63 protein-coding genes are annotated in these 54,858 nt (G+C 70.2%); 21 read left to right on the top strand and 42 right to left on the bottom strand.

The window, feature by feature from the left end:
* Nucleotides 1–99 precede the first annotated feature (99 nt).
* From Vau01_RS48120 to Vau01_RS48095, 6 genes are all read right to left on the bottom strand, one after another.
* Entirely contained in the window at nt 100–1,017 is a 918-nt protein-coding gene (locus Vau01_RS48120) for an ABC transporter substrate-binding protein (protein WP_204007562.1), read from the bottom strand.
* Nucleotides 1,018–1,158: 141 nt separating this feature from the next.
* Complete coding sequence (locus Vau01_RS48115; protein WP_204007559.1) at nt 1,159–2,025, bottom strand: methyltransferase domain-containing protein; 867 nt, start codon at nt 2,023–2,025, stop codon at nt 1,159–1,161.
* 139 nt (nt 2,026–2,164) lie between these two features.
* Complete coding sequence (locus tag Vau01_RS48110; RefSeq protein WP_204007558.1) at nt 2,165–2,377, bottom strand: hypothetical protein; 213 nt, start codon at nt 2,375–2,377, stop codon at nt 2,165–2,167.
* A gap of 751 nt (nt 2,378–3,128) precedes the next feature.
* Nucleotides 3,129–3,392, bottom strand: a complete 264-nt coding sequence (locus tag Vau01_RS48105) for a hypothetical protein (protein ID WP_204007556.1) — start codon at nt 3,390–3,392, stop codon at nt 3,129–3,131.
* Between the two features lie 4 nt (nt 3,393–3,396).
* Nucleotides 3,397–3,624, bottom strand: a complete 228-nt coding sequence (locus tag Vau01_RS48100) for a hypothetical protein (protein ID WP_204007554.1) — start codon at nt 3,622–3,624, stop codon at nt 3,397–3,399.
* A complete protein-coding gene (locus Vau01_RS48095) occupies nt 3,621–3,788 on the bottom strand; it encodes a hypothetical protein (protein ID WP_204007552.1) in 168 nt (55 codons plus the stop codon). Before Vau01_RS48095 ends, Vau01_RS48100 begins: the two co-directional genes overlap by 4 nt.
* A 463-nt stretch (nt 3,789–4,251) precedes the next feature.
* Between Vau01_RS48095 and Vau01_RS48090 the strand changes: the two genes are divergently transcribed.
* The gene (locus tag Vau01_RS48090; protein ID WP_204007551.1) at nt 4,252–4,992 is read left to right on the top strand and encodes a GntR family transcriptional regulator; all 741 of its coding nucleotides are present in this window, start codon (nt 4,252–4,254) and stop codon (nt 4,990–4,992) included.
* Nucleotides 4,993–5,453: 461 nt separating this feature from the next.
* Here Vau01_RS48090 and Vau01_RS48085 read toward each other — a convergent pair whose 3' ends face one another.
* Nucleotides 5,454–6,662, bottom strand: a complete 1,209-nt coding sequence (locus Vau01_RS48085) for a helix-turn-helix transcriptional regulator (RefSeq protein WP_239152499.1) — start codon at nt 6,660–6,662, stop codon at nt 5,454–5,456.
* Nucleotides 6,663–6,955: 293 nt separating this feature from the next.
* Entirely contained in the window at nt 6,956–8,341 is a 1,386-nt protein-coding gene (locus Vau01_RS48080) for a helix-turn-helix domain-containing protein (RefSeq protein WP_204007549.1), read from the bottom strand.
* 182 nt (nt 8,342–8,523) lie between these two features.
* Between Vau01_RS48080 and amcB the strand changes: the two genes are divergently transcribed.
* The 3 genes from amcB (at nt 8,524) to Vau01_RS48065 (ending at nt 10,564) form a co-directional block, all read left to right on the top strand.
* Entirely contained in the window at nt 8,524–9,645 is a 1,122-nt protein-coding gene (amcB, locus tag Vau01_RS48075; protein WP_204007546.1) for a cyclophane-forming radical SAM peptide maturase AmcB, read from the top strand.
* Between the two features lie 4 nt (nt 9,646–9,649).
* Nucleotides 9,650–9,802 carry a hypothetical protein gene (locus tag Vau01_RS48070; RefSeq protein WP_204007544.1) on the top strand — a complete coding sequence of 51 codons (153 nt, stop codon included), beginning with the start codon at nt 9,650–9,652 and terminating at the stop codon, nt 9,800–9,802.
* 78 nt (nt 9,803–9,880) lie between these two features.
* The gene (locus tag Vau01_RS48065) at nt 9,881–10,564 is read left to right on the top strand and encodes a pentapeptide repeat-containing protein (protein ID WP_204007541.1); all 684 of its coding nucleotides are present in this window, start codon (nt 9,881–9,883) and stop codon (nt 10,562–10,564) included.
* 406 nt (nt 10,565–10,970) lie between these two features.
* Here Vau01_RS48065 and Vau01_RS48060 read toward each other — a convergent pair whose 3' ends face one another.
* Nucleotides 10,971–11,771: an SAM-dependent methyltransferase gene (locus tag Vau01_RS48060; protein ID WP_204007639.1), complete on the bottom strand. Its 801-nt coding sequence runs from the start codon at nt 11,769–11,771 to the stop codon at nt 10,971–10,973.
* Between the two features lie 533 nt (nt 11,772–12,304).
* The gene (locus Vau01_RS48055; protein WP_204007539.1) at nt 12,305–12,607 is read right to left on the bottom strand and encodes a hypothetical protein; all 303 of its coding nucleotides are present in this window, start codon (nt 12,605–12,607) and stop codon (nt 12,305–12,307) included.
* 290 nt (nt 12,608–12,897) lie between these two features.
* Here Vau01_RS48055 and Vau01_RS48050 point away from each other — a divergent pair, with 290 nt between their 5' ends.
* The 14 genes from Vau01_RS48050 to Vau01_RS47985 all read left to right on the top strand — a co-directional run bounded on the left by Vau01_RS48050 (nt 12,898) and on the right by Vau01_RS47985 (nt 25,821).
* Entirely contained in the window at nt 12,898–13,464 is a 567-nt protein-coding gene (locus Vau01_RS48050) for a hypothetical protein (RefSeq protein ID WP_204007537.1), read from the top strand.
* Nucleotides 13,465–13,505: 41 nt separating this feature from the next.
* Nucleotides 13,506–14,387, top strand: coding sequence for a hypothetical protein (locus tag Vau01_RS48045; protein WP_204007535.1), 882 nt, complete (start codon nt 13,506–13,508; stop codon nt 14,385–14,387).
* 7 nt (nt 14,388–14,394) lie between these two features.
* A complete protein-coding gene (locus Vau01_RS48040; protein WP_239152497.1) occupies nt 14,395–15,054 on the top strand; it encodes an SAF domain-containing protein in 660 nt (219 codons plus the stop codon).
* A 6-nt stretch (nt 15,055–15,060) separates the two neighbouring features.
* Nucleotides 15,061–15,861, top strand: coding sequence for a CpaE/TadZ family protein (locus tag Vau01_RS48035; RefSeq protein WP_204007533.1), 801 nt, complete (start codon nt 15,061–15,063; stop codon nt 15,859–15,861).
* Entirely contained in the window at nt 15,858–17,177 is a 1,320-nt protein-coding gene (locus tag Vau01_RS48030; RefSeq protein ID WP_204007531.1) for a TadA family conjugal transfer-associated ATPase, read from the top strand. The genes Vau01_RS48035 and Vau01_RS48030 overlap by 4 nt, the downstream gene beginning before the upstream one ends.
* 7 nt (nt 17,178–17,184) lie before the next feature.
* Nucleotides 17,185–18,075, top strand: a complete 891-nt coding sequence (locus tag Vau01_RS48025; RefSeq protein WP_204007529.1) for a type II secretion system F family protein — start codon at nt 17,185–17,187, stop codon at nt 18,073–18,075.
* Entirely contained in the window at nt 18,072–18,929 is an 858-nt protein-coding gene (locus Vau01_RS48020) for a type II secretion system F family protein (protein ID WP_204007527.1), read from the top strand. Before Vau01_RS48025 ends, Vau01_RS48020 begins: the two co-directional genes overlap by 4 nt.
* Nucleotides 18,930–19,228: 299 nt before the next feature.
* Complete coding sequence (locus Vau01_RS48015) at nt 19,229–19,447, top strand: hypothetical protein (RefSeq protein WP_204007525.1); 219 nt, start codon at nt 19,229–19,231, stop codon at nt 19,445–19,447.
* A gap of 159 nt (nt 19,448–19,606) precedes the next feature.
* Complete coding sequence (locus Vau01_RS48010) at nt 19,607–20,731, top strand: DUF2637 domain-containing protein (protein ID WP_373320422.1); 1,125 nt, start codon at nt 19,607–19,609, stop codon at nt 20,729–20,731.
* Nucleotides 20,728–21,129: a TadE family protein gene (locus Vau01_RS48005; RefSeq protein WP_204007521.1), complete on the top strand. Its 402-nt coding sequence runs from the start codon at nt 20,728–20,730 to the stop codon at nt 21,127–21,129. Before Vau01_RS48010 ends, Vau01_RS48005 begins: the two co-directional genes overlap by 4 nt.
* Before the next feature lie 100 nt (nt 21,130–21,229).
* Nucleotides 21,230–21,712, top strand: coding sequence for a TadE family protein (locus Vau01_RS48000; RefSeq protein ID WP_239152495.1), 483 nt, complete (start codon nt 21,230–21,232; stop codon nt 21,710–21,712).
* Nucleotides 21,709–22,023, top strand: a complete 315-nt coding sequence (locus Vau01_RS47995) for a hypothetical protein (protein ID WP_204007517.1) — start codon at nt 21,709–21,711, stop codon at nt 22,021–22,023. The genes Vau01_RS48000 and Vau01_RS47995 overlap by 4 nt, the downstream gene beginning before the upstream one ends.
* Nucleotides 22,020–22,553, top strand: a complete 534-nt coding sequence (locus tag Vau01_RS47990) for a pilus assembly protein TadG-related protein (protein WP_204007515.1) — start codon at nt 22,020–22,022, stop codon at nt 22,551–22,553. The genes Vau01_RS47995 and Vau01_RS47990 overlap by 4 nt, the downstream gene beginning before the upstream one ends.
* 40 nt (nt 22,554–22,593) lie before the next feature.
* Entirely contained in the window at nt 22,594–25,821 is a 3,228-nt protein-coding gene (locus Vau01_RS47985) for a bacterial transcriptional activator domain-containing protein (RefSeq protein WP_204007513.1), read from the top strand.
* Between the two features lie 281 nt (nt 25,822–26,102).
* On the opposite strand, the gene Vau01_RS47980 is transcribed toward Vau01_RS47985, so the two are convergent.
* The 5 genes from Vau01_RS47980 to Vau01_RS47960 form a co-directional block, all read right to left on the bottom strand.
* Complete coding sequence (locus Vau01_RS47980) at nt 26,103–27,122, bottom strand: IS3 family transposase (protein ID WP_275424032.1); 1,020 nt, start codon at nt 27,120–27,122, stop codon at nt 26,103–26,105.
* 45 nt (nt 27,123–27,167) lie between these two features.
* Nucleotides 27,168–28,202: a reverse transcriptase domain-containing protein gene (locus tag Vau01_RS47975; RefSeq protein ID WP_275424031.1), complete on the bottom strand. Its 1,035-nt coding sequence runs from the start codon at nt 28,200–28,202 to the stop codon at nt 27,168–27,170.
* Between the two features lie 93 nt (nt 28,203–28,295).
* Entirely contained in the window at nt 28,296–29,729 is a 1,434-nt protein-coding gene (ltrA, locus tag Vau01_RS47970; RefSeq protein WP_204007507.1) for a group II intron reverse transcriptase/maturase, read from the bottom strand.
* 569 nt (nt 29,730–30,298) lie between these two features.
* Nucleotides 30,299–30,757 carry a reverse transcriptase family protein gene (locus Vau01_RS47965; RefSeq protein ID WP_239152491.1) on the bottom strand — a complete coding sequence of 153 codons (459 nt, stop codon included), beginning with the start codon at nt 30,755–30,757 and terminating at the stop codon, nt 30,299–30,301.
* Nucleotides 30,758–31,379: 622 nt separating this feature from the next.
* On the bottom strand, nt 31,380–31,679 hold the full coding sequence (locus tag Vau01_RS47960) for a transposase (RefSeq protein ID WP_204007505.1): 300 nt from the start codon (nt 31,677–31,679) through the stop codon (nt 31,380–31,382).
* A 44-nt stretch (nt 31,680–31,723) separates the two neighbouring features.
* Here Vau01_RS47960 and Vau01_RS47955 point away from each other — a divergent pair, with 44 nt between their 5' ends.
* Together Vau01_RS47955 and Vau01_RS47950 are read left to right on the top strand one after the other, a co-directional pair.
* On the top strand, nt 31,724–32,140 hold the full coding sequence (locus Vau01_RS47955) for an NUDIX domain-containing protein (protein WP_204007503.1): 417 nt from the start codon (nt 31,724–31,726) through the stop codon (nt 32,138–32,140).
* A gap of 61 nt (nt 32,141–32,201) precedes the next feature.
* A complete protein-coding gene (locus tag Vau01_RS47950; protein WP_239152489.1) occupies nt 32,202–32,948 on the top strand; it encodes a carbon-nitrogen hydrolase family protein in 747 nt (248 codons plus the stop codon).
* 413 nt (nt 32,949–33,361) lie between these two features.
* On the opposite strand, the gene Vau01_RS47945 is transcribed toward Vau01_RS47950, so the two are convergent.
* The 11 genes from Vau01_RS47945 to Vau01_RS47895 all read right to left on the bottom strand — a co-directional run bounded on the left by Vau01_RS47945 (nt 33,362) and on the right by Vau01_RS47895 (nt 43,582).
* Nucleotides 33,362–34,453, bottom strand: coding sequence for a M23 family metallopeptidase (locus tag Vau01_RS47945; protein ID WP_204007501.1), 1,092 nt, complete (start codon nt 34,451–34,453; stop codon nt 33,362–33,364).
* Between the two features lie 246 nt (nt 34,454–34,699).
* The gene (locus Vau01_RS47940) at nt 34,700–35,479 is read right to left on the bottom strand and encodes a prepilin peptidase (RefSeq protein WP_204007499.1); all 780 of its coding nucleotides are present in this window, start codon (nt 35,477–35,479) and stop codon (nt 34,700–34,702) included.
* Between the two features lie 210 nt (nt 35,480–35,689).
* Nucleotides 35,690–36,133, bottom strand: a complete 444-nt coding sequence (locus Vau01_RS47935; RefSeq protein WP_204007497.1) for a hypothetical protein — start codon at nt 36,131–36,133, stop codon at nt 35,690–35,692.
* 45 nt (nt 36,134–36,178) lie between these two features.
* Nucleotides 36,179–37,258, bottom strand: coding sequence for a hypothetical protein (locus Vau01_RS47930; RefSeq protein ID WP_204007495.1), 1,080 nt, complete (start codon nt 37,256–37,258; stop codon nt 36,179–36,181).
* Nucleotides 37,259–37,483: 225 nt separating this feature from the next.
* Nucleotides 37,484–37,816 (bottom strand): hypothetical protein, encoded by a 333-nt coding sequence (locus Vau01_RS47925; protein WP_204007493.1) that lies wholly within the window; start codon nt 37,814–37,816, stop codon nt 37,484–37,486.
* A complete protein-coding gene (locus tag Vau01_RS47920; protein WP_204007491.1) occupies nt 37,813–38,679 on the bottom strand; it encodes a hypothetical protein in 867 nt (288 codons plus the stop codon). Before Vau01_RS47920 ends, Vau01_RS47925 begins: the two co-directional genes overlap by 4 nt.
* Before the next feature lie 175 nt (nt 38,680–38,854).
* On the bottom strand, nt 38,855–40,042 hold the full coding sequence (locus tag Vau01_RS47915) for a hypothetical protein (RefSeq protein ID WP_204007489.1): 1,188 nt from the start codon (nt 40,040–40,042) through the stop codon (nt 38,855–38,857).
* Between the two features lie 136 nt (nt 40,043–40,178).
* A complete protein-coding gene (locus Vau01_RS47910; RefSeq protein WP_204007487.1) occupies nt 40,179–41,099 on the bottom strand; it encodes a DNA-processing protein DprA in 921 nt (306 codons plus the stop codon).
* Complete coding sequence (locus tag Vau01_RS47905; RefSeq protein WP_204007485.1) at nt 41,096–42,139, bottom strand: magnesium chelatase subunit ChlI family protein; 1,044 nt, start codon at nt 42,137–42,139, stop codon at nt 41,096–41,098. Before Vau01_RS47905 ends, Vau01_RS47910 begins: the two co-directional genes overlap by 4 nt.
* Before the next feature lie 47 nt (nt 42,140–42,186).
* Complete coding sequence (locus Vau01_RS47900; protein WP_204007483.1) at nt 42,187–43,338, bottom strand: DNA methyltransferase family protein; 1,152 nt, start codon at nt 43,336–43,338, stop codon at nt 42,187–42,189.
* A gap of 1 nt (nt 43,339) precedes the next feature.
* Entirely contained in the window at nt 43,340–43,582 is a 243-nt protein-coding gene (locus Vau01_RS47895; RefSeq protein WP_204007482.1) for a hypothetical protein, read from the bottom strand.
* Nucleotides 43,583–43,733: 151 nt separating this feature from the next.
* Between Vau01_RS47895 and Vau01_RS47890 the strand changes: the two genes are divergently transcribed.
* On the top strand, nt 43,734–44,111 hold the full coding sequence (locus tag Vau01_RS47890) for a hypothetical protein (RefSeq protein ID WP_204007481.1): 378 nt from the start codon (nt 43,734–43,736) through the stop codon (nt 44,109–44,111).
* Nucleotides 44,112–44,157: 46 nt separating this feature from the next.
* Here Vau01_RS47890 and Vau01_RS47885 read toward each other — a convergent pair whose 3' ends face one another.
* From Vau01_RS47885 to Vau01_RS47810, 16 genes are all read right to left on the bottom strand, one after another.
* A complete protein-coding gene (locus tag Vau01_RS47885; protein WP_204007480.1) occupies nt 44,158–45,285 on the bottom strand; it encodes a DUF4192 domain-containing protein in 1,128 nt (375 codons plus the stop codon).
* Between the two features lie 146 nt (nt 45,286–45,431).
* Nucleotides 45,432–45,662 carry a hypothetical protein gene (locus Vau01_RS47880; RefSeq protein ID WP_204007479.1) on the bottom strand — a complete coding sequence of 77 codons (231 nt, stop codon included), beginning with the start codon at nt 45,660–45,662 and terminating at the stop codon, nt 45,432–45,434.
* A 35-nt stretch (nt 45,663–45,697) separates the two neighbouring features.
* Nucleotides 45,698–45,952, bottom strand: a complete 255-nt coding sequence (locus Vau01_RS47875) for a hypothetical protein (RefSeq protein WP_204007478.1) — start codon at nt 45,950–45,952, stop codon at nt 45,698–45,700.
* Nucleotides 45,949–46,206, bottom strand: a complete 258-nt coding sequence (locus Vau01_RS47870) for a hypothetical protein (protein WP_204007477.1) — start codon at nt 46,204–46,206, stop codon at nt 45,949–45,951. Before Vau01_RS47870 ends, Vau01_RS47875 begins: the two co-directional genes overlap by 4 nt.
* Complete coding sequence (locus Vau01_RS47865; protein ID WP_204007476.1) at nt 46,203–46,610, bottom strand: hypothetical protein; 408 nt, start codon at nt 46,608–46,610, stop codon at nt 46,203–46,205. Before Vau01_RS47865 ends, Vau01_RS47870 begins: the two co-directional genes overlap by 4 nt.
* Before the next feature lie 180 nt (nt 46,611–46,790).
* A complete protein-coding gene (locus Vau01_RS47860) occupies nt 46,791–47,048 on the bottom strand; it encodes a hypothetical protein (protein ID WP_204007474.1) in 258 nt (85 codons plus the stop codon).
* Nucleotides 47,045–47,554, bottom strand: coding sequence for a hypothetical protein (locus tag Vau01_RS47855; RefSeq protein ID WP_204007472.1), 510 nt, complete (start codon nt 47,552–47,554; stop codon nt 47,045–47,047). The genes Vau01_RS47860 and Vau01_RS47855 overlap by 4 nt, the downstream gene beginning before the upstream one ends.
* A 231-nt stretch (nt 47,555–47,785) precedes the next feature.
* Nucleotides 47,786–48,202: a hypothetical protein gene (locus Vau01_RS47850; protein WP_204007470.1), complete on the bottom strand. Its 417-nt coding sequence runs from the start codon at nt 48,200–48,202 to the stop codon at nt 47,786–47,788.
* A 146-nt stretch (nt 48,203–48,348) separates the two neighbouring features.
* Entirely contained in the window at nt 48,349–49,137 is a 789-nt protein-coding gene (locus tag Vau01_RS47845) for a hypothetical protein (protein ID WP_204007468.1), read from the bottom strand.
* On the bottom strand, nt 49,134–49,574 hold the full coding sequence (locus tag Vau01_RS47840) for a DUF3085 domain-containing protein (protein ID WP_204007466.1): 441 nt from the start codon (nt 49,572–49,574) through the stop codon (nt 49,134–49,136). Before Vau01_RS47840 ends, Vau01_RS47845 begins: the two co-directional genes overlap by 4 nt.
* Nucleotides 49,574–50,242 carry a hypothetical protein gene (locus Vau01_RS47835; protein ID WP_204007464.1) on the bottom strand — a complete coding sequence of 223 codons (669 nt, stop codon included), beginning with the start codon at nt 50,240–50,242 and terminating at the stop codon, nt 49,574–49,576. Before Vau01_RS47835 ends, Vau01_RS47840 begins: the two co-directional genes overlap by 1 nt.
* Before the next feature lie 83 nt (nt 50,243–50,325).
* Nucleotides 50,326–50,715 carry a hypothetical protein gene (locus tag Vau01_RS47830; RefSeq protein WP_204007462.1) on the bottom strand — a complete coding sequence of 130 codons (390 nt, stop codon included), beginning with the start codon at nt 50,713–50,715 and terminating at the stop codon, nt 50,326–50,328.
* Nucleotides 50,716–50,956: 241 nt separating this feature from the next.
* Complete coding sequence (locus Vau01_RS47825; RefSeq protein WP_204007460.1) at nt 50,957–51,700, bottom strand: hypothetical protein; 744 nt, start codon at nt 51,698–51,700, stop codon at nt 50,957–50,959.
* A gap of 42 nt (nt 51,701–51,742) precedes the next feature.
* Nucleotides 51,743–52,930 (bottom strand): hypothetical protein, encoded by a 1,188-nt coding sequence (locus Vau01_RS47820; protein ID WP_204007458.1) that lies wholly within the window; start codon nt 52,928–52,930, stop codon nt 51,743–51,745.
* Nucleotides 52,931–53,085: 155 nt separating this feature from the next.
* Nucleotides 53,086–53,700 (bottom strand): hypothetical protein, encoded by a 615-nt coding sequence (locus Vau01_RS47815; protein ID WP_204007456.1) that lies wholly within the window; start codon nt 53,698–53,700, stop codon nt 53,086–53,088.
* Nucleotides 53,701–53,863: 163 nt separating this feature from the next.
* Nucleotides 53,864–54,858: ArdC family protein (locus Vau01_RS47810; RefSeq protein WP_204007454.1), on the bottom strand; the 995-nt coding region annotated here is incomplete at its 5' end.

The raw sequence follows: 54,858 nt of genomic DNA, 5'->3' as shown, positions 1-54,858 counted from the left end.
ATCTGGGTTGGGGTGTGAGGCCAGCCAGGGCTGCGGCGAGGTAGCCGTCGATCTCGCCGGGTGTGCGTCCGGTCGCGGTGGCCGGACCTCCTCTGTCTGTCATCGGTGTGGCTGCAGGTCGAAGGCCACGATGTTCTCCGGGGCGACGCCGGAGGGGACGAGCCCCAGGCCCTGGATGAGGGCGATGCACGCTCGCACCCGCACCGGGTCGAGGTAGCCGATCGCGTCGCTGCCGCGGACGTACGGGATCATCTCCTTCACCTCGGCGGCGGCGATCTCCGGCGTGTAGGCCGGAACGTGTTTGGCCATGATCTCGCCGGCCTGGGCCGGGTCGGCGATCGTGTCGACGAGGCCGCGCATCGTGGCGTCGCGGAATCCGCGCACCAGGTCGGGGTTGGTCATCGCGGTCTCGGTCAGACAGCCGATCGCGTTGCCGACCACATCGCGGAGCAGGTCGGAGTACGGGAGCATTGTGACCGTCTCTCCAGGGCGCAGCTTCCCCGCCGCCCGGGCGGCCGCCTCGATCGCGGGACGCCCGATCACGATCTCGGTCGAGGCGTCGAGTTGCCCGGCCATGAGCGCTGGCCGGATGCCCGTCGGGGCCATCTCGACCCAGGCAATGTCGCTGTCCTTCATTCCGGCGGCGCTGGCATAGGCCGGGAAGATGCTGCGGTTGACCCCGCCGACCGTGAAGCCGATCTTCTTGCCCTTGAGGTCCTGGGGTGCGTGGATGTTGGCCGTGGGCAGCGCGACGATGCATGACACCCCGCGCTGGTAGATCGTGGCGAAGATCCGGAAGTCCACGGCAGGCTTGCGTTGGCTTTCGATGATGCCGCCGGCGACGTCGATACAGGCGATCTGCGCCTTGCCGGACTTGAGGGTGGCGAGGTTGCGCTGGGTTCCGGCGCCGGCCTGGATGTCGACGTCGAGTCCGGCGTCGTGGAAGTAGCCCTGCTCTTTGGCCACGTACAGGAAGGCGTCCTGGCCGGTGATGTTGAAGCCGGTCAGATATGCCACCTTTTCGATCTTTCCGCTGGTCGGGCGGCGGGGTTTGTTGTTACTGCAGCCGATCAGTGTGGCGGCTGCCCCGCCGGCGGCTGCGGTGAGGAGTCCTCGGCGCGCGAGGAGCGGAGCGACGCTCTTCGGGGACAGCATGGGTCACCCCTCTGCGATCGGTCGCCGGCCGATGAACGACCAGGTCTGGTTGCCCATCACCGTTACCGCTGGGTCGACCAGGTGGGTCCGCAACTTCTGCAGATCGTCGAGGGTCATGCCCTGCGCGATGAGCTGGTCCTCGATCTGCTCGGACATCGCGATCGGCAGGCGGCAGCCAGCCTTCCCACCGACCCACGACTTCGCACCGGTCTGGACTTCCGCCTCCAGGCCGGCCTCGACCATCAGCCGGTACGCGCGCAGGATCCAGGTTCCGTCGTTGCCGTAGTCCGTGAAGTAGTTCCTCAGCGCCTGCTGGTAGGCGGAGTACAGCACCTCGGTCTGATCGGTCGGTGCCCGTAGCACCATGCCGGCCCCGACGCCGCCCCATTCCTCGATCACCAGGTGGCCACCGGGCGCGAGGGCCGCGGCCAGCTCGGCGATGAGTTCGTTGCGGTTGCCGAGGTGGGCCATGACGCATCGCAGATGGATGAGGTCCCAGGGGCCGCCCTTGATGGCGGTGACGGGGTGGATGCGCAGGTCATGCTTTTCCACCCGGACGCCGGGGTGTGTGGGTTGGACGTGAATCGGCTTGAGGTCGGTCGCCACGACCAGGCCGCGCGGACCGGTGGGAAGGGGGGCAAGCACGTCGTCGTCGGTGGCTGCCGTGACCGGCTCGTGGATGACGATGTCGGCGAGTTTGCGGGCGATGGTTCCCGTGCCTGCGCCCAATTCCAGGACGCGGGAGCCTGGCCGGACCAGCGGCTGCAGGATCCGCATGGTGTGCGGGTCGAGGACTTGCGCCAGCCAGGCGAGCGAGGTGGAGGCGCCCTGCTGGTCGTTGTCGAGCGCGTACGTCGTGCTCAGTGTCATGTCACTCCGTTCGAAGGGTGGGTAAGGCGCCGGCCCGCCCCCGAGAGGTCGAGACGGGCCGGCTGGGCAGCCTTCGGGCAGGGCAACTGCCGGGTGGGCGGGTGCTCGAAGGGCTGCCGGTCCATGAGGGTGAGAGCCGTTAGATGCCGCCGCCGCTCAGCCAGTGCAGGTCCGGATCGTCGTCGAAGGCATCGGCGAGTCGGCAGCCCAGGAGCTTGCATACGGTGTCGCACTGGTCTGCCGGTGCGCCGGCGTCGAGGGCGGTGGTCGGGCCTTGCGGCGCACCGTCCCGGATAGGCGGGTCTTCCTCTCGGCCGGCGTCGTTGCGCAGTCGATCTACGGCTGGTGTCATTTCGCTCCGTTCAGAAGGGTGGCGGGGGCAGGGTGAAGCGGCCGACGGCAGCGTGCCGCCGGCTGTTGGGTGGATCAGGGCGTGAAGGGGCGGCCGGTGTCCCTCGATGCCGGCCACCCCGGCTCACGCTGCGGTCAGGCGACCAGGTCGCCGAACTCAGCTTTACTGACGATCATTGGCTGCTCGCTCCTTTCTCTCCGGCGCGCTGTGCGCTGGCACTCGGGAGGGTGGCTTCCTCTTGGCAGTGCGCTTGTTCCGTTCCGCCTGTTCGTGCAGTAGCCGGTCGTAGATGTTTCTCCGGGGTTCTCTGGCCCCACCACTCCGGAAAGTTCTGGGCCCACCGTCGGTAATGAGTGCACACGCGTCGATGGCAGTTCCAGCTCCAGTTGGCCCCACCGATCCCAAGGGCTGGAACGGCGGTACTTCGGCCAGCCGAGCTGGACGAGCTCCGCGGCCAGGCCTGCGGCCTCGGGACGTTGCGCTCCCACCCGCGACACCTCGGCGCAGTGTTTCGGTGGCAAGCCGGTCGAAGACCGTTGCGGCAGCACTTCGGCGCCGAGCCGCATGGAGGGTGGGTCCACGACGACGCCGCCAGACATCAACATCCTTGTGGGGCCACAGGTTTCTGGAATCGAGGTTGTGGGCCCAGGAATCGATGGAGAAGCGGGGCCCGACCGAGTCGGCGAGAACACGTAGACGTCCGACCAGGTGCTCTGGGCGGTGAGCGGGCCGGGCCACGGCGGGAGATCGGTCACAGGTTCCCGATCTGCTGAGCGATTCGAACCAACACCTCGTTCGGCAGGTCGATGTCCCATTGCGGGCGGTCCGGCACGAGGAAGGCCAGCCGGGTTTTGCCTGCGATGTCGTCGTCTCGGTCGACCGGTTCACGGTCCACCTCGACGATCCAGTCGCCCCCGGCGGCATCGACGAGCACGGTGCGGATGTAGCGGAACTGAGTTGCCACCTCGTCCGACGCGTCGGTCAGGAGCCGCTCGCCGCCCGGTCCGGTCGTCATCACGTCACCCGTCCGACAAAGCGTGAAAGATTGTCGGTATCGGCAGGCCGCAGCGCCCACAGCGGTAGCCGTCCCGGATACCGCGGTCGTCGAACGTCGGTTGACGATCGCGGCTGGGGTGCGGGCAGGTCCACCGCCGGGCTACGGCCATGCACGCGATCACGCTGAACGCGGCGACCGTGAGCACGACGAACGCGTACGGCTGGAACCAGGCCTGCTCGGTGCCGGTCATCGGACGTACCCCGCTCGGCCGACCATCACCGTGGTGGCCTGCGCCCTGGGCGTGCGCTTCCACGGCAAACCGCAGCGCCGGCAGCGCGTGCCCAGTGGCTGGTGCTCGATCAAGATGTTGACGGCGTCGACGTAGGTCATGGCCGCGTCGTGGTAGGTCCTCACGCGCGTCCCTCCTGTGCTCGGTGTGGCTGCCCGGTGGCTGCGCCGCTTTTGGCAAACACCACCGGGGCCGGTCTCGGGAGAGCGGGCGACGGCCGGAGGCTCCGGGGCTACGTCGCCCGCTCTCGTCTTCGGGAGAGCGGCGGCAACCAACGCGGTCAGCGCGGAAGGAACGCCGGTTGCCGCCGCTCTCGTTACGCGTCGGCGAGTGGGCTGGCCTCGATGCCGGGTGTGGTGGGTCCGGCCTCGCGCCCGTTCACTGACGCATGTCCACGCGCTGTTGCGCGTGGGTGCCGCAGGAACGCCGCTGCGCGCTGGCCTGCATGGTTCACGCGGGAGTAGCCGTCACATGCTTTACGCAGGCTGGCCATCGGGGATCTCCTAACCATCGGTGCCCCCCATCTCACACGCTGCGTTCTGAACACTGAAGGTGTGTTCATCCGGAACACTCAGTATTCTGAACACCGTGGCTCAGTCGGCTTACCAAGACATTGCGAACGCCATCCGGGCGGACATCGCAGCGCGCCGCCTCGTTGAGGGCGACCGCCTCCCCACGGTTCGAGATCTTGCGCAGATCCACGGCGCGCCCGTCGGCACGGTTGCCCGCGCTCTCGACCTTCTGCGCGCCGACGGCATCGTCGTCTCACGCCATGGAAAGGGCTTGTTCGTGCGGATGTTCAGCCGGATCCGCCGCTCATCACCGGGTCGCCTCTCGAAAGAGCAGTGGGGGACCGGGAAAGCGATTCAGGATCATGACACGAACGGCCGGCTCCGTGTCGTTCACGTCGTCGTCGGTGAGGTTCCGGCGCCTCAATCCGTTGCCGACGCGTTGGGCGTGCCCGCCGATGCGGCCGTCCTCGCGCGATCACGCAAGTTCGCCGTCGAAGAACGGACCGTGCAAGCCGCAACGAGCTACATCCCGCTTGAGGTGGTCGCAAAAGCGCCCTCGGTTTCCTACACCGGCCCAGGCAAGGGCGGCATCTATGCCCGGATGGCCGAGGCCGGAATCGGACCGGTGAAGTTCACCGAGTCGGTCATCTGCCGCATGCCTACCCCCGCCGAGGCCGCCGACCTCAACTTGCCGGGCGGAACTCCGATCGTTGCAATCACCCGCTACGCCTACACCGACGCAGGGCAATGCGTTGAAGTCAACGAGATGCTCTTGGACGCGAGCGCCTACGCCCTTGAGTACCACTTCACGGCGTGACGCGACGACACGGCCCTCAACGATGACAACGGGGACCAGGCTAAGCATGCGCGGATAGGCCAACTCAGTGGCGACGGCCGCGTCCGTCGCAATCGATAGAATCCCGTGCATCGCTCCCTCACCTCGCTGCCTAATGGCGGCCCAGCGGTCGCGCCAGTTCGCAGCGACCGCCGGGGCCTAATCCGGGGAAAGCAGCAGCCGGGGTCCGCCGGCGGGGCAGTGCTCGGCCGCTGCCGCTCTCGTTCTTGGGGTGATCGGGCGGCGCTCGCGATCGCCGTCGTCCGGTCTCCCCTGCGAGATCGACTCAACCCAATAGGCGTACGTCGATCAAGCGTGACCGAATGTGGTGCTGCCGGTCACAGCACTGACCGTAGGCATACAAAGGCGTGTCACCGCCCCGCAGTGGGGCAGTGACACGCGCTGTGGTACCACGCCGTGGGGTACCTACCCGAGGCGTACGACTATGCGACGCCGATACGCTCGGCGAACGGCCGCAGTTCAGGTCTCGTCGTTGGCGTCTCTCGCCGCAGTAGTTCCCGGGTCAATCCCTTGACGGTCAGATTGATCTTGGATTCCTCTGCACACTCGCGATCTCCACGCAGCAGCATGTGCAACGCAGCCAGATCCTCGCGACGGTTCGCATACCCGCGGGCGAGGTGGAGGTAGTGCGCGTAGCGACGCTCGACGCTTGGCGACTGGGATACGTCGACGTGTTCGGCTACCCGCAGCGCCTCGTGCGGCCGGGACAGTTCGAGGGCGACCGCGCTCCGGTGGATTCCGACGTTCGTCGGGCCGAAGTAGACCCGGTGGTATGTCGTCTCACCGACGGCCACCGCTGCCCGATCGGCGACCGCGAGCGCGTTCATGGCGGCAGGCTCACTACGGAGCCGGGCTTCCTGTACAGCCAGAAGGAGATGCAGCACGCCGACCAGGGCGATCCGCTCCGGGTCCTGGTCGTCGATGCCCTCCAGGTCGCGGACAGCGTCGCGACACAACGCGGCGGCCTCCTCGGTATGGCCACTCGCAGACAGGACAGTAGCGGTGTGCCAGGCCGCAGCAGCGCGGTAGCAAGGATCGTCGGCATTGTCCGCGGCCGTTGATGCTCGATCAGCGGCAACCATTGCGACATCAAGCGCGCCGATTCGCTTTCCGTACGCCCGGATCAACGACCATAGGTGCATCGCAAGCCGCTGCCCGCGTCGCCGGTCTTCGGCGTCATCGAGGGAAATGAGCGCGGCGCGGGTATCTGTGATCAGGTCGGGCAGCATCGGCCCGGTCCGGGTGTAGCGGCTGCCGGAGCCGTGCCAAGTTCCCCAGGCGAAGTCGAGCGATCGGCCGAGCAGGTCGAGGTCGACTGGTTCGTCGAGCCGCTGCGGGTAGGCGTGCATCGCCGAGCGAATCGGCGGGATCGTTTCGTGCTCCGAGGGTTCGTCTGGAAGCTCGCCAAGGGGCAGACCGGTGAGCCGGAAAAGATCTTTTACTCGGACGATCCGGGCGATCTCGATCCAGTCGCCAAGCGAGTTGACCGACCGTTCGCCGGACTCCCACTTGCGCCAGGCACTGACGGTGCAGCCCTTGAGTTGGGCTGCTTGTTCCTGCGTGAGACCGGCACGCATGCGGAAGAGCTTGATCCGTTCGGCCGGTGTCATCTCAGGATCGATCTGCTGCATGTCACACCCCAGGGACAGCTGGGGGCAGGAGGCTGAGGCCTGTCTGCCGAGCGCCTCCCGCCGGAGCTTCAAGAGTAGCCCGTTGATAAGTTCGCCCTGTTCGCGTACCCATCGACCGGATTCGCGACACGCTTCCAGCCCGCGCGACGCTCGGGCTGTACACCTAGCGCGTTCCCTAGGCCCAATATCCGATTTGGCAGATGGCGGGAAAGATCGTTTGACCTTCGAAACGACTACCGTCGATCACCTGTGGGTCTGAAGCCCTCACAAGATGACATCCGAATGGTACGAGGTCAACGCGCGGCGCCGACCCGCGTTGCGAGTTCGCGCAGGCCGGGCGGTGCCGGCGTGGGCCCGTACAGGAGGCTGGAGATCAGGTCCCGCACCGACGGGCGGCGCAGCTCTTGAGGTGCGTGCCGTTCCGCGGCCCGTAGGGCCTGGTGGGCGCGGTCGGGGCGACTGTGGCGTTCCCAGGCGCGGGCGGTGTCGATACAGAATCGGGCGTGCCGCTCAGGGGTGGGGAGAACCCCTGGCTGGACGCTGCTGGCGTGGCGGAGTGCGGTGGCGGAGTCGCCGAGCGCGGTGAATATGGCGATCTTGTAGATGTTGACGTTGGTGGGGCTGAACGCCACGCCGGCGCTGAGGTGTGGCGTGGTGAGCCGCTCGGCAGCCTCGGCGGCTTCGTCGATGAGTTCGACCGCCTGGGCGTGGTTTCCGCGTTGGGCGCTGCTGTAGGCGGCGGTGCACAGCAGTGAGCCGTAGGCGGCAAGGGCACCGTCGGGCGGTCGGTGGCGAAGGTCAAGACCGTGTGCGGCGCGGGTGAGTAGGTCGATGGCGGCGTCTTGGTGGCCGGCTCGGCGCATGGCGATGGCCACTGTGCGGGTGCTGCTGGCGATGCTGTCGGCCCGACCGCTGACCTGGGCGACCGTCATTGCCCGGTCGGCGAGGACCCAGCCAAGGGCGTCGTCGTTGAGCTTGATGCACAGCTCGGACGCGAGCTGGTAGGCGCCGGCGAGGACGGTGGCGGCGTTGTCGCGCTGCGTCCCGGTCGCAGTGTTCTGGCTCGCCGTGGTGACGGCGATGAGCTGGGGCAGGCGCACGGCGAGGTCGTTGTACCGGCATTTCGTGAATGCTGTTTGGGCGGCGGTCAGCGCACGCGTCAGTTCCACCGTCGGCGCGGGTTGGGCATCGACGCTGGCGGCGGTGAGCAGGGCGTCGAGCGTGACCTCTGCGTTGGCGCTTGATGCCCCGGCCGCTGGCCATGGCCAGGTGGAGACTGCTGCGGTGGCTGTGAGGCCGGTGAGCAGGTCCCGTCGTCGCACCGGGTCATCTCCTTCGACGGCTGGTATCTGCTCGACCTTAACCGCCAGGTCCGGTCGGGGCGGGTGCACCACGCGCAATGGCGGTGTCTTCGGTTTGGGGGCAGGTGCCAGGCCGAGGTACTGGGGTGGGATGGCCAGCGCGGTGGCGATCCGGCGACGTACGTCGATGTCGTGGACCGGGGGCTGGCCGCGTTCGATGCGCGAGATGGTGGAGGCGGAGTAGCCGCAGAGCCGGCCGAGGGCGGTCTGGTTGAGATCGGCGGCCCGGCGGGCGAGCCGGATCACGGTGCCGGGATCGTCGCGGGCGACAGCGGCGTGGATCGCGGCCGAGGTCCACAGCAGGTCGGCGGCGTCCATGTGATCCCCTTCCGCCGCAGCACACGACGGTGACTGTGTGAAGTGTGCCCACCGCGAAGAGCAATTGTCGAGGTCTGCACATCGGCTGCCGTCATTGGCACAACGGCTTCACGCGCTGCTGGACCTGCGCGTTCATGGGAGCCAGCACCTGCCGCCAGTCCCCTTGGAGTGAGTGAGTCCCCATGCGTCCCTTGCCCGATCGGTCGGCCGCCGCGACCGTCGCCCGCACCTTCCACACACTGATCGTGCAGCCGACGACCCTGTGCAACCTGGACTGCGCGTACTGCTACCTGCCGGACCGCACCCGCCAGCGGCTCATGTCCGTCCCGGTCGCGGCAGCCTGCGCGGCATCGGTCGCCGTGCAGGACAGCGACCATCCCGTGGACGTCGTCTGGCATGGTGGCGAGCCGACCGCCACGCCCTTGGAGCACTTCCGGGCGCTGCTGGCGCCGTTCGAGCCACTGCGGGCAGCGGGTCGGGTCCGCCACGGCATCCAGACCAACGCCACCCTGCTCAACGAGCGATGGTGCGAACTGCTATCCGCGTTTCAGTTCCAGGTCGGAGTCAGCGTCGACGGCCCGCCGTGGGCGAACCGGCACCGAGTCGACCGGGCCGGCCACGACACCCACGCCCGGACCATCCGCGGTGTGCGCCAGCTCCGGCAGGCCGGGATCCCGTTCACCGCGATCTGCGTCGTCACGCCCGACACGATCGACCGGGTCGACGATCTCGTCGCGTTCTTCACCATGCTCGGCTGCACTTCGGTGGGGTTCAACATCGAGGAACAGGAAGGCAGCCAACGCGCTGTCGTCGACGAGCAAGCGGCGTACCGGTTCTGGCAGCGGCTGGTCCAGCTCCGGACGGCCGGTAACGCGTTGTCGGTCCGCGACCTGGACCGCCTCGTCGGCTACCTGCACGCCACCCGGACCGATCCGCGACCACTCGCGGCACCGTTCGACCCGATCCCGACGGTCGGGTTCAACGGTCAAACCGTGCTGCTGTCCCCGGAGCTGTTAGGCATCACTGCCGCGGACTACCAGGACTTCATCGCCGGGAACGTGTTGACCGCCTCCCTGCCGCAGATGATCGCCGACGCCGACCGGCTGCGCTACGTCCGCGAGTTCACCACCGCGCTGCACGCCTGCGCTTCGAACTGCGGCTTCTTCGACTTCTGCCGCGGCGCCCAAGCCGGCAACCGGTACTTCGAACACGGCACCTTCACCGTGGCCGAGACCCACTACTGCCGCACGACCCGCCAAGCCCTGGTCCGGGCGGCAGCCGCCGAACTCACCGAAGGGAGGTGATCACATGAACCCGCTGTCCACGCTCACCAGCGCACCGGCCACGACGTTGACCCGCCTCGCGGCCACGTCCACCACGCCCGGCGCGCCCACACCGCAGCATGTCGCGGCGGCCGGATGGGACAACCGGCCATCCTGGGACAACTGGTCCCGCCGGTAGCCACACACCGCACGCCCCGGTGGTGGATCGAGACATCGGTCCACCACCGGCCGCAGCCGGTCACTACGGTGAGAACCGATGGACACCCAAACGGTCGGCGACCTGAAGATCCTCACCCCGGATCTCGACCCCCGCGACCTTGACCACACCGCGGACCCGCCCGCCGACGAGCTAATGGAGTCGCTCGTCGACGGCGCCGACTGGGCCGGCCTCCAACTCGACACACCCCGCCTCCGGCTGAGCCACCTCATCCGGGTGAACCTGGCCGGCGCTACCTGGCAGCGCCCGACCGTGTACGGCTGCCGATTCGAACTTGTCGACCTTTCCGGGGCACGCTTGGAGGGGGCGACACTCGAACGGTGCGAGTTCATCGGCTGTCGCCTCACCGGCCTTCAACTCAGCGACACCACATTGAAGAACGTCATCTTTGACAACTGCCGGCTCGACTACGCCAGCCTGACCCAGGTCCGCAGCACCGGCCCGACAGCCCTCCTGGAAAGCAACCTCGATCACGCCACGATCACCCGCTGCCAGCTCGGCCAGTTGGTGATCAGCCGGTGCCGGTTCGACGAGGTGGAACTCCACGACTGCGACCTACGAGGCGCCGACCTGCGGGGAACCGACCTGTCAACCGTCACCGGCATCTCGAACCTTCGGGGAACCGTCGTCACGGCCAGCCAGATCGACGAACTGGCGGCCACCCTCACCCGAGAGCTGACGTTGACCGTACGAGCCTTGGGCGACGATCGCGGCCAGCCCTGATGCCACTGGCCGCCCGGCTGAGGCAGGCGGCCGGCGAACCCCGGACTGGCAGCCCGCGGGGGTCATAGGCATCTTTGGCCATCGCTAACATGCGTTGGATCAACTGGCTCGCCGACACACGCTGCCGCCTGCTCAACGTTTGCCGGCCTCGATCGACACGTCGAGGACCTCGACGCGACTGACGGCACAACGGTGCTGGACATCAAGCCATAGTTGTCGAGTTGGGCCCTCGAAGCGAGGTACGGCAAGCATCTTGGTCGCGCGAGATGCTTGGTCGCACCACGCGACGCAGCCAGGCGAAAGCTGGCAGTCAGCGTTGCCAGAGCGGCAATGGATGCTACTGACGGCTACTGCGAAGTGGCTCTCCGACGATCAATATGTCGACGCTGACCACCCAACGGGCGCATCAACGCTTACGCGCTACACCGCAGAAGGCGTCTACTTCCTGAGGTGTGGCGTCGTGGTCTGGACGCCATCGGCTGCAGGAGACGACGCCGGGCTCGATGAGATCGACGGCGTGGAAGTAGGCACGGATCTGCTTTGGAGATCGGGCGATGTAGGGGAATCCGGTCTCGATCGAGATGCGGGTCGCTTCGTTGCGGGCCTCGGGGTTGATGACGTTCGTGCCGTCGTTGATGACGAGGTAGCTGCCAGGGGACACCGCTTCGACCAGGCGGTCGACGACCGATCGTGCCTCGTCGTAGTCGGTGACGTTGCCCAGTATGCCGAGCATCATGACGGCGATCGGCTGTGACAGGTCGAGGGTGCGGGTGGCACCGGCGAGGATGGTGGTGACGTCGCGGACGTCGGCTTGCAGGTAGTCGGTGGTGCCGGCAGCGTGACTGTTGAGCAGGGCTCGGGCGTGGGCGAGGACGAGCGGGTCGTGGTCGACGTACACGATTCGGCACTCGGGCGAAATGCGTTGCGCGACTTCGTGCGTGTTGTCGGCGGTGGGTAGGCCGGTGCCGATGTCGAGAAACTGGCGAATGCCGATGTCGCCAGCGAGGAACTGCACTGCACGGCCGAGGAATCTGCGTGACTCTCGTGCGATGGGGACGATGTCGGGGAACGCCTCTTTGACCTGGTCGCCGACTTCACGATCGATGGCGAAGTTGTCTTTGCCGCCGAGCCAGTAGTTCCAGACCCGGGCGCTGTGCGGTACCTCGGTGTTGAGCGGCGAGTCCGAGTCGGCCGGGTTGTCGGTCATCCGCGTGCTCTCCTCGGGCGGTTCCGGCCAAGACAGTCGTGGGCGCAGCGGCGGGCCGTTGGCGTCGAGGTCGCTGATGCGGCGCAGGCGAGCGACAGTGGTTAGCGCGGCCTGCGTTGCCCGATATACGACGTGGTTCGCACCGCTCTTGTCCTTGACGATCATGCCGTCGGTCTGCAGCCGAGTCAGGACTTCGGACAAGACGCCGTCGGCGATGTGCTCCCCGCTTCCGTCACGGACTTCCTGGGTCAGTTCCTTGCGCCGGCGAGGACGATCGGCCAGTAGGACCAGAATGATCGGATCCCAGCGATGTCGGAAGATGTCGATGAGTTCACGCAGATCGTCAAGGCTCAGCGGACTCACCACCCCCGGCAGCTCATCGCGCGCCTCCGCCGTGCTCGACGATCGGATCTGACGCTACGAAACGACACTCAAACGAGGAGTATGCATTGTTGTCAAGGCTGTTTGCGCAAACGTGCGCCTATCCGCCCAATGATGCGTTTGTTCAGATGGAGCAACGACAGCGGGTTCGACTACTGTTCGTGGCCGGCCCGAGCCGCTGGCGGGACTTGCTGCGCAAGTTCGTTGAGCAGGACGAGGAGTTCCTCCCCCCGCGGTGTCAACGCGGCAGGTCCGCTGTCATCGGAGCCGACGGGACCTAACACGCCCATCGCGGTCAACCGTTCCACGGCAGCGTCGAAGGCGGCTCGATCGGCCTCGTCGGTCAGAGCGTCGGAAGGTGTACCGCCGGCCTCGACCGCGGCCAGCACTTCGAGGAGGAGTGGCTGAGAGAGCAGGTCGGCGGCCCGGCGGAGCTGCTCCTCAATCGCTGCCATGACGCTCCTTCACCGTTGACCCACGCCGGGCTCGTCGCCCGCCCGGAAGCTCGTGCGGCGGTTCGATGGACGCTGCGCCGACGTTCAAGTCTGCCGCTGGCCACAGTGTGCGACGACCGCTGCCGGCGGGCAAGAGGCAGCCGACGCTGACCCTCGACTGACCCAGATCGAACCGCACCGCACCTGCGCATCTTTGCTACGCATGAAAGGTGCGCATCGATGATGCGCACGTTGCGATAGGTGTGGGGTGCGGGTTTACCGTCGTCGAGTTGCCTGGGGAGGAACGTCACATGGCAAAGATCTCTTGTCTGCTGACCTATCTGGCACTGACCGTGATCTTCGTTGCGGCGTGCGGCGATGATTCGTCAAAGGCGCCTGGGGCCGGCCCGAGTCCGACGATCTCGTTGCGGGTGCCCTCGTCGACGCCGGCCGACTCGGATGCCGCCAGCGTGCGGGACGCGGTCGCGGCGTACCGCGGCATGTGGGACGCCTACGTGCGGGTACTCGCTTCCCCCGATCCTGACAGCCCCGAGCTCGCGCGATACGCGACGGGGAATGCGCTGAAGACCCTCACGGGTGGGGTGCGCGACGTGCGGGACCAGGGGTTGAAGGGCGAGGGTGAGTTCACGCTCGCGCCGCGCGTGACGGAGGTTGCGCCGACAACGTCTCCGACCAAGGTCGGCATTCGCGATTGCCTTGACGACAGCAAAGCGCGGATCGTCCGCGCCTCGCCTGGGCCCGCCTACAGCGATAAGCCGGGCGGGCAACGCCTGTGCCTCGCCACAGTGGAGCGGCAGGGCGACGGCGCGTGGAAGGTCACCAGCTTCGGACTCCACGAGGTGGGCTCATGCACTTGACTAGCCGAGCACTTGCCCTCATTGGCGGGACCCTGATCGCTTTGACGGCTCTCACAGGCGTCGCCCACGCCGCGCCCGGCGACTTCGTCAACTGCGAACAGAATCCGACCGCGCCGGAGTGTGTGGTTGATCCGTCGGTACCGCGTTCTCCAGGTAACGGCGGTGGCGGTGGTGGCGGCGGGAGTGCGGAGTGCCGCGACTGGCAGGGCCGTGTTGTTCCTTGCTACATCCCGGGAAAGGGGTGGTTCGGCGGGGACGGCTGTTGGTACCAGCCGGCGACGGGCACGGAGCTTGCCGCGGCCGAGGCGTTGGGTGGTCCGGCGGTGCCGCCCGAGCGGTGGTACGTCGGCTCGTGCGGTGACCCGTTGAGGAATGACTGGCCGCCGGGGTTCGTCAGGTTCCGGTTGTTCGCCGGGCAGGGTCCGAGCATTGACCTGTTGGCGGACCAGGCGGTCAACCGGTTGCGGCTGCCCGCTCCGGTCATCCGGCTGAACCCCGTGGTCAAGCTGGGTTCGGACGATCGGCCGGCGCAGGTGGTGTACGTGCCGACATGGTTGTGGGTGGACTCCGGTTCGTGGGGTACGCGGTCGGCGTCGGCGTCGGCCGGCGGGTTGACGGTGACGGCCACGGCGAAGCCGACCAGTGTCTCCTGGTCGATGGGTGACGGCCGGACGGTGACCTGCAACGGCCAGGGAACCGCGTGGACGCCGGGCACTGATCCGTCCAAGGCGTCGCCGACCTGCGGGCACACGTACACCACCCCGGCCGCACCGGGCGGGGCGTACACGGTGCGGGCCACGGTGACGTGGCAGATCAGCTGGTCGGGCGGCGGCGAGTCGGGCACACGGCCGGACCTGACCACGACGGCGGAGCTGATCCTGCGGGTGGTCGAGGCTGGCGCATTGAACACGGCAACGGGGTGAGTGAGCGATGACGTCACTGCAGACGGGACCGGCCCGCCAGTCCGACGCCGCCCGGCGGGACGCGCCGACGGTGAGTGTGCGCCGGCGGCGCAGCACCCCGCACATCGTGCTGGGTGCGCTGCTGGTGCTGGCGTGCGCGGTGGCGTTCGCGATCACGGCACTACGCGTCGATCCGCGGACCGCGGTGTTGACGCTGGCCCGCGCGGTACCGGCCGGGCACACGCTGTCGGCCGCGGACCTGACCGTGGTGCGGATCGTGCCGGACGCTGCCCTGGCCGTGGTCGCCGAGACCCAGCAGTCGTCGGTGATCGGCCGCACGCTGCGGCTGCCGGTGGCGGCCAACACGCTGCTGTCGGAGTCGATGCTCGGACCGGCGGCGTGGCCTCCGTCCGGGCAGTCGCTGGTGGCGGTTTCGGTGAAGCCGGGCCGTGCCCCGGACGGCCTGGCGGCCGGCGCCCGCGTCCTAGTGCTGGTGGTGCCGACCCAGTCCGGCACCGGTTCGTCGCCGGGCGCGAACCCGGTGCAGGTTTCAGCGACGGTGGTGTCGGTGACCGCCGCCGACGGCACGGGCGCGAGCGTGGTATCGCTGCTGATGACCTCCCCCGATGCGGTGCGGGTGGCCGGCGCCCCGGGCGAGGTGGCGCTGATCGTCCAGGGTGAGGGGTGATCGGCAATGCTGGTCACGATCGGGGCGGCCAAGGGGTTCGGGGTCACCACCCTGGCGGTGGCGCTGGCCGCCCGGTGGCCGAAGGCCAACGCCGTGCTCGTCGAAGCCGACCCGGCCGGTGCTGATCTGGCGTTCCGGTTCGGCCACCACCGCGAGCCGGGCCTGGCCGAGCTGGCCGCCGACGCCCGCCGCGGCGCCACCGGCGTCGACCTGACCGCCTACGCGCAGCGGCTGCCGCTGGGCGTCGAGGTGGTGTTCGGGTCGGCGGCCCCGGCGACGCCGCAGGCGGTGTCCGCGGTGGCTGCCCTGGTTGACGGTGGCGGGCTGGACGTACTGCGAGCAGCGGCCCGGGAGCGGCTGGTCGTGGTGGATGTGGGCCGGCTGGATTGGCACTCCCCGGCGTTGCCGATCGCCGCCATCTCCGACCTGTTGCTGGTGGTGACCCGGGCCGGGTTGGACGGCGTCGACGCGGTCCAGGTCCGCCGGGACGCCCTGCTGGCACTGCCGGGCCGACGCGCGTCGGTACGGCTGGTGCTGACCGGGCGGCCGTTCGTCCCACCGGAGGAGATCGCCCACGTGGTCGGGCTGCCGGTGGCCGCGCTGGTGCCGGACGACCGCCGCGCCGCTGCGGTGTTGGCCGGGCAGGCCAGCGCCCGGTGGGGCTTGAACCGGCTGGAGCTGCTGCGGGCGGCGCGAGCCCTCGCGTTGTCGTTGCAGGCGGAGTTCCGCGACGTCGAGCAGGTGAACTGGATCGCCGAACTCCACGCGGTCCCGCCGGTCATCGGTCAGGTGGTGGGACGGCGATGACCGAACTGCATGGGCCGGGCAACGGCCGCGCCGGCCGCCCAGACGACGAAACCGCAGCGGTGCAGACACTGCGGCCGGTGCTGGCCGACCAGATCACCGCGGCGGCCACGGCCGGGCACCTGCTGCCAGCCAGCCGGGCCGCGACAGTCGAGCAGCTGATCACGGTGGCGTTGGACAACTACGCCCGCCAAGCCCTGCGCGAGTCGCGGGCGCCGCTGGACGCCGACACCGAAGCCCGGGTACGGCAGGCGCTGCGAGACGAGTTCGTCGGCCTGGGCGGGTTGCAGCCGCTGCTGGACGACCCGGACATCGAGACCATCAACATCAACGGCCACAATTCGGTGTTCGTGATCCGCCGCGACGGCAGCCGCCACCAGGTCGCCCCGGTCGCCGCCTCCGATGAGGACCTGATCGCGTTGCTGCGGGCCCTCGCCGCGCGGGGCGCCCACGAGCGGCGCTTCGACCGGGGCCAACCCGAACTGTCGATGCAGCTCCCGGATGGGGAACGGCTGTTCGCGTTGCAGGACGTCACCGACCGGGTGTCGGTGTCGATCCGGCTGCACCCGCTCAAGCGGGTCAGCCTCGCCGACTTGGTCGACAAGCGGGAAATGACCACCTGCATGGCGCACCTGTTCACCGCGATGGTCCGCGCCCGCCGCAACATCGTCGTCTGCGGCGGCCCGGCCGCAGGCAAGACCACCCTGCTGCGCGCCCTCGCCCACGCGATCCCCCGCCACGAGCGGATCATCACCATCGAGGACGCCTACGAGCTGAACCTGTCCCGCGAAGACCACCCAGACCTGGTCCGCTCCCAAACCCGCGAGCCCAACATCGAGGACGCCGGCGGCTACGACATGAACCGGCTGATCCGCGCCAGCCTGCGGATGACCCCGAACCGGGTCATCGTCGGCGAGGTCCGCGGCGCCGAGGTGGTGCCGATGGCCAAGGCCATGAGCATCGGCATCGACGGGTCGATGGCCACCGTGCACGCCTCCGACTCACGCCAGGCGCTGCTCAAGCTGGTCACCTACGCCATGGAACCACCGGCGCTGTACCCGCGGGACGCCGCCATGGCCCTGATCGCCGACGCCGTCCACGTGGTGATCCACCTCGGGATGACCCCCGACGGCACCCGGGTCGTGTCCAGCATCCGCGAGGTGATCGACAGCGACGGCGAACACATCGTGTCCAACGAGGTGTACCGGCCCGGCCCCGACCGGCGGGCGATACCAGCCACCCAGGTCCGCGGCGAAACCCTCGACCGGCTCATCGCGGCCGGGTTCGACCCGGCGCTGCTCGATACGGACAGGTGGTGACCGAGCCATGTTGTTGGCGGTGTTGTACGGCGCCGGCGTCGGGCTCGGCCTGCTCATTCTCGCCGGCGGGCTTCGACGCCGGCCCCGGCCCGACAACGCACCCGGCACGGCGATCGCGCGGCTGGCCGGCGGGAGCGGGCCGGTACACCTGGCCGCGGTCCTCGTCGCCGCCGCCGTGGTCGCACTGGTCACCGGGTGGCTGGTCGGCGGCGTCCTGGCCGGCCTGGCGGTATGGGCGCTCCCGAGCATGTTGATGGGCGCCGAACGCGCCCGCGCTGCCCGGCTACGCCGCCTGGAAGCGGTCGCCACCTGGACCGAATCGCTGCGCGACACGCTGTCCGCGGCGGCCGGGCTGGAACAGACCATCATGGCCACCGCGGCGACCATCCCGGCCGCGATCCGGCCTCAGGTGGTCGGCCTGGCCGAGTCGCTGCGCCGCGGGGTGCGGCTACCCGACGCGCTGCGCGCGTTCGCCACCGACCTGGCCGACCCAGTCGCCGACACCGTCGTCGCCGCGCTGCTCCTCGCGTCCACGCAGGGCGCCGGCAAGCTCGCCGAACCCCTCGGGCTGCTCGCCGCCGCCACCCGCGAAGACGTCGCCGCGCAGCGGCGGGTCGAACGCAGCCGCGCCAAAGCCGCCACCGACGCCCGCATGATCATCGGAACTACCCTCGCCATGGCGATCGGGCTGGTCGTGTTCAACCGCGGCTTCCTCGCCCCCTACGACAGCACCACCGGGCAGATCATGCTCGCGTTCGTCGGGCTGCTGTTCGCGATCGGGTTCCGCTGGCTGCACCGGCTGTCCCGCCAGGCCGAACCCGACCGGGTCCTGGCGCTGGACGCCGCACCAGACACCAGCCCGGACACAAGCCCGACCACGGTGGCGGTGACGCGATGATCGGCGAACTGGTCACCGGCGCCGGCGCCGGCCTCGGTCTGGCCCTGGCCGTGTACGGGCTGCGGCCACCACGGCCGGCCCTGGCGCACGTGTTGGAGTTGCTGCGCCGCCCACCCTCGCCCCCGCCGGCCGGCCGGCAACGGCTCTACCACCTGCTGGCCGCACCGGCCCGGCGGCTCGGCCTGCCCCGGACCCGGGTCCGGGAAGACCTCGCGGTACTGGACAAGGACCCCGCCCAACACCTGGCCGAACAGTCCGCCGCCGTGCTGTTCGGTGCCTTGATCATCCCGGTTGCCGCGGCAGCGGCGGGATTCTCCGGGCAGGTGCCGCTGTGGCTGGCGATCCTCGGCGGCGCGATTGGGTTCCGGCGGGCGGACGCGAGCCTGCACGCCCAGGCCGAACGGCGGCGGTCGCAGCTGCGGCACACCCTCGCCCTGATGCTGAACCTGCTGTCGATCAGCCTGGCCCGCGGCGCCGGCGTCGAACAGGCCGTCGACGAAGCGTCCGACATCTGCACCGGCTGGGCCGCTGACCGGCTGCGGCAGACCCTCGCCACAGCGCGGGTGCTGCGCCAACCACCGTGGCAGGCGTTGGGGCAGCTCGGCGAGGACACCGCGGTCAGCGAGCTGGCCGAGCTGGCCGCCGCGATGTCGCTGGCCGGTACAGAAGGCGCCCGCGTGCGGGCGTCGTTGACCGCCCGCGCCGCGGCGATGCGGGCCGCCGCGACCAGCGAGATGGAAACCGAGGCGGAGAAAGCCAGCTCGCGCATGTCGGCGCCGCTACTCGTCCTCGGCTTCGCCTACCTGATCTTTCTGCTGTACCCGCCAATCGTCGGCATCACCCAGAGCCTCTAGAACACCACCAACTGCAGCAGCACTGTCACACCAGAGGAGATCCACCTTGTACCCGTACCGCGTCGAACGAGGCCCCGCGCGCCGCACCCCGGCGAACCGGAGCTTCTCGCCATGACTGAAGACCGCGTCCTGTGGATCATGACCTGGCTACTCATCGCCGGCACGGCTGTCACGGTCATCGTCCTGAAGCTCACCTGACCGCCGCCGATCCGCACCAGCCATCAGCACGACCGGCGGCGAGGCGACGAACGTCCACCACGCCACGCAACCAAACCGCTGCATACGGGGAGGAGCCATCAATGCTCAACCGCATACTGCTTGGCCTGTACATCCGCACCGCCCTCGTTGTCGCCGACCAGGCGCGGCGGTTGCGGCGACAGCCGGACGCCGGCATGGAAACCGCCGACAAGATCCTCTGGGCCGCGGCGATCACCATCGTCGTCGGCGTGGTCGGCGGGATCTTCCGCACCAAGCTACGGGACTTCGCAAACGGGCTGTCGATCACCCTGGGCTGGTGACCGCCCAGCCGGTGAAGAACCCCCGAAACCGTTGTTGCTGCGCGCGCAGCAGCACCAGTAGTAGCCGTAGTTGGGTCGCCAGAGATACCGGTCGGACACGTGTAGCTGTAGGCGATCTGGCGGTAGTGACAGATCATCTGATGCGGAATGGATGATGCCGTGAGTGACGTGCGTCAGCTGAAGCGACTTCGGTGGGGTGTTCGTGCCGTGCTGAGCCTTGGCGTCGGCGCGTCGGTGTGCGCGAACGTGTTGCACGCCCAGCCGCATCTGATCAGTCAGGCGATTGCGGCGTGGCCGCCGGTCGCGTTGCTGCTCACCGTCGAACTCATTTCCCGGGTGCCGGTCCACCGTCGGTGGCTTGCGGTGGTGCGGCGGCTGGCCACCGCGGCGATCGCCGGGATCGCTGCCTGGGTATCGTATTGGCACATGGCGGGTGTCGCCGCCCGCTACGGCGAGACCGGCGCATCGGCGTACCTGCTGCCACTGTCGGTTGACGGGTTGATTCTGGTCGGCAGCGTCTGCTTGATGGAACTCGGCGGCCGTCTGGCCACGGCGTCACCGGCCGCGGCTACCACGGGCGCATCGGGCGGTTCATCTGACCGCCACGCCGACCCTGTCACGGTGCCGACCGGTCACCCAAACGGCCGGCGGCCGGTGGCTGCGGTGTGGCTGCCCCAGTCGTCGGCGGACGGCAAGTCCGATCCCGGGCGCGACGCGACGTTGACGGCCGGGCCGGTTGCCGCCGATGCGTCGGTGCGGCGGGCTAGCGACGCCGAGCCCGTGCCGACCGCAGACTCTGGTGCAGGAGCTGTCACCGGCGTCGGCCGCCGCATCCCGCACCCGGCTGTGGCCGTACCCGACCACGACGGCGCCGCGGACACGTCGACGCACCGTGACATGTCGACACCAGCCCCGGTCTCCGCATCGGCCCAGGTCGCCACGTCGACGGTTGCCGTCGCCGCGCCGACACAGCCAGTGGTCCTCGACGTGACCGGTCATTACGAGCCGGTCAGCGACGAAGACGCCGCCATGTACGAGTTGTGGCGCCGCGGCGTGGCCGCCGGCCAGGAGCCGTCCGGTGCGGACCTGGCCCGCGCCGCCGGGCGGGCCAACGACGCCAGCGGCGTCGGCCGCAAGGCCGCCCGCCGTTACCGCGAGGCCCACGCCGAAGCCCGCGCCACCTCTGCCCAGCGCACCCACCCGCAGTCGACCGCCGCGCCGCACAACGGCGCGCCCGCACCGTGGCTCCATAACGGTCACCGACCCCACGGAGATACCGCATGATCACCCTGCTTCGACGACCCAGGCGCCGCTCCGACCGGGGCTCCACGTCGGTGGAGATGGTCGGCTACACCGCGGTCATGCTGGCCGCGCTGCTGATCGGCGTGCAGGCCGCCGCCTGGGGGCTGGGCGACCTGGCCTGCCGCTACGCCGCCAACCACGCCCTGCAGACAACCCGGGTACAGGGCGGCACCGCCGCCGCCGGGCAGGCCGACGCCGCCACCGTCCTGGCTGACATCCACGGCAACCTGGTCGTCGGGCCCGAGTTCGCCGCCACCCGCAACGCCACCACCGCCACCGTCACCGTCAAAGGCACAGCGGTGCAGGTGATTCCGTTCCTGACCCTGCCGGTCGGCGCCACTGTCTCGGGACCGGTCGAGGTCCTCATCCCGATCTCGTGAAATCCGATCTGATGCCTTGAAGGAGGTGACCGGGATGCACGTCCGGGTCCGACCCGTTCGGCGGCACCGCCGCCATCACGGTCGACAGGATGCCGGGTCGGTGTCGGTGGAGATGGCCGTGCTCGTGCTGCCCCTCGCCGCGCTGATGGCCATGTTCGCGATCTTCTGTACGCGGGTGGCCGGGGTACGGCTGGACCTGAACGCCACCGCGTCGGCCGCCGCCCGCGCGGCGTCGCTGGCCCGCACCCCGCAGGCCGCGCAGACCGCCGCGGCCAAGGCCGCGCGGGCGAACCTGGCCGGGCACGGCCGCACCTGCAACCCCCTGGCCGTGTCCGTGGACACCAGCACGTTCGTGCGCGGCGGCCGGGTCGCGGTCACGGTGACGTGCACGATGAGCACCGCCGGCCTCAGCGGCCTCGCGTTGCCGGGCACCCTGACCGGGTCGGCCACCGCCCACGCCGTCATCGACACCTACCGCGACGTTGCCCTCGGGTTCACAAATCCTGACGGACCGTCCGCCGCGAACCGACGTGCCGAAGGGCTTCCGCCACCGGCTCGCATCGTGAACGGAGCCGACGCATGACCTCGCCTGTGCCCGAGCCGGACGTCCCGCCGATCGCTGACACCGACCGTAACGCCGATGCTGACGCTGACGCCCGGTTCGCGACGTATCTGGCCGATGTCGCCGCCCATGTCGATGACCCCGAGTGCGGTGAGGACTGCCGGGCGATCCTCGACGAGGACCCGCAGACGCAGCGCGCCCTGTTCGATCTCGCCGAGGCGATGGCGGCGGGAGGCGCGACCACGGCCCCCCTGTCGATGCTCGTCACAGCGGTCGCCGCGGCGGTACTCGTCGTCGCCGTCGGCGTGTGCATGCTCCGGTGGGTCACATGAGCCGCCACCACGACCGGCACCGGCCGGCAGGCCGCGTCCTGCGGCAGCCGATCGCAGCGGCCGGGTGGCGGCGGATCGCGGTGGCCCGGCGGTGGTGGCCCGAGCGGCGGTGCGCGGCCGGGCTTCGTGCCAGGTTGCGCGAGGACCGGGGTTCTGGCACCGCATGGGCGATCGGTGTGGTGATCGTCGTCGCCCTGTTGTCCGGGGCGGTCCTCGATGGCGGCAACGCGATGGCCGCCCGGGTGGCGGCCCTGGACGTCGCGCAGCAGGCCGCCCGGGCCGGGGCCAACCAGCTCGACCTGGCCGCGCTACGCAACGAAGGTGTGGTCCGGCTCAACCCGGCCGCGGCGCAGGCGACGGCCGAGCAGTTCCTACGCACCGCCGGGGTGACCGGCACAGCCACCGCGACACCTACGCAGGTGTCGGTGACGGTGACCCACGCGCAGCCGACATTGCTGCTCGACGCGATCGGAGTGTCGTCGATCTCGATGACGGCGACGGCGACCGCGGTGCCCGCGACCACGGCATGACCACAACCGGACAGACAACCAGCGGCGGAAGGGAGGTGACGTGAGCGTGGTGTCTGGCCTGCTGCGATCGATCGTGCGGCTGATCGGCGCGGTGCTGGCCCGGCTGGTCAAGGCCGGGCTGCTGGCGGCGATCGTGGCCGGCATCCCGTACGGGCTGACCACCCAGATCGGGGCCCCGGTGCCCGACCGGCTACCGGCCAGCCTGGACCAGGTGGTGCAGGCGCTGACGGCGCCGGTGTCTGACACCCTCGTGCTCAAGGTGCTCGCCCTCGCGTTGTGGGTGCTGTGGGCCGCGTTCGTGCTCTGCCTGATCGTCGAGGTCGCCGCCGCCGTCCGCGGCGTACCGGCACCGCAGCTGCGGCTGGTGGCACCGCTGCAAACCCTCGCCGGGTGGCTGGTCGCCGGGGTGACCGCCAGCGTCCTGATCGCCGCCCCGGTCGTCTCCGTGGCCGGCCACGCCACCTCCGCGGTGGCCACCGCACAGCCCGCGTCCGCGAGCCCCGCCACGACAACTGCCACGACGACCGCCATGGCGAGCGGCGCCACGACTGCGGGACCGGCCGCCGCCATCACCACGGTTCCGGTCTCGGCGCACCGGGCGGGACAACCGCAGCTGCCGGTCTACGAGGTCGCCCGCGGAGACTGGATGGTCGCCGTGGCCGAGCGGTTCCTCGGCGACGGGGCCCGCTACGTCGACATCGAGCGGCTCAACCCGCAGTGGGAACACCGCGACAACCGGTTCCCTGACCATTGGGAGTCCGGGTGGCGGGTGGTACTGCCCGCCGACGCCCACGACCGCGGCCCCCGACCCCATGCCACCGGCCAACTCGTCGTCCCCGGCCCCCCGCCGCCGGCGCAGCCACCGCCGGGCGGGCAGCCGGCGCAGCCGGAACCCACGCCCGGCGCCACCCCGTCCGCAAGCCCGTCCGCAAGCCCGTCCGCAAGCCCGTCCGCAAGCCCGTCCGCAAGCCCGTCCGCAAGCCCGTCCGCGTCTCCATCGGCCAGCCCCACGCCGAATTCCACCGCGTCGACACCCGCCGACCCGGATGGGGTGGTGCCCGAGCCCAGCACAGTGCCGTCATCGGCGGGCGCCGCCTCGTCAACCGGCGCCGCCGGTTCCCCACCGCCGTCGGCGTCCAGCGACGCGGCAGCGCCGGCCCCGCACGCCGATGACGGGCAGGGTGTCGACCTGCCCGGCGGCTGGGTCGGGCTGCCGTTGGCCGCCGCGTTGATCGCCGCCGCCGCGATGGTCTGGCTCCGTCGCCGTCACCGCTACGTGCCCCGCCCGGTCCGCGACGAACCGTTGGACGACCCGGAACTGCGGCCTCTGCCGCCGGTGGTCAACCGGCTGCGCCACGCCGTGCGGGAACAACGCCCGGACCTGCTCGACCCACCGCCGGCACCACCACAGCCCACAGTGGCCGAGTACGCCGACGCGAACACCGACGAGTTCGAACTGCCGCCGATCGGGCCCAGCGGCGTCGACCTGGCCGGCCTGGCCGACCAGGTCCCGGCCGGTGGGCTCGGCCTGACCGGCCCTGGTGCCGAACCGGCCGCCCGGGCTCTGCTGGTGGCCACCCTGTCCACCGGCAGCCCCGCCGACCCCGACGCCCGCGGCCAGGTCGTCATCCCCGCCGACGCCCTGACCACACTGCTCGGTGCCCACTCGGTCGAGATCGGCGCCATTCCCCGGCTCACCGTGACCCCGACACTGTCCGACGCGCTGATGCGCGTCGAGGAGCTACTCATCGAGCGGCGCCGCCAACTCCAGGAATACGACGCGGCCGACCTGCCCGAACTACGCGCCGCGGATCCGTACCATCCGCCGATGCCGCCGGTGCTGCTGCTGGCCGAGGTCCCCCCGCCGGAGCTGCGTGCCCGCCTGTCCACCACCCTGCACCTGGGCACCCCACTGCAGATCAGCGCGGTCCTGCTCGGCGAATGGCCCCGCGGCGACACCGTCACCGTCCACACCGACGGAAACACCAACGCCGACGACGGCCAGCGGCTGGCCGTCCTGGACGCACCGACCACTATGCAACTGCTGCACGTACTGCGCGAGGCCCACACCGGACAACCCGCCCCGCTCGCACAGCCCGAACCCGGCCACGACACCCACACCACCCACGGTCAGGCCGGCGGCGCGCGCGTGCCGGTCCAGCCGACACCGCCCGCCGACGACACACCCGTTGATGCCACGACGGAGCCGGCTGCCCAGGACCCGGGTGTTGTCGAGTCGCCCGTGGCGCCAGCCGCGCCGGTCGCCGACTCCGCCCCGGGCGAAGCGCCCACCGCTGACCCGGTCGAGCAACCCGAACCTTCTGCCGCACCAGCCGCCGAACACACCACGGCCGAGCCGGACGACACCGAGCCAGCGCACACCGAGCCGGACGACACCGAACCGGACGACACCGAACCGGGTCCGCCGCTGCGGCCCCGCCGGCGCCAGCCGGTCCGCATCGGTCTGCTCGGCGAGCCGACCATTCTCGACCGGGACGGCACCACCGTCGGCGGCCTGCGCAGCCACGCCCGACAGCTGCTGATCTACCTCGCCGTGCACCGCGACGGCGCCGACTTGGACGACATCATGGAGGCGTTCTGGCCGACGGCCACCGTGCGCCGCGCCGGCGAACGGCTGTCCACCGAGGTCGGCAACCTACGCGGCCGGATAAGGCAGGCCGCTGGCGACGACAAGATCGAACCGGTGATCAACACCGGCGGCCGGTACATCCTCAACACCGACGTGGTGGACATCGACGTGTGGCGGATGTCCGACGCGTTGCGCCGCGCCGGCACCGCCACCGACCCGGCCGCCCGGATCGCCGCACTCCGCGACGCGGTCGACATCCACACCGGTGGCCTCGCCGACGGCCACGACTACGACTGGATCGAACAACCCCGCGAACAGATCCGCCGCCACGGCGTGCGCGCCCGCCTGCACCTGGCCAACCTGCTCGCCGACCACGACCCCACCCAGGCCGCCACGCTCGCCCAGGCCGCCGCCAACCTCGACGCCTACAACGAGGACGCCACCCGCCACGCGATGCGCACCCTGGCCCGCATCGGCGACGCCGCCGGCATCCGGACCCGGCTGCAACGGCTGCGCGACGCCCTCGACGAGATCGACGAAGAGCCCTCCGGCGAAACCATCGCCCTCGCCGCGCAGCTGCAGCGGCAGATCGCCGGCAAAGCCGGCCCGCGAGGCCACGAAAACCGGCCGGACACCGGGCCGCACCCGGACGGCGACCCGCCCCGCACCGATCCCTGAGCGCGGCGACGCCCCACCCACCGGATCGGCTGCCGCAGCTGTCATCATGCGGGGATGCGTTCCACGGTCGCACTCGTGCGCGAGATGGTGGCCCAGTTGGACCCGGTCGACGAACTCGAATCTGAGCACCGGAGGCAGGTACTGCGGTGGCTGGACCGCACCGATGATGTGTTTCGGCGGGCCAAGCCGGCCGAACCGGCACAGCATCTGGTGTCCTACGTCGTACCGGTCGACGCCGCCGACGACAGCATTGAGGTCCCCCCGCTTTCGCGGAGTGGTTGTTACCTGCCGCCGGTTGGCTCAGGCGCAACGATAGCTGCTTTGGTGAGATGCCAGGCGTTCTCGTACTCGTCGGGGCTGAGGTAGCCGATTTCGCGTTGGATGCGGCGGGTGTTGTACCAGCCGTCGATGTAGGCGAAGATCGCGTTCTCGGCCTCGTCGCGGGTGCGCCAGGCGTTGCGGTAGACCAGTTCGATCTTCAGGGTGGAGAAGAAGTTCTCCATCAGGGCGTTGTCGTAGGAGTCGCCGACCGAGCCCATCGACGGCAGGATTCCGTTGTCGGCCAGTCGATTGGTGAACCGGAACGACGTGTAGGTCGACCCGCGGTCGGAGTGGTGGATCAACTGTTGGTCGCGGACGTCACGCGTCCAGATGCCGTACTCGAGCGCGCCGAGGACGAGATCGGTGTCGCAGCGGTCAGACGTCTTCCAACCGACGATGCGGCGGGAGAACGCATCCCGGACCGCAGCGAGCCAGAAAACCCCTTCGCCACAAGGGATCCGGGTGGCATCGGCGACCCACAACCGGTTCGGTGCGACCGCGGTGAAGTTGCGGTTGACCCGGTCCGGCGCCGGCGTGGGCGCCGGGTTCTGCTTCGTCGACCCGCCGCGCCAGCCACGGCGCAGGAACGCCCCCTGCCAACCCTGTGCCGCCATCAGCCGCTCGACCCGCTTACGCCCGACCCGGATCCCGTCGCGGCGTAGCTGCTGATGGACCCGGTCCGCGCCGTAGGTGCACCCGGACGCGGTCCAGATCTCGAAGATGATGGACAGCAGGCCCCGGTCGACCTCGTCCCGCTCGCATGGCGCCGCAGCCGCGGCGATCCAGCCGTAGAACGTCGACGCCCCGATGCCCAGGACCCGTAGCAGGAGCGCGACCGCGTACCGGTCACGGTGTTCGTCGATGAACCTCATGACCGTCGCCGGGTCGGGTCGGTGAAGTCGGCCCGGGACGCGGTGCCAGCCCGCAGGGGCTGGTCCGTTTCCCCGGACCGCTTCCCGAACCCGGCGTGCACCTTTCAATGCACCGGGCTCTCCACAAGCCGCAAAGGGCTCATGAGTTCCTCATCAGGCTGCTGGCCATGGCGACGGGATGATCGAGCCGCGGTAGCGATACCGGGTCGTGCCCAGCGTTTCCGGGTCGAACAGTTCCCGCTGCCCGCGCGGCCACCAGCCGCCGCCGCAGTATTGACGGCGTAGTTCCTTCCAGGTGGATCGGCGGTGTTTGGATCGCAGCCATCGCCATACTCGTTGCCACAGGTAGTGGCTGAGATAGGCGAAGGTCGCTGATGACACGCCGGGCCGGAAGTAGGCGCACCAGCCGCGTACTGCCTGGTTGAGCCGTCGGATCAGCTCGTCCAGTGGCTGGTTCACCTCGACCTGTCGGCACAGCTTCTTCACCTTCGCCATGACCGCTTTCAGCGATTTCTTGGCCGGATAGGTATAGATGAAGTGCCGGTTGGTGCCCTTCTTGCGGTGGCGCTGGATGCGCCATCCGAGGAAGTCCACGCCCTCGTCGATATGGGTGATCAGGGTCTTGTCCGGTGACAGGCGCAGGCCCATCGTCGACAACAACACCCCGGCAATCTCGTCCCGCAGCGTCACGGCGTCGGGCTGGCCGCCTCTGATCATCAGGCACCAGTCGTCGGCATACCGGACCAGCTTGAAGTTCGGCAGGCCACGCCGCAACCGCCCCGCTTTCACGCCTGGGCTCGTGCCCGGACCTCCGGGCCGCTGGGCGATGTGCTCGTCCAGCACCGTCAAGGCGACGTTGCTGAGCAGCGGAGACAGGATCGACCCCTGCGGTGTTCCGGCGTTGGTCTCCTGAAATTGGCGGTCCTCACCGAAGATCCCCGCTTTCAGGAACGCCTTCACCAGGTCCAGGACGCGTTTGTCGGCGATCCGGCCACGAACCCGCCCCATCAGGGCGGTGTGGTCGATCTCGTCGAAGCAGGCCTTGATGTCACCCTCCACGATCCACTCGTAACGACGTGGATTCGTGGCCAGGTAACGGATCTCGGCCACCGCGTCATGAGCCCGGCGTCCGGGGCGGAACCCGTAAGAACACGGGAGGAATGGAGTCGGACCGGGGCGCGGTGCCACCGTTTCGGGTGGTCCGTTTCCCCGGCCCGCTCCCCGAACCCGGCGTGCCGGTCGTCCCGGCACCGGGCTCTCCACAGATGTGCGGGTGGGTGTTCAGCCTGTTGCAGTTGCCGCGTTCCACGGCGTGGGGATCTTCGATCCGCGGTAGCGGTACCGGGTCACAGGTACCGAATCGGGCCGGAAGAGGGTCACGCCCGCTTGGCTGATTCTGTCCTTGCCGAAGTAGCGTTTCCTGAGCCACGTCCAGTTCGCCTTGGGATGCTTCGCGCGGAGCCACCGCATGACCCGCCACCAGGTGTACCAGGTGAGGTAGTGCAGGGTCCGCTTGACCGCGGCGTGCCGGAAATAGTTGGCCACGCCCCGAAGGATCGGGTTGATGGCCTCCAGGATGTCCAGCAGGGTCAGGTTGAGCCGGTTGCGTCTGGTCCACGCCTTGACCTTGCGTTTGACGGCCTCGAAGTTGGCCGGTGACATGAAGGTGTAGGCGCAGGCGGTCTTGCCTTCCCGTGCTCGTCGCTGGATGCGGAAGCCGAGGAAGTCAAAACCGTTGTCCACGTGGGTGATGTGCGTCTTCGCTTCCGACAGCCGCAGTCCCTGGCTGGCCAGGAGGGTTGCGGTGTCGGCCTTCAGGGTCTCTGCCTGGGTCTGGGAGCCGTGCACCATGATGACGAAGTCATCGGAGTACCGGATCAGCCGGTAGGTGGCGATGCCCTTGGACCGCAGGTAGGTGCGCTGGTTGCGGTACTTCGACGTGGCCGCCCAGGCCGCTTGGAAGGGCTCGTCCAGGGCGGACAGTGCGAGGTTGGCGAACAGCGGGCTGATGATGCCACCCTGAGGCGTGCCGGACACTCGTCGTTCGAGCCGGCCGAGTTCGGTGAGCACACCGGCCTTCAGGAACGCCTTGCACAGGTTGATGACTTTGCGGTCGGTGACGCGTCGCCGGATGTGTTCGACAACAGCGCTGTGCCTGATGTTGTCGAAGCAGCCTTCGATGTCGCCCTCGACCGCCCACGTGTAGCCGTTGTTGATGTAGTGCACGATCTCGGCTACCGCGTCCTGTGCTCGGCGCCCCGGTCGGTAGGCGTAGCTGGACCGATACTGGTCGGGTTCGAAGATGGGTTCCAGCACGAGTTTGACTGCCATCTGCACCACCCGGTCGGCAACGGTGGCGATCCCGAGCCGGCGGACCTTGCCGCCCTTCTTCGGGATCGCGCGTTCCCGCACGGGTTCGGGTCGGTAGGTGCCGTCCTTGAGCCGGTCACGAAGCAGCCGTAGAAACGGCTCCTCGCCGACCTGCTGCTCGACGTGCGAGCAGGTGACACCGTCGACCCCGGCGCTGCGGGCACCCCGATTGGTCCGCACCCGTAGCCAGGCCACCCGCAAGGTGCCCAGGTCGGCGACGAGGTTGAACAGATCGGGAAACTGCTTGTTCGGATCGGTTGTTGCCCACTTGTGCAGCTTGGTCTGGACATGAAGTACCCGGGCCTCCGCCGCACGGAATGTCGGCCACGGCGCGACGGTATTCACCGCCGACCTCCTCTCGACCAGTCCTCACCGCAAATCTGCTGCCCTCCTTCGCCATGTGCGCGGCTCTCCCGCGCCCGGACTACTACGAGGGCTCTGCCACGCCTGGGCACCGTCAGCCGACGGTGGACCTGCCCGCCATCCGGCCGGCTGCCGGACGGGTAGGGCGGTACCCAGACGCTTCCCACGTTCACTGACCACCGATGAGCGGGGTCGGGATCGAGCTTTACCCCGACAGCATCACCGCGAGTACGCCGCAGACCTTCCTCGCGGTCTCCCGGGCCGCACGAAATGAACGACACGGAAGCGGACCGGCCACCGATTGAGGCCCGTCCAGCACTGCATCGGCCCGCATCCGCCAGGTTCAGGGCCGTTTTCGAATCACGGGGCATCAAACACTCGTTCGCGATCGCTATCCCTTTCCGCCTCGCTAGCGCGGCCGACACGTCTGGCAGTACCGCGTCTCCGCTACGTTGTCAGGGCTGCTCCCACCCTCCCCGGCACCTCCCGGATCAGGCTGCCCCCAGCTTCTGAACCCCTGCTGCGACAGGAGCCCGGTGAGGTCTCGCACCTCACCCGGTGAAATCAGCGCCTCGTGGCGCACAGTCCGCCTCGAAGATCGGCTCCAACACCAGCTTCACGGATGCCTGGACCACCCGGTCGGTGATCGTGGCGATCCCCAACCGGCGCAACTTCCCGCCCGGTTTCGGGATCATCCGTTCCCGGACCGGCAGCGGTCGGAACTTACGGTCCTTCAACGAGGCCCGCAACCCGTCGAGGAACTCCTCGACGCCGACGCGCAGCACGATGGACAGCGCGGTGCGACCGTCCACCCCGGCAGTCTTGGCACCCTTGTTGCCCCGCACCCGATCCCACGCCACCAACAGGAACGCGGGATCGGTGACGAGGTTAAACAGGTCGCCGAACTGGCGATGAGGATCATCACGAGCCCAACGGTGCAGCTTGGTCTGGATCTCCAGTACCCGATCCTCAGCCCGCAACAGGGCCAATTCCGGATCGTCGGTGTTCACCGGCGACATCCCTCCTGGCATTCCAGCATCCGCACTGCGTGACTTGCTGGCCCCCTTCGCCCTGCGTCCGGCTTTCCCGGACCCCGAGGCGGGTCGTCACACCCGCGACTACTACGAGGCCTCCGCCCCGACCGGCCACCCGTCAGTGGCAACACACCTGCCGTTCCACCGTCCTGGATGGACAATGTCACGGCGGACGCCGGTCGGTTCCCACGTTCACCAACCATCGATCAGCCAGGGAGGCGCCCAGCTATACCCCGGCAGCATCGCCACGGCTACGCCGCAGACCTTCACCATGGCCTCCCCACCGCCGGAGCTAAACGGCTTCGGAGTCGACCGGCACCAGAATCGTGCTGGTCGTGCGCTGCACACCGGCCCATATCCACCAGATTGGAGCCGGCTTCGCTGTTACGGAGCGTCAAACACTGGTTCACTCGCGTTACACCTTCTGGCCTCGCCTCGACGAGCCCGCACCGTCTGGCAGTCCCGGCACGCCATCGCCTTCGCCAGGGCCGCTTGCTACCCTCACCGCCACTGCGCGGATCAGGCTGCCCTCAGGCTTCAACCAGGCCGCTACGACGGCCCGGCGGGAAGGTCTCTCACCCTCCTCGATCAATCAGCGCTACGTGGCGCACAGCTCCGACGCGAAATAACTGCTGGCCGCTCGCAAGATCTCGTTGACCCGCCGCAGCTCAGCAACCTCTTTGCGCAGCCGCCGGTTCTCCTCGACCATCTCCGTGGTCGGCTGGCCATCGCGCTCGCCCCGGTCGGCCTGGTCCTGACGGATCCAGTTCCGCAACGCCTCATGGTGCACGCCGAGCTGCTCGGCCAGCTTGCGGATCGTCGGCTTCGGGTCGGATTCCCGATACAGCCGCACCGCACGAGCCTTCAACTCATCCGGGTACTTCTTCGGTGGTGCCACAGATCGTCCTCTCCATGGTCATCAGACCATGATCAGAAGACTCCGTGAAACCGGGGGGACCTCACATCCTGCTGGTGGACCACATCAACGCCGGGTTGTGGCTACCGCCCGGCGGTCATGTCGAAGTCGACGAACACCCGGCGCACACGGCTCGACGTGAAGCGGCCGAGGAACTCGGCCTCACTGGCGAGGACACCACCCTGGACGAGCAGCCCGCGTTCCTGACCGTCACCCGCACCGTCGGCGTCGATGCCGGCCACACCGATGTGAGTCTGTGGTTCGTCCTCCACGCCTGCCGGCAGCAGACCATGACACCGGACCACGGCGAGTTCCACGGCCTACGGTGGTGGTCGCCGGCGGAATTTCGCCATGCCGACGCGACGCGGTTCGACCCACACTTCTTCCGCTTCCTCGGCAAGTTCCGCCGGCAGTTAGGCACCGGCCGGCACGTAGCCGTGTGAAGCGCCGCCGTGCGGCTGAACGCCCGCACCGAGGACGGTGACCGCGTCTTATGATCGCGGCGTGCGAGGGCGGTTGCGGGTCGGTGCGTGCCAGACACCTGAGTTCCTGAGCAAGATCGACGCGGCGCTGTCGTGTATCAATCGCTACGCGGCCGAGGCTGACACCCGCGGTGTGCATCTGCTGGTGTTCCCGGAATGCTTTCTGCAGGGCTATCTCATCGAGGAGCAACATCTGCGCGAGCAGGCGCTCGGCCTGGACTCTGCGCGGTTCGCCTCGGTGTTGCAGCAGTCGGCCGGGGTCGGTCAGACGATCGTGTTCGGCGTCATCGAGCAGAACGGTGGCAGATACTTCAACACCGCGGTCGTCGTCACGCGGGGCCGGCTCGTTGGTGCTTATCGCAAGACCCACCTCGTGCCCGGAGAGTCCCTGTTCGACAGCGGCGACGCCTACCCGACGTTCGTGGTGCGTGATGTCAGATTCGGCATCAACATCTGCTACGACACGCAGTTTCCGCAGGCCGCAACGCAGGTCGCCGGGCAGGGCGCTGAGTTGCTGCTCGTGCCGGCGCAGAACATGATGCGCCGCGCCGCCGCGCTGCGCTGGAAGGACCAGCACCACGCCATCCGGGCCGAGCGTGTGCGAGAAACCGGGATGTGGCTCGTGTCAGCTGACGTCACCGGCGCACGCGATGAGTCCCGCATCGGCTGGGGACCAACCAGTGTCCTGAACCCGAAGGCCGAGGTTGTGGCGCAGGTTCCCTTGATGACCACCGGCATGGCCGTCGCGGACATCGACCGACTCTCGTGACACGAGAGTGATGCTACTGGCAGCGCTGCCTGTCCACTGCGGATGATGATGAGCATGGAAGAGTGTTCGACGGTACCTGCCATGTATGGGCGGTCCGAGCCGTGACCCTGTCCTTGACCTTGAGCAGGGGACGCCGCCGGTAGTGGTCACCTCCCCCGTCCAGGTCGCGGGACGTGCCGGGCCGCTGGACTTCCAGGTAGCTGGGTCAGACACGCATGGCCCGGCAGCCACACCACGGCGTCGCCGACGCCATCGCCCACAAACCGCCCCGGATGTCGTCCTGCCCATGATCGCCGGACGATTGCGCAGACATTGCTCAAGATCCACGGACAGTGCTCGGTCTCCGCTGGACAACTATCTCCGGGCTACCGGGGTCAGATATGGTGGACGCGCCGGCTGACGGGTTCTCATCGTCAACCGGTGCTGGTCGGTTGGCAGTTCGGCGGCGGATCCACCAGACCCAGCGGAGCGCACATTTGCGCCATGAACAGAACGGGATCTGTGGCGCTTTGTGATGAATGGTCGCCTCCCAGATGCACTTCATAGTGCAAATGTGGACCTGACGAGTTGCCCGACGACCCGACCACACCAATGATGTCACCCACGGCCACGGTCTGTCCTAGTTGGACGTACGGATGGGTGAGCATGTGGCAGTAGCGGGTGACGACACCGCCTGCGTGTTCGATGTCGACGTACCAGCCGCAGCCGCGCACGTTCGGCGATCCGTCGACGTCGCAGCCGTGGCTGGCCGGCACGATGTTGCACCGCACCACGGTCACGGTGCCGGCGGCGGCGGCCCGGATCGGGGTGCCGCGTCCGGCGCCGAGGTCGACGCCGTGGTGGGTGGGGCGTTCGGCGGTGCGGAACGCGGACACGACCGGGGCCAGCACCGGCTGCGTCCACGGGCCGGCGGCGGCGCCGCAGTTCAGTAGTGGCGCCCCGGATGCGCCGCCGAGGCCGGACACCGAGTTGACCAAAAGGGTGGCGTCGCCCTCATGTCGTGCGTACGCATCGGGATAGGCGCTGCGCTGAACGGCCTGCGCGGCTTCGGTCAACGGCATCTGCTGCCATCCCGGGACGGTCAGCAACTTCTCGTAAAACTTGCCGGACACGTAGACCGGGTCGCGAAGTTGCTCCGGTGTGCCCCAGCCTTGGCTGGGCCGTTGCTGGAACAGCCCGATCGAATCGTCCGGGCCACCGGTCACGTTGCGCAGGTCGGACTCCTGGATCGCGGTGGCCACCGCGATGATCCAGCCGCGGATCGGTACGCCCATCTGGGCACCGACCGCGGCGATGGTGCCGGCATGGCCGACCTGTTCGGAGTCGAACCGGCCGACCGGCCGCCAACCGCCGGCCGGGGCGGACAGCGACACGGCGCCGCTGGGCAGCGGCATCGTGCAGCCGGACGCTACGCCGCCGCCGAACAGCAGCACCCCGCCGGCGGCGCAGGCCACCACGAGACCGACAATCGTGGCGATGATGCCGGTCAACGCCTTGCGGGTCATCGCGGTACCACCTTGTGCGTCAGGTTGTGCATCAACTTGCGTAGGGTCGTGTGGATGGGCATGAAAGCCTCCGAAAACACAAAAAGGGCGCGCCGGTGCGCGCCGATGACGGCGGAAATGGGTGCGGAAATGACAAAAGGGCGCGCCTGTGCGCGCCGGATGATCGGCGGTCGACGTTCAGCGGCGCTGCTGCCGAGTTGGTGCTGTGCGGGCCGACGGGCGTAGCCCGGGGTACGGCCGCTGGCGCTAGCTGGCGGTGGCGGACGCGACGGCGACGAGGGCGCCGATGAGCATGAACGGGCCGAACGGCACGGTGTCGCGGCGGCCCAGGCGGCCAGCGGCCAGCCCGGCGAGGACGTGCCCGGCGGCCAGCAGCACGGCCGCGACGGTGGCGGTGACGACGACCGTCGGTCCGAGCCAGCCGAGGCAGCCGCCGATGACGACCGCGAGTTGCGCGTCGCCGCGGCCCATCCCCGCGCCGGGGACGATGACGAGGACGAGGTAGAACACGCCCAGGCCGGCGGCGCCCAGCCCGGCGGACGCGAGCGTGGACAGCTCGCCGGTGGTCACGGCCGCGACCGTGAGCAGCGTCGCGCTGCCGGTGGCCGCGGCGGTGGTGAGGATGTCCGGCAGCCGGTACACCGCGGCGTCGATGAGGGCGAGGGCCACCCCGAGCAGCCCGGCCCAGCACCAGGCGGCCAAGACCCACCCTGACGGCGCCCGTATGGCGAGCACGGCCAGGACCAGCGCGGCCAGAACCTCCACCGCGGCCACGGGCGGGCCGACCTGCCAGGAACAGTTCGGGCAGCGGCCGTTGAGCGGCCCGACCGCGACCAGGCCACGCAACGCCACCGCGACGACCGGCTGCCCGCAGGTCGGGCAGCGGCTACGCGGCGGCGTGCCGTAGGGGACGGTGTGGGCGAAGACGAGGCCGCGCAGCCACGGCCCGGCGAGCACGGCGAGGCCGGCGGCGGCCACCACAGTGGCCAGCCCACTGCCCATCCCGCTGCCCAGCATTGTGCTCATCGGCGTGTGTCCGTGCCGGTCGAGCACCGGGCCGCCCCACGAGGATCGTGGGTGGCACTTCCGTGGTGGCGGGTCGCGGCCGGCATCGTTCCAGTCTGCGCACCCCGCACGGGCGTAGGCCACCCGCAGCGGGCCTCGTCCCGACCGGGCGTAGGTCGCCGGGTCGCACCGGCCCGCTTCCACGGGCCGGTGGCTAACCCGTCGCAATGGTCAGCAGGGACCGTCGTGCGTGGCGCTGCGCAAGCCGGACGGAACCGGCCCCCGGTGCAGCACGGTCGACCGGCCGAAGCCGAGGGTGTCGTACTCCTCCGCGGTGTCGGTATCACGCTCGACGCCGACGCGGTCAAGGATCCAGGTCACCCGGTGCGGCTTGTCCAGGATGGTCCGCGCGGCGACGGTGTCCGCCGGCACGCAGACGAGCCACAGCTCGTCATCGCGCCATGGTCCGCCGTCCCAGCCGGGTCGCAGCTTCGGCGGCACCACCACCGCGTACGTCACCGTTGCGTCCCGGTTGTCGCGCTGCCACAGCGATCCCGGATACACCGACATCAAACCATGCTGCTCCGGCGACCAGTCGACGCCGGTCGTACCGGTCGACGTGGCGGCAGCCGGCACCGGCCGCACCGGTGCATCCGAATGTTTCTGCTCCTCCATCATCAGCTCCCTTTCGCAGCGGCTCGATCGGCCCGGCATGGCGGCCTACCCGCCGTTGCCGAGTCCGCCGCTGATTCCGCTACTGAGTCCGTTGCCGGATGGGCGGTGGTTGGCCGTTGTGGAAAGCTCCACCAGCCGAACGGCGGGTGGGGTGGTCGAGTTGAGCAGCCCGGCCTGACCGGCCCGGCGTACCCACTGGATCTGCCGTGGGCTGAAGCCGTGCCGCTGGGCGAGCTCGGCGAGATCGGTGGCGCCGTCGCGCAGGTCGGCCCACACCCGCAGCCACCGCTGGTACGCGGCGGGGTCGACGGGGATGCGCCGCATGATGTCGGCCGGCAACGCCGCGGCGGCCGGCGGGTCGGCGAGCTGGTCGACGACCTGGGCGGCGAATTGGGCGGCGTGGCGGGCACGCAGGGCGGCGGCGACCCGCAGCGATCCGTCGGGGCACAGTCGGTGGTAGGCGGCGATCGCGGCGTCGACGGTGTCGATGCCCAGCAGCAGCGCGGTGCGGTAGGCGCCGTAGGTGTCACGCAGCGCACCGAGGCCGGGGGTCCAGCGCCGCCAGCCGAAGGCGGGAAGCTGCCGCCCGCGCCGGCCGGTGTCGCGTTGGAACCAGCGCCGGAACCGGCCGAGGACGGCCTCCAGCAACGCCGGGCCGGCCACAGACATCAGTGGGAAGAACCAGATCGCGTCCGGCGCCGCGTCGGGGGTGCTGCTGTGCCGGAAGTTGGCAAACGCCGACCCGAGCGCGAAGCACCACACCAGCACACCGAACACGCCGGCGGGCTCGGCCCGCCAGGCACAGTACACGGTCAGCAGCACGCACACGCCGGCTGCGGCATCGAGCGCGACGAAGACCAGCACCGGCCACGGGTCGGGTAGGCCCAGCCCGGTCGGTGCGGCAGCCCAGTCGATGAGGTCCTGGCTGGACAACGCGATCGGGGTACAGATCACCACGGCCAGCAACACCCCGACGACGGCCAGCAGGATGCCCATGGCGACCCGAGCGGTGCGGGAGTGCGGCGCCCGCCGCGGTGCGGCAGCAGCGTCGGCCAGATCGGCGGCCGGGGCTGTGGTCGGGTCAGAGGCCGGATCGGTGGTCAGGGCCGTGGTCGGGGTGTTCATGGCCGCCACCCGCGGCCGGCTCCGACACGGAAGGGCCGTCCGTTGTGGACGGATGAGATGGTGAACATGTGTCTGTCTCCTTCGGGTGCGGGCGTGTGCCGGCACCCGAGGGCGCCAGCACACGCGGTGAACGGATGTGCCGGCGCCCGACCGCCCGGAGGACCGGTGCGGAACAGGCGACCTACGTGGTTACGGTGGGCGATGCGCCCACACCGCTGCCGTGTCCTATGTGGAATGGGGCGGTGGGAGGGCGGCAGCCTGGGGTTGCGCGGACCCGTCCGGGGCGGCGCGGTAGCGCTGCGGTCGCTGCCTGGTTTGGACGGCGAGTCCTTGCGCCATCAGCGTTTTGCAGATGACTCGGATCGCCCCACGCGACTGTGGCCGGTTGAAGACGTTCGCCAGGTCGGTGTCGGTGAAGTCCAGGTGCGGGTGGGCGCGCAGGTGTGCCAGCACCATGGCCCGCAGCTGCCCGGCCGGCAGCGCTGGCTGCCGGGGCGCCTTCACCTGGGTTGTCGGGTCCGGCCGGGTCGCGGCGAACCGGCGACGCCGGCCCGTCACTGCCTCGACCCGGGCTGGCGCGAGGGCGGCGGGGTCAGATCTTCCCACTGTTGTCCGGTCCACAGCTGCCACCACTGCCCCGCCTCGATGGGGATCCGCAGCAGTTCGGCGGTCAGGGCCGCGCGGTCGGCCGCGGTGTTGACCTTCGCCGCGGTGAGGTGCCGGGCGGTGAAATACACGTCGTCGAAGTGCTCGTCGTAGAAGGTGTCGACGACGCTGAGCGGGGACCGCAGCCGCAGCGGGCTGCGGCCGAGCCGGACCGCCGCGGTGACTTCCTTGTCGTGCTCGAACTCGGTGACCCAGTCTTCGAGGAGGTTCTCGTCGCTGATCGGCTGGCCGTCGGCGGTGCGGCTGGCGGCGACGAACGCGGCCAGTTCCCTTGGCCCGAACGGCGATCCGGCAACAGGGCTGTAGTTGGTGGCCCCGCCGTTGCCTTCGTTGTGGATGGTCCCGACCGGGGTGCGGCCTTGCCGCAGGGTGGCGGTGTAGGCGACCCCGTCCGGTGTGGGCAGCTGGCGTAGTGAGGACACCCGCAGGGTCGGGTCCGGGACCTGGATGCCGGTGTGCGGCAGCGTGACCAGCTCGGCCACCGGTGGCGGGTCGGCGTCCACGCCGACCACGGTGGGCTCGTCACCAACGCCGCCCGTGGGCTGCGCCGCGGGGATGCGGCCGGTGACCGGGTCGAGCCAGGCGGCGAAGTCGGCGACGGTGCCGACGATGACGGTGGCCTGTCCCGGCGCCGCCGGGGCGCCGATGATGACAGCGCGCCGGTCGCCGGCGGCGACGCCCAGCGCGGTCCACACCGCCTCGTCGTCGGGGCCGACCACGTGGATTTCTGGGCCGTCGGGCAGTTCGTACAGCATGGTGCGCTCCTGTTCTTGGTGTGGATGCCGCACACGTCGCGTCGCCGGCCGACACCGGCGGCGCGACGCGACGCGATGACGGCGGTGCAAATGGCGGAGACGGCCCACCCGCGGGATGCCGCGTGCGGGCAGCGGCCGGTTCCCGCGCCAGCGCCTGGGTGGTCCGGGGCGGTTGTCAGCCGCGGACCCGCATGACGATGGCGTGCCGGCGGGCACCGGCCAGGTAGGTCGGCAACCAGTCGGGGCTGCTGTGCACGGTGACGGTGTCGCCGTCGAGGAACCCGACCGCGTCGCGGACGAACACCGGATTGAGCAGCATGTGATACGTCGGGCCGGACGCGGCGGTGACGGGCAGCTGCCCGGTGTACACAGCGGTGCCCGCCGGGCTGAGGACCACCACGTCCAGGACCCCGGGGTCGGGGCGTTCGAGGCGGATCCGCGGCTGCCGGGCCGGTGCGGTGAGCCGGTGCGCGGTGTCCAGCACGGACAGCAGGGCGGTGCGCTCGACGGTGAACCGCGTGGTGGCGTCGTCGAGCACGTCTTCGCGTAGCTTCTCCAGGTCCGGGAACTGCCCGCCGCCGATGCGGGCGGACACGTGTACCCGATCGGTGCGCCAAGTCACCAGCCGGTCGTCGGCGCGGACACGGAGGTGTCCGGTCGGGTCGAGCGCGCGCAGCAGCCGCACCGCCCGGACGGCCGCCTCCACCGGGATCCGCACATCCATCGGCTCAGTTCCCAGGTCTCTTCCCAGATCACTGCCCGGGCCGCGCCAGATGCCGCGGTGCACGCGGCGGGTATCGGTGGCCTCCACCACCAGCACCGTGCGCGGGTAGTCGCGGTGCAGCCGCACCACGGCCAGCTCCCGTCGGGCCGGTTCGCGGCTGGCCGCGGTGGCCGCCCCGGCGACGAGGTCGCACCAGCCAACAACCCCGCCCTCGGTGACCAGTTGCCCGACGGCAGCCGGGATTGCCGGCGCAGGCTCCGGTGGGGTCGCGGTGTCCAGGTCGATGGTCGGACCGTCTGCGACGGTCAGGTGAAGCCGGTCGGCGTGGTGGTCCATGGTGACGGTGGCCCGGGCAGCCGCCCTGCCGGCCGGCTTGATGACCGCCAACGCGTTGATCAATGCTTCGGGTGGCAGGGCGCAGCCGCCGTCGTGGCTACTGTCGGGGACCGCGCCGGGCAGCGCCACGGTGGCGGTCTCGTCGCCGGTGCTGGCGGTCATGGTGACGGTGTGACCGTCGGCGTGCAGGTGCAGCAGTCGGCTGCTGGCGCGCCAGCGCGGCAGCGTGTTGGCGGGTGTGCTGTAGGGCTTGAGCGCCCGCGCCGCGGCCAGCAGCGGCGTGTACGCGACCTCAGCCTTCATCGAGGTGCTCCTAATGAGTGAAGGGTTGGTCGCGGGCGGCGGCACCTGGCGCCCGCCCGGCGCCGCCGCCCGCGAACGGGGATGGGTCGGCGCGCGGCCAGGGTCGGCCGGCGTGGGTGTTCGGTAGCGCGGGCCGCTACTCGGCGGCTGCCTGGGCCAACTCGGCGAGCACGTCCGCGGCGTCGCGGACGAGTCGTGCCTGCCGATGCTCACGCAGTGCCAGATGGGCGCCGGCGGACACCGCGGACGTGACCGGGCCGGGGACCACCATCGCCGGGCGGCCCAGCGTGATGGTGTAGGCCAGCACGCCGAGCGCGCCGCTGCGCGGGGCGGCTTCCACCAGCACCGTGCCGGCGGCCAGGGTGGCCAGCAGCCGCCCGGTGGCGGCGAAACGGTCACGGGTGGGGTGGGTGCCGGGCGGCCATGGGCTGACCAGCAGCCCGTGCGCGGCCACCTGGTCGAGCAGGTTGGCGTTGCCGGACGGGTAGAGCCGGTCGATGCCGGCGGGCAGGACCGCCACGGGAGTGCCGCCGGCGGCGAGCGCACCGCGCAGGGCAGCAGCGGCCACGCCGTACCCGCTGGTGACCGCGACGGTCCACCCCGCGACCGTCAGGTCGTGACCGAGCTGCCCGGCGACGTACACGCCGTATTCGGTGGCGGCCCGCGAGCCGACCACCGCGACCGCGCGGTGCACCGCCGTGGACAGCGCAGGCTCGCCGCGCACCCACAGGCACAGCGGCGCACCCGACGGGTGTGGGGTTGGCGTGCCGGTATGGTCGGCCAACGCGGACGGCCACTGCGCGTCTTCGGGGATGACCACCCGCGCCTCGGCCGAGGCCGCCTCGCGCACGGCGGCGCGTCGCAGCGAGCCGACGTCGCAGTGCCCCGGTCGGGAGTGTCCGCACAGCTGGGCGAGGGCGCCGACGGGGCCGTGCTCAGCGACGAGCCGGTCCAGATCCACGCCCGCATCGCCGGACAGCGCCAGCCGGGCCAGGGCGACCCGGGCGGCGCGCACGTCGTCGACCGGGTTGTCGACCGGGTTGTTGTCAGGGTTCATGACCGCGCCTGCCCGTCGAGCAGCTGGATGCCGTGCAGGCCGACGGCCTCGGCGATGTCGTCTTCGTCGGGTTCGGCCCGTTCGGCCAGGTCGGCGAGGGTCCACGCGACGGCGAGGACCTGGACCGCGTCGTCGAATGTCAGGCGTGCCGCGTCCGGGCGTGCCCGCACAGCGGTGAGCTGGGCGGTCCACCGGCCGGCCAGGTCGCTGCGCATCGCCCCGGTGGCCGCGTCGTGGTTGGTGGCGAAGCCGTACCGGGCCCACCGGTCGACGGCCTCGCCCCTGGCCGCAGCGACCCGGGCGGCGACCGTGCTGGTCGTCTCACCGGCCCGCGTCTCGGCGCCGACGGCGGCCGGGGGCGGGGGCGGGGGCGGGGGCGGGGGCGGCAGGATCACCCGCAGTTCGGTGCGGTGCAGCAGCGGGGTGAGCCGCCGCAGGTACGCCAGGCGACGTGCCGGCGGGCAGTCGCAGTCGCCGCCGTGTTGCCAGGAGCCGGTGTCGAACTGGTAGGCCAGCTCGACCTGCACCGCGAACGTGCCGGCCGCGGTGATGTAGACGCGGCCGGTGTTGGCGTACTGCGGTTGGATGCTGACCTGCCAGCCGCCGCGCTGCGCGATGTCGGTGAGGGTGCCGAGGATCCGGTCCTGCATCGACACCGGCGCGGGCGTCGGCGTGGACATCGGCGCGGACATGGGTTGCGGCGCCGGCCGGTGTGCTGCCGCCGGCTGCGTGGCGGCGACAGCGTGAACCGCCCGCTGTGCCGCGTCGAGGTCAGGGACGTCGACGGCGGCGGCGCGGCTGAGGACCGCGTCGAGCGCGTCGAGCACCGGCCCCGGTGTGGTGCTGCCGGCGGGCGCCCCCGGCGCGGGTTCGTCGTGGGCGGCGAGGATTGCCGCGATGCACCGCAGGTAGGCGCGGTACGCGCCGTCCGCACGGTGCTGCTCGGCCTCGCTGCTGGTTGGCTGCGTTCTGGCCAGGCGTGCCGGATGCGCGGCGATCGCCTGGTGCAGGATCGTGCGTAGTGCGTCCTCGATGGACATGTGTGGCGGCTCCTTTCCGCGTGGTGTGGGGCATCTGGGAGGTGTGGTCAGGCGGCGTCGGCGCCCGGGGTCGGCTCGGTGCCGCCGGTGGTGTCGGGTTCCGGTGGCCAGTCGAAGTCGTCGAGTGGGAACGCCGCGCCGGGCAGGTCGACCAAGTGCGGGTGGAGCCGGCCGTACTCGGACCGGGTGGTGCCGGTGCCGATCAGCAGGGAGTCGCCGACGGCGATGCGTGGGGTGACCCAGGCGGGGATGTCGGCCAGCCGCAGCGGTTGCCGGATGAGCCCGGCCTGCGCCATGAGGTGTCCGATGTAGACAGTCATGCGTAGACGGGCCACCGCTGCGGTCAGCGGGTCGATGTCGACACCGTCGACGCCGGCGAGGATGCGCCGGATCGCCGCCTGTGCCGGGTAGATGGTGCCGCCGGTGACCGGTGGGCGGCTGCGAACCTGCCGCGTGGTGACGCGGCCGGTGGTGTACCACTGCCACAGGTAGTCCACCGCGCGGATGAGGAAGTTTCCGGTACCGCCGGCCGGGTCGATCAGCCGCAGCGGCCTCTCGTCGCGGAAGGTGCCGGCGGCCCGGACCAAGGTCAGGTCGAGGATGAAATCGACGACGAAGTGCGGGGTCTGGACCAGCGCATGGCCTTGACGTCGCTGCACCGACAGCAGCTGCAGCAGGTCCCCGATCGGCCAACCGGTGATCGAGGCCGGATACCCGCGGCTGGCCGGATAGGCGAGGCTGGGTGCCTGGGTGGCCCACCAGTCGATCAGGTCGCTGGCCGCACCTGGACCCGGGGTGCCAGCCCACAGCAACGGGTTGTAGCCGGGATGCAGCAGCCACTGGGTGGCCGGGTGCACGGTCAGTTGCTGGAAGGCCCGGCCCAGCCACAGCAGGCTGCTGGCCCGGTTGCGGACGATACCGCGCGGATTGGTCCGCAGCAGCGGCATGACCAGGCCGTGGTCCTCGGCCCACACCGCGACACTGGACAGGTACACCCAGGCGGCAGCGATCGCCTGCCGGTGCTCCAGCTCGCCGGATCCAGTGGGACGCGGGCTGTCGTCGCTGTGGTAGGTGATGGTGCCGGCGAGATGGTCGACCAGGCGCTGCATATCGCGGCGAAACGCCGGCCGGTCGGCGGGGTTCGGCGAGACCGGCCCGCCCTTGCCGGTGGAACCCTTGCCGGTGGAACGCTTGGCCATCTCAGACCACCGCGGCGGTCTCGACGGTCGGCCACGGCCACGGGTACGCACAGACGGCACGTCGGCGGTGCGTGTCAGGGTGAACGCGGACGTCACCGGCGCTGGTGGTCTGCGCGGCCAACGCCGGGCGCCGCGGCTCGCCGGCACGCCGGTCGGCGGCGGTCAGCCGGCGCTCGGCGCGGGCGAGCGCGTGCTCGGCGATCGGGCGGACCTCTGCGGCCCGGGACCTTGCATGTGTGTTCACGGTGCAACTCCTTGCGGGAAAAGGGATACGCCACCCGCGCAGGGTGGCGTCACTGATCGGTGAAGCCCGGGACGGCCGCCGCGGCTGCTGGCCGACGGGCGACTGCCGGACACCCCTGCGGGTCGTACAGTTGTTCGACTACGGTGGCGGGATGGCGTGGGTGTGCTGGTGGCGGGTGACGCTGACCTGGCAGTCCGGCCAGTACTCGCCGACCGGCGTGCCGGAGCAGGTGCTCGACGTCACCCGGGCGGCGCAGCTGCGCCGGGTGGTGCTGGGCACGCGGCGCGATCCACGCATCCGCGACTACCGGTACTGGCTGCACCGCGAATGGGATGACCCGGACCCGCCGCGGCACTGCCCGAGAGGGCACGAGCTGACGGCGGGCCGCGCCCGCGCGAGGCCGTGTCTGTGCGGCGTGGGGCACTTCGTGACCGACTGCTTCTGCGGTGCAGGCGGGCACCGGCCGCCGCTGGGTCCGGGCTGCGGCGAACTGCCGTTCGACCCGGAAGCGGGCCGGCACCACTGGTAGCCGGCCAGCCGCGGCGGCGCACCCAGGGGCGGCGTCGGGGCTCGGGCTACCTGGCCACGAATGCGCGGACGGTGGCCGGGTCGATGCCGGCGGCGATCGCACGGGCGAGCAGTTGGGCGAACCGGTTGTCGGGGTCGGCGTCCAGCGCCCGGTCGATGGCGATGCTGGCCACCGTTGCCCGGCCGGTCTGCAGGGCGCTCAGGGCGAGCATGGTGGCCGGCCCGACGGTGAACGGCGGTTGGGCCCGGCGGACCAGGTCGGTCCACATCTGGATCTGCCATTCCTCGCCGCTGGTGCGCCGGGCGGCGAAGTCCCGCAGCGACGGCAGTTCCAGCAGCACGGTGAGGGCGGCGGCCTGGTCGTCGCCGACCGACTGCCCGGCCCGGTAGCTGTCCTGCGCCTGGCTGAGGTAGGTGCGCGCCACCTGTTGCAGCGCGACTCCGATCGGGGTGTGCAGCGCCGCGTCCAGGTCGCTCACTGTGTCACTGGCTGTGTCACTGGCTGTGTCGCTGGCTGTGTCGCTGTTGGACTCGCCGCTGTTGGACTCGCCGCCGTTGGATTCGCCGGTGCCCGGGCGGGCGGCCTCCAGGACTGCCAGAAAGAACTCACAGGCCATGGCGGTGGCGGCGACCATCCGGTCGCGGGCGGGGCCGGTGACCGGGGCCAGGGTGTCGGCGAGGGCGTCGCGGCCGGGTAGCGCGACCAGTCCGGCGTACACGGCGGTGGCGGTGACGGGGCTTTCGGTCGGGTCGAACGAGGTCCCGTCGACCGGCTCGGAGGCAGGCTCGGTGCCGTCGAGGCGCCAGAACCGGCCGTCGGCCACCCGCAGCGTCTCTCGGATCGAGATGCCCGCCTGCTGCATGGCGTCGGTGGCCGCGGCGACCGCCTTCTGGACCGGGTCGGCGGGGCCGTAGCCGACGAGCGCGACGCTGATCCCGTGCAGGGGCGTGAGTTGCGCGGTGACCACGTCCAGTGCGGCGGGCAACGCCGAGGCGGACTCCGGCGTGGTGGGCAGGGTCATTCGTGCGGTGAACGGGACGCCGCCACGGTCCGCGGGGTCCATGGCGACCAGGACGAGGCTGGTGTCGGGTTGGAAGCCCAGGATGAACGGGATCAGGGCGAGCAGGTCCTCGGTGCTGTGGATGTGGATGGTGGGTCGGTCGGTGGAAGCCATCGGGCTCTCCTTGCGCGGTAGACGCTCACCCGCGAGCCGGCGCGCACACGACCCCGTCCCGGGGCGGATGCGGCCGGTTCCGGGCGGGCTCACGAAATCGGGGTAGTTGGTGCTCGGCCCGTCGTCGGCGGGCCGTCGAGACGGGGTCAGACGCTGTTCTCGATCGCGTCGGTCGTGGCCACCTGCTCGGCCTCGGCGATGTCGCCAGCCGCGACGTGGGCGAACCACACGCCACCGGTGAGGCTGGCTTCGCCGCTCGTCTTTCGGCGGCGTCCCCGTGCTGCGCAGGCGCCGGGCGACCGCGGCCCACGACGGTCGGCGGCGAAAGCCCACGACAGTCGGCGCTTGTCTTCGGGAGAGAGCGTGCGCGCGTCCACCAGACGCGGCGCCTCGCCCGTGGTATCGCCGTTGGTTATGAGTCGAACCTCGCTGCGTGTCGGTCATACGTTCGGACGGCGGCGAGCGGGTCGGTCGGATCGATGCCGTGCCGGGCCAGCACCTGCTCGGGCGTGGTGTCGGTGCCCTGCGCCTTTCTGGCGTCGAGGAGTGCGGACATGAGGGGGTTGCCGTGCCGGCCCTGGAGGATCTCCCAGGACTTTTCGTAGATGTCCGGGGTGATGCCGAGCCACAGCAGGCCGTCCGCGACGGTGAACTCCCCGGCGGTCATCGCCCGGTCGCCTTCGCCATGTAGCGGGCCATGTGGTCGGTGTAGCGCTGCTCCCAGGTGCCCTCGTCCGGCAACCGTGGTGCGGCACCGACGAGCACCCGGAGCCTGGCCAGGGTGTGGCAGCGGAAGCAGGTGATCATGTCTTCGGGCTCCAGCGTCGGGCCGTTGCAGAACTCGAACTGGCAGCCGATGCGTTCGAACCCGTCGATGACATCGGCCAGCAGGTCGGCTGGAATCTGAACTCCGCTTGTCATCCCTGCTCGCCCCGGCTGCTCAGGTACGCGTCGTGGAGTTCGCGCTCATAGTCCATGAAGTCGTTGTCGATGGTGTCGGGAAAGTGCCGGCGGATCTGGCCGGCGGCCCAGGTGAGGATGTGCCACGCCTCGGGCGCGGTGTAGTCGCGCAACGGGTCGTCCTCGCTGAGGTAGGCGTCCCCGCCGTATGCGTCGATAGCAGTGCGGATGATGTGCTCGACGGCGTGCTTGCTGAGGTCGTCGCCCGGTCGGTCGGTGTCCCAGTCGGGGCCGTCGACGTCGGTGAGGCCGCTGGTTTGGAACCGGGCGAGCAGCCGCAGCATCTCGTAGCCGCCGAGGTGGTGCTTGGCCATGATCGTGGTCATCTGCCGCTGGTTGCGGCGAAGGGTGAACTTGAGAGGCATCGAATTCTCCGTGATCTACGGGGTGACAGTGGCTGTCCGTCTGGCCGAGCAGTGGGGTCGAGCGGTACAGCTTCGTGTTCCACCGGGGTTGGATCCCCGGTGCGCAGGTTGTTGCCGCCACACGGGACAGCGGCACCGTCCGATATGGACAGTGCCGCTGTCGGTGGTCGTGGTGCCGTGTCAGAGCTGGTGGTGGGTCTCGCCGCCGTTGGCGACCTCGACCGCGAGGTCTGTCGGCGGCCGGGCTTCGTTGTCGATGTGGATGTACAGCTGGGGTCGGCTGGCCGGGTGTGCCCGGCTGGTCCGCAGCCGCACGAGCACGGAGATGCCGAAGACGTCGAGCACGTACATGTCGCTGGCGTCGTCGCTGTCGGGCTCGTGGCTGTGGTCGAAGACGCGTACGGTGGCGTCGCGGACCGGGAAGTCCTCGAAGGTCATGACGGGCTTCCGCCGTCTGGGACGTTGGTGCCGTCCTCGTCGTCGAGGAGGTCGACCTCGACGCGGGCGCCGGTGTGCCGGTTGACGACCTGGAACACGCAGGCGTGCGAACCCGGACGGCGGATTGTCCGCCATGCCTGCTCGGCGGCCTGCCGCGGCGTGCGGGTGAAGGCGCAGTTGTCGACCCAGACCACGATGTACTCGTCGCGGCCGTCGACCGGCGGGGCGGGGTCGGGTACCGGTAGGGGCCGGCCGGTGAACTCGGCGATGTCGTGCAGCAGGGTGGCCACGACGTCGGTCCGCTCGTCGTCGCCGGCACGCGGGACCGGTGCCGCGAAGGCGAGGGACGTGCGGCCGTCGGCGCTGACCGGGCTGGCGACGAGCCGCCGGTCGGTGTCGAGCCAGAACAGCCGGCCGGTGTCCGGGTCGAAGACCAGCGGCAGCAGCGTGGCGGGTACCGCCGCCGCAGAAAGGCTGCCGACGGCCGGGCCATCGAGGGGAATCATCAGTGTCCTCCGGTGGAGTCGATGTGGGGGCGGCAGTTCGCGCCGCGCCCTGTGTGCAACGGCTGTGTACAAAGAGGCTTGCGTCGGTCGACCGCGGCGGCTGGCAAACGCGATGTGCACGCTGTCGTGCTGGATCTACGCCGATGTCTCGGTGTACCGACGTCTCGTGTGGTGGCGGGCCCACCGGTGTTTGGTGCATCGCTCATCGGTCTCTTATGGACGGTTGAGGGTTCAGTGCGTGGGCAGCGGGCGGCCGTTGACGGTGACCTGCGGGGTGTCGTCGACCAGGCGCAGCACGGCGCCGGGGTGGACGAGGGCGGGCTGGCCGCCGTCGATGAAATGCAGCACCAGCCAGCCGTCGCGGCCCTTCCACGGCGGGGCGGCGACGGTGCGTACGCTGCTGCCGAAGATGACCTGATCGCCGGTGGCTACGCGCCGGGCCGCGCGTAGCTGGGCGCCGTCGGCGGGGCGCACGGCCCAGGGCAGGACGGTGTCGGTAAGCGGGGCCGATACGCCGGTGTCGTAGGTGACGCCGACGTGGCGGGGGGCCACCAAGGCGACCGTGGCGGGCAGCCAGCTGGCGCGGTGGTTGACGTGGACCGGCTGGCCGATCCGCAGCATCTGATGCGGCTGCAGCGTGCTCGTCATGACGGAACTCCCTGCGCGGTAGGGGGTTTCCGGACACGGCGCAGCAGCCGTGCCCGGAATCCTGGAATGCGTGGCCGGGCAACGGCCGAAAGAGAGGGGGTCGGAGCTTTCGGGCGGCCGGCGAGGTCGCGGCGCGCCGATGCGGGTCAGGAGTGCATGGACCAGGACCCGGGTCGTGGTGCGTCCAGCGGGAAGCTGGGCTGGTGGATGTGGTCGGCGATCACCGCGGTGGACCACGGGGCATGGGCGGTCCCGTCGTCGGCGATCGTGGCGGCGCAGCCGTCGCCGGCGATGCAGCGGCGGGTGGCGTCGTGGAAGATCAGCCCGTACGTGAATCCGCTGCCGGTGGTGGCCAGGAGGCTGAGGTGTCCGTCGCGGTGCACGCGGGTGTCGGCGCCGAAGCCCAGGGACAGCAGCCGCGACAGGGCGGCCAGCCAGCTGATGCTGGCCGTCAGGTGCTCCGCCGAGGCCGGGCCGTAGTGGGCGGCGAGCGCCTGGACGTGCCGGGTGGCGGCGGCAATGACGTCGACCGCGTCCCGGCTGATGTGCAGGTGCAGCAGGTCGGGGCGCCGGTCGGTGCGGGGCGTGTCCGGTACCGGGGCGGCCGGGTCGTCGTAGCTGCTCGGCAGGACGTTGACGAGTTCCATGGCCAGTTCGGGGCCGGTGCCCCAGGCTGCGGCCCGGTCGGTGACCGCGCCGGCGATGGCCTGCCACTGGCTGGTGGGGATGTGGAACTGGCGCGGGTCGATCTTGTGGCCGTCGGGCAGGGTGGTGAGGGTCAGACCGCGCTCGGCCAGCAGCGTGTTGTACACCGACCTGACGACTGCGGCGAGCAGGCCAGCGGTGGAGTCGGCGGCGTCGATGCGGCCGATGATGGCGGTCAGCTCGGCCTCGGTGAGCGCACGGCGGACCGGGTCCATGGTGGGCAGGTTCATCGGGTGGCCTCCCGGGCGTCGGCGAGGTAGAGCTGCATTGCGGTGGTGTCGAGGTCGATGACGAGCAGGTCCAGGCCGTCAGCGACGCCGGCGGTGAGCCGGGCGTGCAGAGTGACACCGTCGGGGCCGGGGTCGAGCAGGGACAGCGGTTCGCAAAAGTCGTCGCCGCCGATCTCGTCGGCGATGGCGTGCTTGGACATCGCGGTGCGGTATCCGTCGGCGTAGACCACGTGCAGCCGGTCGCCGCCGTCCGGGTGTGGCTGGCCCGGCAGGCCGTTGGACATCAGGTAGAGACCGTCGTCGCCGACGAACCACAGCGCCGGGGTCGGCGTCGTTCCATCCACCGTGTCGGCGAACGCCGGCTTGTGAGCGGGCGCGGCGATGGCGTGTTCGGCCACGGCCAGGACGTCGCGCAGCGCGAATCGCAGCTGGATCATCAGCGCTCCTCGAAGACGGGGACCTCGGGCAGGGTGACCTGGCAGCGTTCGCCGCAGGCCGGGCAGTAGACGGCGAAACCCGGGCACGGACACATCTGTTCGGTGCCGCCGTCGTCGAACGCTTCGCAGTCGTGGCAGCGGCTGATCACGCTGGCGTCGCGGCCGAACAGGGTGCTGACGTCTGTTTCGGCGCCGTCGGCGGTGTGCAGGTAGCGGTCACCATCCCAGGTCCAGGCGTGCCCGCCGGAGCAGGACAGCGCGATGGAGGTGGCGTCCAGCCAGTAGCCCTCGTCGGTGGTGCGGTCGGCGTACACGTCGGGGCTGGCGCCGTTGATACTGACCAGCGCCAGCGCTTGCCGGGGCACGCCGGCCTCGGCCGGCACCTCGGCCGGCACGGTGGCCAGCACGATCGTGACCGGCTTGGTGAGGCAGGCGGCGTCGTGTTCGATCACGCCGCCCGCGCCGACGGGGTAGCCGTGCGCGGCGCACCACAGCCGCATCCGGGCGGCCATGTCCAGGCTCGGCCGGTAGTCGTCGAACACGTCGCAGAGGACGAATTCCTGCAGCTGCGCGCTGTGCTCGACCTGGTGTGCGCCGGTGCGCTGATCGAGCCACGCTTTCGTGTAGATCAGGTAGTAGCCGTTGTGTAACGTGACCGGTTTGGTCATGAGGGATACGCCTCCTTGGCGGAAAAGGGGCGTGGACCGGCCGACCGCAGCCGGTGGCCTGGCCCACGCCCGGACGGGCAAGATCAGGACTGCGGCTCGGACTGCGGGTCGGGCTGCGGCTGTGCGGTCTGGGCGCCGATGAGCACGCTGACGCCGCGGACGGCGGGCCAGCCATGGGAGCGGCCGGGCGCGGTCTCGGCGAACCCTTCGAAGCGGCGGCCGTTCTCCATGCCGAACACGCTGGACCGGGCCGCCCGGTCGTCGACGAACGCATTCACGTCGATGCACAGGTGCTCGCCGTCGGTGTGCGCGGCCAGGCCGAAGAACTGCACGATCGCCTTCTTGGCGCCGCCGGCGAAGGTGACGACCACGGTGTGGCGCTGCATGTCGGCGACATCGAGGTCGATGACCGGGTAGTCGCCGTCGGCGCGGCCGTAGGCGGCCAGGTACTCGTCGAACGTCTCGGGTGCCATGAGCTCTCCTCCAGAGGAGTCGAGCGGGCACGGCGCATCGGCCGTGCCCGCGGTGGGTGGTCCTTGGCCGGGCATCGGCCGGAACTGGCGGAACTGGTGGAGCTGGTGGTTCAACCGGGCGCAAGCCCGGTGGTCCGATCAGGCCGCAGTGGCCCCGGTGGCCGCGTCGGTGGGCATCGCCGTGGTTTGCATGTCCACCCGGTGTCGGGTGTAGCCGGTGTCTGACGCGTACCCGGCCGAGTTACAGACCCCGGTACGGGTTCAATACACGCTCAGTGCAGGCCCAGTGCCGGCCCAGTGCGGCGCGCTGCCGTGGGGTGAGGCTGGCCCACGTGTGCTCGGCGCTGCCGTCGCGCAGTGTCCCGTCCAGGCCGGCCGCTTCGGCCTCGTCGAAGCTCAGCGGGCGGTCGCGTTCGTGCAGCAGCTCGTCGACGCGTGCCTGTACGGCGGTCACGAACTCGTGGCCGCCGAGGTCGTCGACGACCGCGTCGGTGCCCCACGGCACGGCGACGCTGCCGGTGTTGCCGTCGACGTAGTCGTTGGTGTCGACGTGGTCGTGCAGGTCGTGCCAGCACCGCACCGCGGCGTCATACAGCGGCCCGCCGTCACGTTCGTCGGCTTCGACCAAGGCGAGGACGGCGCGGGCGCACCGGTCGATCTCCGCGGCGTGTGCCGCGACAAAACCGGGCCGGGCGTGATCGATATGCAGGTACGCGGCATGACGCTTTGCGACATCGGCGACCTGCTGGGCCAGCGCGTCACGGTCGGTCCACCGCAGGGCGATGACGTGGCGTCCGCCGCCGGTCACCTCCCGGGTGTAGAGGCCAGCCGGCACCCGCACGCCGTGCACGGGGATGTCGGCCGGCACGTCGTAGGCGATCACGGCGATGTCCCAGTCGAGGGAGTCGCCGGCCGAGCACCATGCGTCGAGGTACTGCAAGGCGTCGACCACGTCCGGGTCGACGACGGGGATCCATGCGCTCACTCGATGCTCGCCGCGTTGCTTGCGATGGCGCTCGCGGTGGTGCTAGCGGTGGTGCTCGTGTCGCCGAACTGCTTGGTTAGCAGCGTGTCGATCAGGCTGGCCTCGCTCAGTGGGACCCCGCCGGACTCCTCGGCAGCTCCCGCGCCGGTCGCGGCGACGTGGTGCGGTGCGGCGATGCCGAGCAGCACCGCGCGGGGTAGGGCACGCAGCAGGTGTGCCCCGTCGTCGGTCGACCGCCTGCCGCAGGCGGCTGGTGGCCTCGTTAACGGCGACGCGCAGCGCCGCCGGCCGGTGAAACACCTCGACGCCTCGCCAGGGATGCGCCCCGTCCAGGCCGATGCCGAACACGTCGCGGACGAACAGGTGCCGCGCGTAGCGGGGCAGGTCGAAGTACGCCTCCATCCCGCTGTCGCGGAGCAGGCCGGTCCAGCCCTGCGTGTCCATCCGGTGGTGGGCATAGTCGGCCTCGGACGTGTACCGGCCGCTGTACACGGCGGCGAACCGCCCCGGCAGGGTGCTCGCCTCGGCGTTTGTCGCCAGGCCGTGGTCGATCCAGTTGCCGACCGTGGCCAGCGACACGTCGTTGGCTGCCGCGGTGGCCTGCATTGCGCAGACCAGCTCCAGCGACAGCCGGTGGGCGTGGTAGCCGTGATGGCCGTAGCCGACCGCGCTGACGATCAACGCGTCGGCCGCGGAAATCCCCAGCGTCCGGGCAACGTCCGCCCGGGTCTCGTCGAGGTCCGCGCTCGGCCGGACCCAGCGGGTCGCGGTCGGGTCGTCTGCGGGTGCCACCCGCAGCGCGCCGACCATGTGCGGCTCGTGATGCGCCTCGGTCGTGTCCGGTCGGCCCTCGCGTAGGTCGCGCTGGTCGGCCAGTCCTTCCAGGATGTCGCGGTCCAGGTCCGCCAGGACGGCAGCGACCTGCCGCTGGTGTTTGGCCTGAACAGTCGACATCGCCACGGTGGGGGTGACCACAGCGGCGTGTACGGTGGCCCAGGCCACCGGCATCCGGTCCGAGTAGACCAGGTAGTGCGGTGTGTCGGCGGTGATGGTGCCGGCCCTGCGGGCCTCGATCAGTTCGACCAGGCGGCTGCCCCACGGCGCGGGCAGCCGGTCGAGGCCGGTGAGTTCGTCGAGGTAGTAGTTGACCGCAACGCCACGCAGTCGGCCAGCATCGACGTTCTGCAGGCGCCGCATCTCGTGCAGCGCCTCGGTGATGGTGAATTTCACGGTGTTGTCCTGTTCTCTCGTGGGGGTTGGCGACGGTGTCGCGGCTCCGCGACGCCGTTTGGTTATGGGGTGGCGAGCTGTGCTCCGGCTCGCGCCCTACCGGCGCGGTGACGAGACGGTTCACGCATGTCGCGAGGCTCACTTGCGTAGATCGCTCAGTCGCCGTCGGTGTGGTGGCGACTGGCCGGGATGCCGAGCAGATCGGGGACGTTGTCGGCGTAGTCGTCGAACTCCAATGTCCCGTCGCGCAAGTCCACGCCGAGCGCCGCCATCGGGCCGCGGGCGCCGTACATGTCGGTGAGCAGCTCGTCGACGCCGGAGCCGTGGAAGTCGACCGGCACGTGGTCGCCGTTGGCGAAGTACACCGTCGCGGTGGTGCCGGTCAGGAAGTGGCCGTTGTCCCACTCCATCGTGCCGAAGATTACCCATCGTGGCCGGCGACGGCCGAGCTCGCGCCGGTGGGTGGCGAGGTGGTAGCGGATCGCGTCGAGGAGTGCCTGATCCTGGTCGGCGGCCAGGGATTCCTGCAGCCGACGCAGCAGGTCCTCACGCGTGGTGCTGTCCACCTCCTCAACGGGGTGTGCGGTGATGTGGCCGCGTAGCAGCGGCAGCGCTGTGTCGAGTGCGGCGGCGATGGTGCCGTCGGTGACGGCGTGGTCCAGCAGCGCGGTGAAGTCGTCGTAGGCGTCGATTTCGGCGATGCCACGCTTGTGCGCCCATGCCTCGGCGTTGTGGTCGAACAGCAGCACCAGCGGAAGGATGATTCTCATCGGTGGCGCCCTTTCTGAATCGGGGCGCGCGACAGCACCGCCACCGGCGGGCGGCGGCGGTGTCGTCGCGCGTCGGGACGGGTGTGCGTGTGACAACCCAGCCGGGCCGCAACGCCACGCGGCTGGGGTGGGCTCCAGTGACGGCCTCGACGACGCCGCCAGATCAGGACGCGGCGATCGCCATACCGGCCATCGGTTCGGCCGCATCGTCGGCGCCCGGATCCGTGTCGGCGTCGGCGCGCTCCGGGGTGAGATCGGTGAGGATCTGCTTGGCGACCCGCAGCACCGTTTGCGCGCACTGCGCGACCAGGTCCATGTCACCGTCGGCCCAGCCCATCACGTAGGCGTCGCTGTACGGCGCGGAATCGAGGCCGAGGGCCTTGCACACGATGTGCGCGACGCTTTCCGCTTCGGTCTCGGCCCGGCCGCGGTGCAGGTCTTCACCGACTCGGGCGCCGGTGCGGTGATCGCAGCGGATGTGCGCCAGCTCGTGCACCGTGGTCTTGAGCCGCTGCGCGGTGCCAACGTCGCTGCGGACCTTGACCAGCATCACGTCCCCGCCGACTGTCACCCCGTTCGCGTCGCCCAGGTACCGGCTACCAGGCACATCGAGTTCGAAGCTGTACCCGGCGTCTTTGATCAGCTTGACCATGTCGTCGAACGCGTCGGTCGGATCGTCCCCCGCCAGCAGCTGCGGCGCGCCGGCGCTGGACATGCGCTGCCGGCGCAGACGTTGCACGCTGGGCGGCTCGAACGGTTCCCCGTCGGTCTGTGACACGTCGAACGTGGACTCCAGCCGGAATCCCACGACCTGGATCGACGGGCGACCGCCCGGGTCACGGCGAAACTTACGGCCGGCCGCTTCCCACTCGGCCGCCTGCTCCTCAGTGGGACGGCGTCTGATCGGCGCCCAGATCTTGAATGACGTCTCACCCTTACGCACCTGCCGGCTGTGCTTGAACCAGCCGGTGTTCTTGTCCCGGTTGCCGTAGGGCAGGAAGAACTGCGGGGTGATCCCGCGCTCCTCGGCCTGCATCAGCAGCAACAGTTGGTTGCCGAGGCTGTAGCGGGCGCCGAACGCGGCGACCTGCTCGATGAACGTCACCCACTGCCGCGGGTCGGACGCGATCCTCGCCAGCCGCTCGTCGAAATCTGCCT

The organism is Virgisporangium aurantiacum (assembly GCF_016863635.1).
Lineage (GTDB): Bacteria > Actinomycetota > Actinomycetes > Mycobacteriales > Micromonosporaceae > Virgisporangium > Virgisporangium aurantiacum.
This window is presented reverse-complemented; position numbering and strand designations above follow the sequence as displayed.

What these genes read in the sequence shown, in the direction of transcription:
- Vau01_RS48115 (WP_204007559.1), bottom strand. Translation starts at nt 2,025, where the DNA reads ATGACACTGAGCACGACGTACGCGCTCGACAACGACCAGCAGGGCGCC.
- Vau01_RS48110 (WP_204007558.1), bottom strand. Translation starts at nt 2,377, where the DNA reads ATGACACCAGCCGTAGATCGACTGCGCAACGACGCCGGCCGAGAGGAA.
- Vau01_RS48105 (WP_204007556.1), bottom strand. Translation starts at nt 3,392, where the DNA reads ATGACGACCGGACCGGGCGGCGAGCGGCTCCTGACCGACGCGTCGGAC.
- Vau01_RS48100 (WP_204007554.1), bottom strand. Translation starts at nt 3,624, where the DNA reads ATGACCGGCACCGAGCAGGCCTGGTTCCAGCCGTACGCGTTCGTCGTG.
- Vau01_RS48085 (WP_239152499.1), bottom strand. Translation starts at nt 6,662, where the DNA reads ATGCAGCAGATCGATCCTGAGATGACACCGGCCGAACGGATCAAGCTC.
- Vau01_RS48080 (WP_204007549.1), bottom strand. Translation starts at nt 8,341, where the DNA reads ATGGACGCCGCCGACCTGCTGTGGACCTCGGCCGCGATCCACGCCGCT.
- amcB (WP_204007546.1), top strand. Translation starts at nt 8,524, where the DNA reads ATGCGTCCCTTGCCCGATCGGTCGGCCGCCGCGACCGTCGCCCGCACC.
- Vau01_RS48070 (WP_204007544.1), top strand. Translation starts at nt 9,650, where the DNA reads ATGAACCCGCTGTCCACGCTCACCAGCGCACCGGCCACGACGTTGACC.
- Vau01_RS48065 (WP_204007541.1), top strand. Translation starts at nt 9,881, where the DNA reads ATGGACACCCAAACGGTCGGCGACCTGAAGATCCTCACCCCGGATCTC.
- Vau01_RS48060 (WP_204007639.1), bottom strand. Translation starts at nt 11,771, where the DNA reads ATGACCGACAACCCGGCCGACTCGGACTCGCCGCTCAACACCGAGGTA.
- Vau01_RS48055 (WP_204007539.1), bottom strand. Translation starts at nt 12,607, where the DNA reads ATGGCAGCGATTGAGGAGCAGCTCCGCCGGGCCGCCGACCTGCTCTCT.
- Vau01_RS48050 (WP_204007537.1), top strand. Translation starts at nt 12,898, where the DNA reads ATGGCAAAGATCTCTTGTCTGCTGACCTATCTGGCACTGACCGTGATC.
- Vau01_RS48040 (WP_239152497.1), top strand. Translation starts at nt 14,395, where the DNA reads ATGACGTCACTGCAGACGGGACCGGCCCGCCAGTCCGACGCCGCCCGG.
- Vau01_RS48035 (WP_204007533.1), top strand. Translation starts at nt 15,061, where the DNA reads ATGCTGGTCACGATCGGGGCGGCCAAGGGGTTCGGGGTCACCACCCTG.
- Vau01_RS48030 (WP_204007531.1), top strand. Translation starts at nt 15,858, where the DNA reads ATGACCGAACTGCATGGGCCGGGCAACGGCCGCGCCGGCCGCCCAGAC.
- Vau01_RS48025 (WP_204007529.1), top strand. Translation starts at nt 17,185, where the DNA reads ATGTTGTTGGCGGTGTTGTACGGCGCCGGCGTCGGGCTCGGCCTGCTC.
- Vau01_RS48020 (WP_204007527.1), top strand. Translation starts at nt 18,072, where the DNA reads ATGATCGGCGAACTGGTCACCGGCGCCGGCGCCGGCCTCGGTCTGGCC.
- Vau01_RS48015 (WP_204007525.1), top strand. Translation starts at nt 19,229, where the DNA reads ATGCTCAACCGCATACTGCTTGGCCTGTACATCCGCACCGCCCTCGTT.
- Vau01_RS48005 (WP_204007521.1), top strand. Translation starts at nt 20,728, where the DNA reads ATGATCACCCTGCTTCGACGACCCAGGCGCCGCTCCGACCGGGGCTCC.
- Vau01_RS47995 (WP_204007517.1), top strand. Translation starts at nt 21,709, where the DNA reads ATGACCTCGCCTGTGCCCGAGCCGGACGTCCCGCCGATCGCTGACACC.
- Vau01_RS47990 (WP_204007515.1), top strand. Translation starts at nt 22,020, where the DNA reads ATGAGCCGCCACCACGACCGGCACCGGCCGGCAGGCCGCGTCCTGCGG.
- Vau01_RS47945 (WP_204007501.1), bottom strand. Translation starts at nt 34,453, where the DNA reads ATGACCCGCAAGGCGTTGACCGGCATCATCGCCACGATTGTCGGTCTC.
- Vau01_RS47940 (WP_204007499.1), bottom strand. Translation starts at nt 35,479, where the DNA reads ATGAGCACAATGCTGGGCAGCGGGATGGGCAGTGGGCTGGCCACTGTG.
- Vau01_RS47935 (WP_204007497.1), bottom strand. Translation starts at nt 36,133, where the DNA reads ATGGAGGAGCAGAAACATTCGGATGCACCGGTGCGGCCGGTGCCGGCT.
- Vau01_RS47930 (WP_204007495.1), bottom strand. Translation starts at nt 37,258, where the DNA reads ATGAACACCCCGACCACGGCCCTGACCACCGATCCGGCCTCTGACCCG.
- Vau01_RS47920 (WP_204007491.1), bottom strand. Translation starts at nt 38,679, where the DNA reads ATGCTGTACGAACTGCCCGACGGCCCAGAAATCCACGTGGTCGGCCCC.
- Vau01_RS47915 (WP_204007489.1), bottom strand. Translation starts at nt 40,042, where the DNA reads ATGAAGGCTGAGGTCGCGTACACGCCGCTGCTGGCCGCGGCGCGGGCG.
- Vau01_RS47910 (WP_204007487.1), bottom strand. Translation starts at nt 41,099, where the DNA reads ATGAACCCTGACAACAACCCGGTCGACAACCCGGTCGACGACGTGCGC.
- Vau01_RS47905 (WP_204007485.1), bottom strand. Translation starts at nt 42,139, where the DNA reads ATGTCCATCGAGGACGCACTACGCACGATCCTGCACCAGGCGATCGCC.
- Vau01_RS47900 (WP_204007483.1), bottom strand. Translation starts at nt 43,338, where the DNA reads ATGGCCAAGCGTTCCACCGGCAAGGGTTCCACCGGCAAGGGCGGGCCG.
- Vau01_RS47890 (WP_204007481.1), top strand. Translation starts at nt 43,734, where the DNA reads ATGGCGTGGGTGTGCTGGTGGCGGGTGACGCTGACCTGGCAGTCCGGC.
- Vau01_RS47885 (WP_204007480.1), bottom strand. Translation starts at nt 45,285, where the DNA reads ATGGCTTCCACCGACCGACCCACCATCCACATCCACAGCACCGAGGAC.
- Vau01_RS47875 (WP_204007478.1), bottom strand. Translation starts at nt 45,952, where the DNA reads ATGACCGCCGGGGAGTTCACCGTCGCGGACGGCCTGCTGTGGCTCGGC.
- Vau01_RS47870 (WP_204007477.1), bottom strand. Translation starts at nt 46,206, where the DNA reads ATGACAAGCGGAGTTCAGATTCCAGCCGACCTGCTGGCCGATGTCATC.
- Vau01_RS47865 (WP_204007476.1), bottom strand. Translation starts at nt 46,610, where the DNA reads ATGCCTCTCAAGTTCACCCTTCGCCGCAACCAGCGGCAGATGACCACG.
- Vau01_RS47860 (WP_204007474.1), bottom strand. Translation starts at nt 47,048, where the DNA reads ATGACCTTCGAGGACTTCCCGGTCCGCGACGCCACCGTACGCGTCTTC.
- Vau01_RS47855 (WP_204007472.1), bottom strand. Translation starts at nt 47,554, where the DNA reads ATGATTCCCCTCGATGGCCCGGCCGTCGGCAGCCTTTCTGCGGCGGCG.
- Vau01_RS47850 (WP_204007470.1), bottom strand. Translation starts at nt 48,202, where the DNA reads ATGACGAGCACGCTGCAGCCGCATCAGATGCTGCGGATCGGCCAGCCG.
- Vau01_RS47845 (WP_204007468.1), bottom strand. Translation starts at nt 49,137, where the DNA reads ATGAACCTGCCCACCATGGACCCGGTCCGCCGTGCGCTCACCGAGGCC.
- Vau01_RS47840 (WP_204007466.1), bottom strand. Translation starts at nt 49,574, where the DNA reads ATGATCCAGCTGCGATTCGCGCTGCGCGACGTCCTGGCCGTGGCCGAA.
- Vau01_RS47835 (WP_204007464.1), bottom strand. Translation starts at nt 50,242, where the DNA reads ATGACCAAACCGGTCACGTTACACAACGGCTACTACCTGATCTACACG.
- Vau01_RS47830 (WP_204007462.1), bottom strand. Translation starts at nt 50,715, where the DNA reads ATGGCACCCGAGACGTTCGACGAGTACCTGGCCGCCTACGGCCGCGCC.
- Vau01_RS47815 (WP_204007456.1), bottom strand. Translation starts at nt 53,700, where the DNA reads ATGAGAATCATCCTTCCGCTGGTGCTGCTGTTCGACCACAACGCCGAG.